General features: G+C 69.3%; 63 protein-coding genes and 2 pseudogenes (1 of these 65 running past the window's edge). 27 read left to right on the top strand and 38 right to left on the bottom strand.

All coding sequences use genetic code 11. From position 1 onward, the window contains the following. Positions 1–42 precede the first annotated feature (42 nt). From AC4D12_RS11655 to AC4D12_RS11635, 5 genes and pseudogenes are all read left to right on the top strand, one after another. Positions 43–747 (top strand): hypothetical protein, encoded by a 705-nt coding sequence (locus AC4D12_RS11655; protein WP_490950080.1) that lies wholly within the window; start codon positions 43–45, stop codon positions 745–747. Between the two features lie 30 nt (positions 748–777). Beyond that, positions 778–1,023, top strand: a complete 246-nt coding sequence (locus AC4D12_RS11650) for a PLD nuclease N-terminal domain-containing protein (RefSeq protein ID WP_490950079.1) — start codon at positions 778–780, stop codon at positions 1,021–1,023. A 274-nt stretch (positions 1,024–1,297) separates the two neighbouring features. Next, positions 1,298–1,603, top strand: a complete 306-nt coding sequence (locus AC4D12_RS11645) for a hypothetical protein (RefSeq protein WP_490950078.1) — start codon at positions 1,298–1,300, stop codon at positions 1,601–1,603. Between the two features lie 30 nt (positions 1,604–1,633). Continuing rightward, a pseudogene (locus AC4D12_RS11640) lies at positions 1,634–1,828 on the top strand (DUF6531 domain-containing protein); the annotation flags it as partial. Between the two features lie 733 nt (positions 1,829–2,561). After that, positions 2,562–3,668 (top strand): MFS transporter, encoded by a 1,107-nt coding sequence (locus tag AC4D12_RS11635; RefSeq protein ID WP_490950077.1) that lies wholly within the window; start codon positions 2,562–2,564, stop codon positions 3,666–3,668. 10 nt (positions 3,669–3,678) lie between these two features. Here AC4D12_RS11635 and AC4D12_RS11630 read toward each other — a convergent pair whose 3' ends face one another. Further along, the gene (locus tag AC4D12_RS11630) at positions 3,679–4,692 is read right to left on the bottom strand and encodes a DUF808 domain-containing protein (RefSeq protein ID WP_490950076.1); all 1,014 of its coding nucleotides are present in this window, start codon (positions 4,690–4,692) and stop codon (positions 3,679–3,681) included. 302 nt (positions 4,693–4,994) lie between these two features. Beyond that, on the bottom strand, positions 4,995–5,651 hold the full coding sequence (locus AC4D12_RS11625; RefSeq protein ID WP_490950137.1) for a TetR/AcrR family transcriptional regulator C-terminal domain-containing protein: 657 nt from the start codon (positions 5,649–5,651) through the stop codon (positions 4,995–4,997). 313 nt (positions 5,652–5,964) lie between these two features. Between AC4D12_RS11625 and AC4D12_RS11620 the strand changes: the two genes are divergently transcribed. Continuing rightward, entirely contained in the window at positions 5,965–8,142 is a 2,178-nt protein-coding gene (locus AC4D12_RS11620; protein WP_490950075.1) for a putative bifunctional diguanylate cyclase/phosphodiesterase, read from the top strand. A 292-nt stretch (positions 8,143–8,434) separates the two neighbouring features. On the opposite strand, the gene AC4D12_RS11615 is transcribed toward AC4D12_RS11620, so the two are convergent. Together AC4D12_RS11615 and AC4D12_RS11610 are read right to left on the bottom strand one after the other, a co-directional pair. After that, positions 8,435–8,839, bottom strand: coding sequence for an SRPBCC family protein (locus AC4D12_RS11615; protein WP_490950074.1), 405 nt, complete (start codon positions 8,837–8,839; stop codon positions 8,435–8,437). Positions 8,840–8,893: 54 nt separating this feature from the next. Then, positions 8,894–9,865 (bottom strand): EamA family transporter, encoded by a 972-nt coding sequence (locus AC4D12_RS11610; protein ID WP_490950073.1) that lies wholly within the window; start codon positions 9,863–9,865, stop codon positions 8,894–8,896. 96 nt (positions 9,866–9,961) lie between these two features. Between AC4D12_RS11610 and AC4D12_RS11605 the strand changes: the two genes are divergently transcribed. The 3 genes from AC4D12_RS11605 (at position 9,962) to AC4D12_RS11595 (ending at position 11,725) form a co-directional block, all read left to right on the top strand. Then, a complete protein-coding gene (locus AC4D12_RS11605; protein ID WP_490950072.1) occupies positions 9,962–10,510 on the top strand; it encodes a CGNR zinc finger domain-containing protein in 549 nt (182 codons plus the stop codon). A gap of 37 nt (positions 10,511–10,547) precedes the next feature. Further along, positions 10,548–11,294 carry an SDR family oxidoreductase gene (locus AC4D12_RS11600; RefSeq protein ID WP_490950071.1) on the top strand — a complete coding sequence of 249 codons (747 nt, stop codon included), beginning with the start codon at positions 10,548–10,550 and terminating at the stop codon, positions 11,292–11,294. A gap of 146 nt (positions 11,295–11,440) precedes the next feature. Beyond that, on the top strand, positions 11,441–11,725 hold the full coding sequence (locus AC4D12_RS11595; RefSeq protein ID WP_490950070.1) for a hypothetical protein: 285 nt from the start codon (positions 11,441–11,443) through the stop codon (positions 11,723–11,725). Positions 11,726–11,784: 59 nt separating this feature from the next. Here AC4D12_RS11595 and AC4D12_RS11590 read toward each other — a convergent pair whose 3' ends face one another. The 5 genes from AC4D12_RS11590 to AC4D12_RS11570 all read right to left on the bottom strand — a co-directional run bounded on the left by AC4D12_RS11590 (position 11,785) and on the right by AC4D12_RS11570 (position 14,993). Then, positions 11,785–11,910, bottom strand: a complete 126-nt coding sequence (locus tag AC4D12_RS11590; RefSeq protein WP_490950069.1) for a hypothetical protein — start codon at positions 11,908–11,910, stop codon at positions 11,785–11,787. Between the two features lie 51 nt (positions 11,911–11,961). After that, the gene (locus tag AC4D12_RS11585) at positions 11,962–13,437 is read right to left on the bottom strand and encodes an AAA family ATPase (RefSeq protein WP_490950068.1); all 1,476 of its coding nucleotides are present in this window, start codon (positions 13,435–13,437) and stop codon (positions 11,962–11,964) included. A 32-nt stretch (positions 13,438–13,469) separates the two neighbouring features. Beyond that, on the bottom strand, positions 13,470–13,859 hold the full coding sequence (locus tag AC4D12_RS11580; RefSeq protein WP_490950067.1) for a hypothetical protein: 390 nt from the start codon (positions 13,857–13,859) through the stop codon (positions 13,470–13,472). Between the two features lie 46 nt (positions 13,860–13,905). Beyond that, on the bottom strand, positions 13,906–14,511 hold the full coding sequence (locus AC4D12_RS11575) for a DUF308 domain-containing protein (protein ID WP_490950066.1): 606 nt from the start codon (positions 14,509–14,511) through the stop codon (positions 13,906–13,908). Positions 14,512–14,615: 104 nt separating this feature from the next. Next, positions 14,616–14,993, bottom strand: coding sequence for a MerR family transcriptional regulator (locus AC4D12_RS11570; protein WP_490950065.1), 378 nt, complete (start codon positions 14,991–14,993; stop codon positions 14,616–14,618). 55 nt (positions 14,994–15,048) lie between these two features. Here AC4D12_RS11570 and AC4D12_RS11565 point away from each other — a divergent pair, with 55 nt between their 5' ends. The 3 genes from AC4D12_RS11565 to AC4D12_RS11555 all read left to right on the top strand — a co-directional run bounded on the left by AC4D12_RS11565 (position 15,049) and on the right by AC4D12_RS11555 (position 18,802). Continuing rightward, entirely contained in the window at positions 15,049–16,575 is a 1,527-nt protein-coding gene (locus tag AC4D12_RS11565) for a SulP family inorganic anion transporter (protein WP_490950064.1), read from the top strand. 147 nt (positions 16,576–16,722) lie between these two features. Beyond that, complete coding sequence (locus AC4D12_RS11560; RefSeq protein ID WP_490950063.1) at positions 16,723–17,439, top strand: VIT1/CCC1 transporter family protein; 717 nt, start codon at positions 16,723–16,725, stop codon at positions 17,437–17,439. 121 nt (positions 17,440–17,560) lie between these two features. Beyond that, a complete protein-coding gene (locus AC4D12_RS11555) occupies positions 17,561–18,802 on the top strand; it encodes an MFS transporter (RefSeq protein WP_490950062.1) in 1,242 nt (413 codons plus the stop codon). Here AC4D12_RS11555 and AC4D12_RS11550 read toward each other — a convergent pair. The 6 genes from AC4D12_RS11550 to map all read right to left on the bottom strand — a co-directional run bounded on the left by AC4D12_RS11550 (position 18,769) and on the right by map (position 23,590). Continuing rightward, positions 18,769–19,311, bottom strand: a complete 543-nt coding sequence (locus AC4D12_RS11550) for a TIGR02453 family protein (RefSeq protein ID WP_490950061.1) — start codon at positions 19,309–19,311, stop codon at positions 18,769–18,771. The two genes, AC4D12_RS11555 and AC4D12_RS11550, sit on opposite strands and share 34 nt — an antisense overlap. A gap of 277 nt (positions 19,312–19,588) precedes the next feature. Further along, on the bottom strand, positions 19,589–20,098 hold the full coding sequence (locus AC4D12_RS11545; RefSeq protein ID WP_490950060.1) for a GNAT family N-acetyltransferase: 510 nt from the start codon (positions 20,096–20,098) through the stop codon (positions 19,589–19,591). A gap of 94 nt (positions 20,099–20,192) precedes the next feature. Next, positions 20,193–21,326 (bottom strand): SGNH/GDSL hydrolase family protein, encoded by a 1,134-nt coding sequence (locus AC4D12_RS11540; protein ID WP_490950059.1) that lies wholly within the window; start codon positions 21,324–21,326, stop codon positions 20,193–20,195. Positions 21,327–21,343: 17 nt separating this feature from the next. Next, complete coding sequence (locus AC4D12_RS11535; protein ID WP_490950058.1) at positions 21,344–21,979, bottom strand: isochorismatase family protein; 636 nt, start codon at positions 21,977–21,979, stop codon at positions 21,344–21,346. 85 nt (positions 21,980–22,064) lie between these two features. Then, a complete protein-coding gene (locus AC4D12_RS11530) occupies positions 22,065–22,724 on the bottom strand; it encodes a DNA alkylation repair protein (RefSeq protein WP_490950057.1) in 660 nt (219 codons plus the stop codon). Positions 22,725–22,813: 89 nt separating this feature from the next. After that, positions 22,814–23,590 (bottom strand): type I methionyl aminopeptidase, encoded by a 777-nt coding sequence (gene map, locus AC4D12_RS11525; protein WP_490950056.1) that lies wholly within the window; start codon positions 23,588–23,590, stop codon positions 22,814–22,816. A 60-nt stretch (positions 23,591–23,650) separates the two neighbouring features. Between map and AC4D12_RS11520 the strand changes: the two genes are divergently transcribed. Continuing rightward, positions 23,651–23,947 (top strand): helix-turn-helix domain-containing protein, encoded by a 297-nt coding sequence (locus AC4D12_RS11520; RefSeq protein WP_490950055.1) that lies wholly within the window; start codon positions 23,651–23,653, stop codon positions 23,945–23,947. A 128-nt stretch (positions 23,948–24,075) separates the two neighbouring features. Here the strand turns inward: AC4D12_RS11520 and AC4D12_RS11515 are convergent. Further along, a pseudogene (locus AC4D12_RS11515) lies at positions 24,076–24,210 on the bottom strand (hypothetical protein); the annotation flags it as partial. 190 nt (positions 24,211–24,400) lie between these two features. On the opposite strand from AC4D12_RS11515, the gene AC4D12_RS11510 reads away from it, so the two are divergent. After that, positions 24,401–25,090 carry a BLUF domain-containing protein gene (locus AC4D12_RS11510; RefSeq protein WP_490950054.1) on the top strand — a complete coding sequence of 230 codons (690 nt, stop codon included), beginning with the start codon at positions 24,401–24,403 and terminating at the stop codon, positions 25,088–25,090. A 147-nt stretch (positions 25,091–25,237) separates the two neighbouring features. Here AC4D12_RS11510 and AC4D12_RS11505 read toward each other — a convergent pair whose 3' ends face one another. Then, positions 25,238–25,786 (bottom strand): maleylpyruvate isomerase family mycothiol-dependent enzyme, encoded by a 549-nt coding sequence (locus AC4D12_RS11505; RefSeq protein ID WP_490950053.1) that lies wholly within the window; start codon positions 25,784–25,786, stop codon positions 25,238–25,240. Between the two features lie 37 nt (positions 25,787–25,823). Between AC4D12_RS11505 and AC4D12_RS11500 the strand changes: the two genes are divergently transcribed. The 3 genes from AC4D12_RS11500 (at position 25,824) to AC4D12_RS11490 (ending at position 28,015) form a co-directional block, all read left to right on the top strand. Beyond that, entirely contained in the window at positions 25,824–26,663 is an 840-nt protein-coding gene (locus AC4D12_RS11500) for a helix-turn-helix domain-containing protein (RefSeq protein ID WP_490950052.1), read from the top strand. Between the two features lie 75 nt (positions 26,664–26,738). Continuing rightward, entirely contained in the window at positions 26,739–27,290 is a 552-nt protein-coding gene (locus AC4D12_RS11495; RefSeq protein WP_490950051.1) for a M20/M25/M40 family metallo-hydrolase, read from the top strand. Positions 27,291–27,307: 17 nt separating this feature from the next. Beyond that, positions 27,308–28,015, top strand: a complete 708-nt coding sequence (locus tag AC4D12_RS11490) for a peptidase dimerization domain-containing protein (protein ID WP_490950050.1) — start codon at positions 27,308–27,310, stop codon at positions 28,013–28,015. Positions 28,016–28,055: 40 nt separating this feature from the next. Here AC4D12_RS11490 and AC4D12_RS11485 read toward each other — a convergent pair whose 3' ends face one another. Together AC4D12_RS11485 and AC4D12_RS11480 are read right to left on the bottom strand one after the other, a co-directional pair. Beyond that, the gene (locus AC4D12_RS11485; protein WP_490950049.1) at positions 28,056–28,274 is read right to left on the bottom strand and encodes a hypothetical protein; all 219 of its coding nucleotides are present in this window, start codon (positions 28,272–28,274) and stop codon (positions 28,056–28,058) included. A gap of 42 nt (positions 28,275–28,316) precedes the next feature. Further along, positions 28,317–29,660, bottom strand: a complete 1,344-nt coding sequence (locus AC4D12_RS11480) for an MATE family efflux transporter (protein WP_490950048.1) — start codon at positions 29,658–29,660, stop codon at positions 28,317–28,319. 234 nt (positions 29,661–29,894) lie between these two features. On the opposite strand from AC4D12_RS11480, the gene AC4D12_RS11475 reads away from it, so the two are divergent. Both AC4D12_RS11475 and AC4D12_RS11470 read left to right on the top strand, forming a co-directional pair. Next, entirely contained in the window at positions 29,895–30,248 is a 354-nt protein-coding gene (locus AC4D12_RS11475) for a hypothetical protein (protein ID WP_490950047.1), read from the top strand. A gap of 55 nt (positions 30,249–30,303) precedes the next feature. Then, positions 30,304–30,957 (top strand): DUF305 domain-containing protein, encoded by a 654-nt coding sequence (locus AC4D12_RS11470; protein ID WP_490950046.1) that lies wholly within the window; start codon positions 30,304–30,306, stop codon positions 30,955–30,957. Between the two features lie 28 nt (positions 30,958–30,985). Here the strand turns inward: AC4D12_RS11470 and AC4D12_RS11465 are convergent, their stop codons facing one another. Further along, positions 30,986–31,885, bottom strand: a complete 900-nt coding sequence (locus AC4D12_RS11465) for a DNA-3-methyladenine glycosylase family protein (RefSeq protein WP_490950045.1) — start codon at positions 31,883–31,885, stop codon at positions 30,986–30,988. Positions 31,886–32,166: 281 nt separating this feature from the next. Here AC4D12_RS11465 and AC4D12_RS11460 point away from each other — a divergent pair, with 281 nt between their 5' ends. After that, positions 32,167–32,796, top strand: a complete 630-nt coding sequence (locus AC4D12_RS11460; protein WP_490950044.1) for a M15 family metallopeptidase — start codon at positions 32,167–32,169, stop codon at positions 32,794–32,796. Positions 32,797–32,800: 4 nt separating this feature from the next. Here the strand turns inward: AC4D12_RS11460 and AC4D12_RS11455 are convergent, their stop codons facing one another. Next, positions 32,801–33,754, bottom strand: coding sequence for a helix-turn-helix transcriptional regulator (locus AC4D12_RS11455; RefSeq protein WP_490950043.1), 954 nt, complete (start codon positions 33,752–33,754; stop codon positions 32,801–32,803). Positions 33,755–33,858: 104 nt separating this feature from the next. On the opposite strand from AC4D12_RS11455, the gene AC4D12_RS11450 reads away from it, so the two are divergent. After that, complete coding sequence (locus AC4D12_RS11450; protein WP_490950042.1) at positions 33,859–34,326, top strand: VOC family protein; 468 nt, start codon at positions 33,859–33,861, stop codon at positions 34,324–34,326. Positions 34,327–34,369: 43 nt separating this feature from the next. Here AC4D12_RS11450 and AC4D12_RS11445 read toward each other — a convergent pair whose 3' ends face one another. The 5 genes from AC4D12_RS11445 to AC4D12_RS11425 all read right to left on the bottom strand — a co-directional run bounded on the left by AC4D12_RS11445 (position 34,370) and on the right by AC4D12_RS11425 (position 39,125). Beyond that, positions 34,370–35,464: a sensor histidine kinase gene (locus tag AC4D12_RS11445; protein ID WP_490950041.1), complete on the bottom strand. Its 1,095-nt coding sequence runs from the start codon at positions 35,462–35,464 to the stop codon at positions 34,370–34,372. Continuing rightward, the gene (locus AC4D12_RS11440; protein WP_490950040.1) at positions 35,461–36,156 is read right to left on the bottom strand and encodes a response regulator transcription factor; all 696 of its coding nucleotides are present in this window, start codon (positions 36,154–36,156) and stop codon (positions 35,461–35,463) included. The genes AC4D12_RS11445 and AC4D12_RS11440 overlap by 4 nt, the downstream gene beginning before the upstream one ends. Before the next feature lie 95 nt (positions 36,157–36,251). Continuing rightward, positions 36,252–37,619, bottom strand: coding sequence for a hemolysin family protein (locus tag AC4D12_RS11435; protein WP_490950039.1), 1,368 nt, complete (start codon positions 37,617–37,619; stop codon positions 36,252–36,254). A 148-nt stretch (positions 37,620–37,767) separates the two neighbouring features. Then, positions 37,768–38,577 carry a hypothetical protein gene (locus tag AC4D12_RS11430; protein WP_490950038.1) on the bottom strand — a complete coding sequence of 270 codons (810 nt, stop codon included), beginning with the start codon at positions 38,575–38,577 and terminating at the stop codon, positions 37,768–37,770. After that, positions 38,574–39,125, bottom strand: coding sequence for a sigma-70 family RNA polymerase sigma factor (locus AC4D12_RS11425; RefSeq protein WP_490950037.1), 552 nt, complete (start codon positions 39,123–39,125; stop codon positions 38,574–38,576). Before AC4D12_RS11425 ends, AC4D12_RS11430 begins: the two co-directional genes overlap by 4 nt. A gap of 163 nt (positions 39,126–39,288) precedes the next feature. Between AC4D12_RS11425 and AC4D12_RS11420 the strand changes: the two genes are divergently transcribed. Further along, positions 39,289–40,020, top strand: a complete 732-nt coding sequence (locus AC4D12_RS11420; protein WP_490950036.1) for a CHRD domain-containing protein — start codon at positions 39,289–39,291, stop codon at positions 40,018–40,020. A gap of 65 nt (positions 40,021–40,085) precedes the next feature. Here AC4D12_RS11420 and AC4D12_RS11415 read toward each other — a convergent pair whose 3' ends face one another. The 5 genes from AC4D12_RS11415 to AC4D12_RS11395 all read right to left on the bottom strand — a co-directional run bounded on the left by AC4D12_RS11415 (position 40,086) and on the right by AC4D12_RS11395 (position 45,803). Then, positions 40,086–40,745, bottom strand: coding sequence for an ANTAR domain-containing protein (locus AC4D12_RS11415; protein WP_490950035.1), 660 nt, complete (start codon positions 40,743–40,745; stop codon positions 40,086–40,088). Positions 40,746–41,051: 306 nt separating this feature from the next. Further along, on the bottom strand, positions 41,052–41,789 hold the full coding sequence (locus AC4D12_RS11410) for an ANTAR domain-containing protein (RefSeq protein WP_490950034.1): 738 nt from the start codon (positions 41,787–41,789) through the stop codon (positions 41,052–41,054). A 139-nt stretch (positions 41,790–41,928) separates the two neighbouring features. Then, positions 41,929–43,812 carry a sensor domain-containing protein gene (locus AC4D12_RS11405; protein WP_490950033.1) on the bottom strand — a complete coding sequence of 628 codons (1,884 nt, stop codon included), beginning with the start codon at positions 43,810–43,812 and terminating at the stop codon, positions 41,929–41,931. Further along, a complete protein-coding gene (locus AC4D12_RS11400; protein ID WP_490950032.1) occupies positions 43,809–44,645 on the bottom strand; it encodes an alpha/beta fold hydrolase in 837 nt (278 codons plus the stop codon). The genes AC4D12_RS11405 and AC4D12_RS11400 overlap by 4 nt, the downstream gene beginning before the upstream one ends. 312 nt (positions 44,646–44,957) lie before the next feature. Further along, positions 44,958–45,803: a metallophosphoesterase family protein gene (locus tag AC4D12_RS11395; protein WP_490950031.1), complete on the bottom strand. Its 846-nt coding sequence runs from the start codon at positions 45,801–45,803 to the stop codon at positions 44,958–44,960. Positions 45,804–45,866: 63 nt separating this feature from the next. On the opposite strand from AC4D12_RS11395, the gene AC4D12_RS11390 reads away from it, so the two are divergent. Further along, the gene (locus AC4D12_RS11390) at positions 45,867–46,466 is read left to right on the top strand and encodes a GNAT family N-acetyltransferase (protein WP_490950030.1); all 600 of its coding nucleotides are present in this window, start codon (positions 45,867–45,869) and stop codon (positions 46,464–46,466) included. A gap of 53 nt (positions 46,467–46,519) precedes the next feature. Further along, entirely contained in the window at positions 46,520–47,113 is a 594-nt protein-coding gene (locus tag AC4D12_RS11385) for an LURP-one-related family protein (protein ID WP_490950029.1), read from the top strand. 494 nt (positions 47,114–47,607) lie between these two features. Here the strand turns inward: AC4D12_RS11385 and AC4D12_RS11380 are convergent, their stop codons facing one another. Genes AC4D12_RS11380 through AC4D12_RS11370 form a run of 3 tightly spaced genes read right to left on the bottom strand, consistent with a single transcriptional unit; the run spans position 47,608 to position 50,602 of the window. Further along, the gene (locus tag AC4D12_RS11380; protein ID WP_490950028.1) at positions 47,608–48,537 is read right to left on the bottom strand and encodes a protein phosphatase 2C domain-containing protein; all 930 of its coding nucleotides are present in this window, start codon (positions 48,535–48,537) and stop codon (positions 47,608–47,610) included. After that, complete coding sequence (gene nagB / locus AC4D12_RS11375) at positions 48,534–49,310, bottom strand: glucosamine-6-phosphate deaminase (RefSeq protein ID WP_490950027.1); 777 nt, start codon at positions 49,308–49,310, stop codon at positions 48,534–48,536. The genes AC4D12_RS11380 and nagB overlap by 4 nt, the downstream gene beginning before the upstream one ends. 23 nt (positions 49,311–49,333) lie before the next feature. Then, positions 49,334–50,602 (bottom strand): PTS transporter subunit EIIC, encoded by a 1,269-nt coding sequence (locus AC4D12_RS11370; RefSeq protein ID WP_490950026.1) that lies wholly within the window; start codon positions 50,600–50,602, stop codon positions 49,334–49,336. A gap of 137 nt (positions 50,603–50,739) precedes the next feature. On the opposite strand from AC4D12_RS11370, the gene AC4D12_RS11365 reads away from it, so the two are divergent. The 3 genes from AC4D12_RS11365 to AC4D12_RS11355 are packed head-to-tail and all read left to right on the top strand — an operon-like array spanning position 50,740 to position 52,315. Beyond that, the gene (locus AC4D12_RS11365) at positions 50,740–51,096 is read left to right on the top strand and encodes a PTS sugar transporter subunit IIB (protein WP_490950136.1); all 357 of its coding nucleotides are present in this window, start codon (positions 50,740–50,742) and stop codon (positions 51,094–51,096) included. Further along, a complete protein-coding gene (locus AC4D12_RS11360; protein WP_490950025.1) occupies positions 51,093–51,587 on the top strand; it encodes a PTS sugar transporter subunit IIA in 495 nt (164 codons plus the stop codon). Before AC4D12_RS11365 ends, AC4D12_RS11360 begins: the two co-directional genes overlap by 4 nt. Positions 51,588–51,589: 2 nt before the next feature. Continuing rightward, positions 51,590–52,315: a GntR family transcriptional regulator gene (locus AC4D12_RS11355; RefSeq protein ID WP_490950024.1), complete on the top strand. Its 726-nt coding sequence runs from the start codon at positions 51,590–51,592 to the stop codon at positions 52,313–52,315. Between the two features lie 7 nt (positions 52,316–52,322). Here AC4D12_RS11355 and AC4D12_RS11350 read toward each other — a convergent pair whose 3' ends face one another. The 4 genes from AC4D12_RS11350 to AC4D12_RS11335 all read right to left on the bottom strand — a co-directional run. Continuing rightward, positions 52,323–52,991 (bottom strand): hypothetical protein, encoded by a 669-nt coding sequence (locus tag AC4D12_RS11350; protein WP_490950023.1) that lies wholly within the window; start codon positions 52,989–52,991, stop codon positions 52,323–52,325. A 75-nt stretch (positions 52,992–53,066) separates the two neighbouring features. Beyond that, the gene (locus AC4D12_RS11345) at positions 53,067–53,189 is read right to left on the bottom strand and encodes a hypothetical protein (protein ID WP_490950022.1); all 123 of its coding nucleotides are present in this window, start codon (positions 53,187–53,189) and stop codon (positions 53,067–53,069) included. Positions 53,190–53,373: 184 nt separating this feature from the next. After that, a complete protein-coding gene (locus AC4D12_RS11340) occupies positions 53,374–54,270 on the bottom strand; it encodes a DUF4031 domain-containing protein (RefSeq protein WP_490950021.1) in 897 nt (298 codons plus the stop codon). A 30-nt stretch (positions 54,271–54,300) separates the two neighbouring features. Continuing rightward, positions 54,301–54,392, bottom strand: partial view of a DUF4287 domain-containing protein gene (locus AC4D12_RS11335; RefSeq protein ID WP_490950020.1) — the 3' end only. 211 nt of this gene lie beyond the right edge of the window; the window shows 92 of its 303 coding nt (coding positions 212–303); the start codon falls outside the window, past its right edge; the stop codon is at positions 54,301–54,303.

Raw genomic sequence — 54,392 nt, 5'->3', positions numbered from 1 at the left:
GCAACGAAGTGCACATCAACGTATGGGGATGAAATGAACCGCTTGAGGAAAATCGTCACCACAACAATGGCCGCTGGAACTCTGCTTTTCGGCGGGTTGGGCATTGCTTCACCCGCAGTTGCGGAAACACCGCTCTCGCTCACAAGCACGGAAGAGCAGGATATGCGGGACTTTTTCTCGCAGTACGACGTACCAACATCGACTCAGGACGAACTCATCAATGAGCTCCTCGAGGGTCAGGTTTGGGACAACGCGACGCCAGGGGTCGAACCCATCGCTGTAGAGGATTACTCCACGATCGATGAGACCGTAACCGTCGAGCGCTTTGCTGATGGATCCATCACTGCTCAGACCATGGAACGCCCGAAGGAGGGTAGCAGCAAGGGAGAAGCCTCACCGGACGGCATCATTTCGAACTGCACCCGATCGGGCGGAAGCGGGTACTCGGTCGCAACCGGCTGTACGATCGCGAACAACTGGGGAAACGTCACCGTCGGATTCATTGCCAGTTATCAGATCGTGAACGGTGCCGCTGATTCCATCACCTTCCTTGGTGTCACGACCCAGCAATGCGCTGCTGGCACTTGCACACGCCCTGAGTACGTGATTCAGAAACTGCAGGAGGACTCCAACGGCCCCGCATACGCTCAGGCCCAGAGTACTTACACCGCCGGTGACCTCGCCAGCTCTGAGTACTGGGTACAGTTGCGGGTTGGCAACGACTTCGCAGAGGCGTTGAACTCGTAATATCGGCTTCATCTACGAAAGATTAGGGAAATGACAAGCGCCACAGAGATGTCGAATCCAACTATTCCTACGAATTATGGAATCGTCGGGCTCATCGGAATTTACGTCGCTTTTCTGATCTGGGTAGCCTCTTCCATCCTGCGTCATCCCGCTTACAGCGGCTTGGCAAAGGCGCTCTGGGTACTCGTGATTATTGCAGCTCCGGTCGTCGGGACGATTCTATGGATCGCCGTCGGCCGCAAACAGCGCGTGGCACAGGACCAGGATATTAGCTGAAGGCAAGAATCGCTGGCCCTCGGTGAGGTGCTGATCCTCACTGCTGTCTATATTCACGAACAACAAGGTCGCCTGAACTCCTACGGGGAGGTCAGGCGACCTTGTTTGTTGGTGGCCTCAACCGGCTCTCCTTACCTGGGGATCGGCGACGAACCGAGAGCCGTGTTTCGCAAGAACGCTGACTCCTCGCTCTCACGGTTTAAAGGCCGGAACCGTCCCTCCGCGCAGCCAGGCATCCCGGGGATCACGCCGGTGTGCGTCCTCGTCGCGTGGGGTGACCAATCTCCAGCGGACCTCACCGGCCGCTGGATCAGGCAACGTCACCCCGAAGATCTACTACCGCGCGACCGGCACCGCCAACGGTGCGTCCTTCTCGGCCACTAACGGATCCGCAGAAGGCTGGACCCTCGCAGAGACACTGTCCGCTACCAGCGCCGCCACACCCGTCGTCATCGACAAGAAGCTCGACGCCACCGCGGCCGCGACCGCGATCGGCAAGACCCGCATCCCGGCACTCCTCGACGTGCAGGTCTGCTTCACCTACACCTCGCCAGCTGTCACCCGATGCACCTGGACCTAGAACACCGAGACGAACACCTTCGTCCTACGCCTGCCGCACGCCTTCGGTAGCGGGTACCCCGTCGCCGAAGCAGGCCCTGGCCAAGCCGCCCTCTACACGGGCGAGCTCAACCTGTCCGAAACCGATGTGTCCGTCGACGCCGGCGGATCGGGACTGACCATCTCCCGTGTCTACTCCTCCCTGTCCGGCGCCGGCGCCGAGACCGGAGCCTTCGGCCCCGGCTGGCGCCCATCCTTCAGCGGACCCGATGCAGGGCTCGCCGGTTATCTTGTCGCCGACACGACCGGAACCGACGGCACGATCTCCCTCATCGCAGATGACGAGAGCGCCATGGTGTACCGCCAACCAGGCGGAACTAAGACCGCAGGGAAAATCGGCGTATACGAACCCGTCAATGATGAAGCCGTTGACGCAGGCTTGAAAGTCGAGGTCATCGGCACCGGAGCCACCGCCCGAATCAGTGTCACCGAGGACGACGGAACCATCACCGTCTACCTCCCCGGAAAAGTCGACGCCAGCGCCCAGATCTGGGACGCCGAAAAGGTCGTAGGCCCTGCCTCCAGCGGCACCGTTACCTTCAGCCGCGACAGCACAGGACGCGTTATCCGGATCCTCGCTCCCGTCGAGGAAGGCACCACCTGTCCGGCCACCGGCGCCCTGACCAAGGGATGTCGGGCACTGGACATCACCTACACCGCTACGACGACGGACGGGAAGATTGCAGGCCAGGTCGACAAGATTTCCTACACCGCGTGGGATCCCTCCACATCGACGATGGCCACCGCACCGGTCGCCGACTATCGGTACAACACCACCGGCAAGCTGACGACCGTCATCAACCCGCGCAACAGTTTCGCCACGGCCTACACGTACGGGACAGCGACGACCGCCGGCGTCCCGACCCTCACCTCGGTCACTGAATCCGGTCAGGCCCCGCACAAGTTCACCTACGGCGCCGGTGCTGCCAGCACCCGCAGCGACTGGATCGAAACCGTCCTGCGCGGCAACCCCTCCGGTACCGGTGCGGACGTTCAAACCGCCCGCTTCGTGTACGGGCTCAACGCCAGCGGAGACGGCACCAACCCTGTGCCGGGCCATCCTCCCGGCCGCCCTGGTGGCCGTGATCCTGCTGGATCCCGGCTCCCTGTGGGCGCTCTACGCCGTGGCGCTGCTGGTCGGCGTGGCCGAGACGCTGTACGACACCTCGGCGCAGTCGATCCTCCCGCAGCTCGTGCGCCGCGATCAGCTCTCCCGCGCCAACGGCAGGCTGTACGCCGTGGAGCTGACCACCAACCAGTTCGCGGGGCCTCCCCTCGGCGGCTTCCTGGTCGCCGCCGGAGTGGTGGCCGGGTTCGCCGTGCCGGCGGCACTCTGGCTCGCCGCCGTCGGGAGCCTGCTGCTGGTCCGCGGTAGCTTCCGGATCGAACGCGAGGTGAGGACCACCCTCCGCCACGACGTCGCCGAGGGCCTGCGCTTCCTCTGGCACCAGAAGTTCCTCCGCACGCTCGCCGTCATGACGGGGGTCTCCAACTTCGCCTCCAATGCGGCGTTCGCCGTCCTGGTGCTCTTCGCCGTGGGGCCCGGTTCCGCGATGGGACTGAGCGAGGTGGAGTTCGGCGTCCTGCTGACCACCGCCGCGCTGGGGTCCATCGTCGGGTCCTTCGTCGCCGAGCGGATCGAGGCCGCGCTCGGACGCTCGCGGGCGCTGGCCGCGTCCGTCGTCGGCTTCTCGGTGTTCATCGGAGCCCCCGCGCTGACCACCAGCCCGTACGCGCTGGGAGCGGCGCTCTTCGTGGGCGGCGTCGCCGTCGTGCTGTGGAACGTCATCACCGTGTCCGTCCGCCAGCGCATTGCGCCCGACCGCCTGCTCGGCAGGGTCAACAGCGCCTACCGCCTGCTGGCGTGGGGGTCCATGCCGCTCGGCGCCGCGACCGGCGGCGTGCTGGCGCAGTGGCTGGGGCTGCAGGTCATGTTCGGCATCATGGGCGTGCTCGCTCTCTCGCTGCTCACCCTCATGCCCTTCTTGACGGACGCGGCGATCGACGCCGCCGACGTCGAGTCCTGACGCGCGCTGGTCAGCGGGCGGTGCTCCCGGTCCGTTTGTGACCGGCCAGGGCGGCGCGGATATCGCCCTCCTCGTGACCACCCTTGTCCTTGCCGAAGGGCAGCACCTTCAGCAGCGGGTGGATGACGGCCATGACGACCGCGCCCCAGATGGCGCCGACGATCGCGGAGCACAGGGTGTTCACGATCCAGGCCAGAGCGCCGCCCACGGCCGCGATGCCGACGAATGGCTCCTCGAGGGAATGCACCAGGTCGTAGGGCGCGTGCCAGCCGAGATCGTAGGCGCCCTGCAGCATGATGTGCCCGCCCACCCACAGCATGGCCACGGTGCCGATGAGGGTGATGAACGCCAGGACCTTCGGCATGCCCTTCACGAGCGCTGCACCGAAACGCTTGGCGCCCGCCGAGTCCTTGGTGGTGAGGTGCAGGCCGATGTCGTCCATCTTGACGATCAGCGCGACGGCCCCGTACACCACGACCGTGATGAGGATCGCGACGACCACGAGGATGAGCGCGCGGGACCAGATGGACTCGCTCGCCACCTCGTTGAGCGAGATGACCATGATCTCGCAGGAGAGGATGAAATCGGTGGTGATGGCGCCCTTCGTGACCTTCGACTCCGCCTCGGGTCCCTGCTCCACCGCGGGCTTCTTCTCGTCGTGGTGGGTCGGGTGGAGTTTGTGCCAGACCTTCTCGGCGCCCTCGTAGCAGAGGTAGGTACCGCCTGCCATCAGGATGAACGGGATGATCCCCGGGATGAACGCGCTGATGAGCAGCAGCGCCGGCAGGATGAAGAGGAGCTTGTTCCGCAGCGAACCCCAGAAGATGCGCTTGATCATGGGGAGCTCCCGCGAGGGATCGGCTCCGGAGACGTACTGCGGGGTCACGGCGGCGTCGTCGATGACCACGCCGGCGGCCTTGACGCTGGCGCGGGCCGCTCCGGCGGCGACGTCGTCCACCGACGCCGCGGCGACGCGGGCGAGGGCCGCGACGTCGTCGAGCAGGGCGAACAGACCGCCGCTCACAGCGCCACGCGAAGCGTGATGAGCGTGCGATGACCTTGTCGTTCGAGCAAAATCGGCATGCTCGGAGTATAGAGCGGACGGCGCGACGGCGTCGGCGGCGGAAAGGTCGAGCGGATGTCGTCGACGTCGTCGCACAGGGGTGCGGTGGCCTCTACTCTCACACCACCCCGCGGACGGTCCGCTCCGCTCCGCGTCCACGGAGTCTCCGTACGAGATCCCGATCCGCGTGCCTGGCGAACTCGTCGTCGTCGAGCTCGGTCTGACGGACGGTGAGAACCACCGTGGTGGTTACTCGCGGCGTCCTAGCTCTTCGGAGGATCGAGCAATTGCGCCTGCAGCCCCTGGAGCAGGATCGTGATGCCCTGGTCGAGTTCCGCTTCGCCGTCGTAGCCGAGCAGCAAGGGGGCCAGCTCGCGCAGGTAAGGGAAGTCCTTCTTCGGTAGCCGGTGCAGCCCCAGTCTCAGACCGAGCTCGTCCTCGTCCGGGTTGACGACGAACTCCTCGAGCTCGTTCAGGATGTGACCGATGAGGAAGCCGTAATAGGCCCGGTACGCATGCAGGGCAGCTGCAGGGCTGAAACCGGCGCCGCTGAGGACGGCGAGGATCCGCTCGAGCGGACGCAGGACACCCAGCGGGCGCAACCCCATCGGCGTGGACAGGGGACGTGTCACGAGAAGTGGGACGACGTGGCGGTGCGCGAGCACGAGCGTGCGGAAGTCATGTGCGGCCTTCCGCAGCTGGTCCTCCCAGGAGAAGGAGTCCTCGGAACGCGCTACATCCCACTCCTCGAGCAACAGCTCGGTGATCCCGTCGAGCAATGCATCCCGGTTGGCCGCGTAGCGGTAGAGAGCCATCGGGTCCTTGTTGAGTTCAGTGCCCAGTCTGCGCATGGTCAGTGCCTCCAGACCGTGTGCGTCGACCAGGTCCAGGGCAGCCTGGAGGACGACCGCGCGGTTCAGCCTGCCCTCCCGCTGGTCTGATGTGGTCGCCGCGGCGCCGTTGCCGCTTCGGGGTGGGTCCTGGGTTCCGGGCAGGTCGGCGGATCGGGATGCGTCGATCGGTACCTCAGGTCTGCTCACGTGTTCCCTCACGTCGGGTGTCATCGATGGCTTGCCGCCTTCTCCCCCGCGCTGTAACCTCTACGCTGTAGCTACTACAGCATAGCTACTACATTGTAGAAGGGAACCTGGAGGCGCTCTGAGCATACTCCCGGCTGTTGCCAGGACAGCAGCCTGACGAGCCCGGGCCGACCACCGACCCACGAGGGAGACCATGAATTCGTATGCGCGTGCGGGCAATCCCGATCGGCCGGGTGCGCCCGGCGGTCCAGGTCGATCAGCTGCGGTTCCCGACCCCTCCGAACGAACCAGGCAGGACGTCGACCTCGCGCCCGTCATCGCAGCAGCCCGGCGGACCACGGCCGACATAGCCGTCATCACGGACGCGTCACGCAGCATCCTCCATGTCTCCGCCTCGTTCTGCGCGATGACGGGATACGAGGCGACGGACATGATCGGGCGCGACTGTCGGATCCTGCAGGGAGCGGGAACGGACAGGAAGGTCACAGGGCACCTGTCGGACGTGCTGTCCTCGGGCCAGGCGTTCCATGGCGAGTTGCTGAACTACCGGAAGGACGGAACCCCGTTCTGGACAGAGCTGAGCATCATGCCGCTGCGCGTCGGCGGCGGCCACCAGGTGAGCCACTTCGTGAGTGTGCAGAGCGACATCAGCAACAGGGTTGCCCAGCTCGGGAAGTTCCAGGTGCAGGGCTTCCACGACCACGCCACCGGGCTCCCCAACCGGACAGCAGCTGAGCAGGCGGTGGCCGAGGCCGTGGGGATGCCCGCGGGTCAGAACACGACCGTCGCCGTCGCCCTGATAGACCTCGACGGCTCCCGCCTGGTGCACAACACTCTCGGGCACGCTGCCGGGGATTCGCTGCTGAAACAGTGGGCCACCCGGTCGAAGGCCCTGCTCCCGCCCGGTGACATCCTCGCCCGCATGGGTGGGGACGAATTCTTGCTCCTGCTCCGCAACATCTCCCGGCACACCTCGACCCGGGACGTCCAGGAGATCCTCGACCGCTTCCACCGCGCCGTCGAAGAACCCTTCGTGCTGGGAGGCCGGGAAGTGCGCATCGGCATGAGCCTCGGAGTGGCGCTGGTCCCAGCCGACGGGGTCGACAGGCGCTCGATCCTGAGCAGTGCCGACCAGGCGCTGGACGCCGCCAGGAACCGCCCGCCTCGGGATCCGTCCTGGTGGAGATTCGCCGGCGGGCACCATTTCGAACGCCGGAACGCGCGCATCGGGCCGAGCGGACACGGCGTCGGGTCCGGGACGGACACAACGATCGCCGACCCGATCGCCGACGGCACGCTCCCCCGGCGTCCGGCCGTTGATCCCGGGACTGTGCGTGAGGCCGTGTCCAATGGCGGCATCGTTGTGCACTTCCAACCCGTGGTGGACCTCCGGGACGGGTCGGTGCACCTTCTCGAGGCGTTGGCACGGCTGAAACTGCCATCCAACCAGATTGCCCACCCGGACGAATTCCTCCCCCACCTCACCATTGAGGACCAGAACCGGTTGTTCGGGGGCGTCCTCGAACAAGCGCTGGACGTCATCGCATCCTGGGACCGCCTGGGGGTGCACCACGACGTCTCCGTCAACCTGCCCCCCGAGATCCTGCACGACGAGTGCCTGCCGCGGCGCATCGACGAGCTCCTGCGCAGCCGTGACATCCGACCCGACAGGCTGGGCCTCGAGCTGCTGGAGTCACAGGATATGCAGCTCGATGCCCAACGCGCCGCCCTGCAGGAACTCACCGCTCTCGGCGTGGGCCTCGCCATGGATGATCTCGGCTCGGGGTACAGCAGTCTCCAGCGACTGTCCTCCTTCCCCTTCGATGCCCTCAAGGTGGACCGCGGGCTGCTCCAGGGCGTCCACGAACGGCCCTTGGAAACGCTGAGCATGATGGCGACCCTCATCCAGCTCGGCCGCGACTTCGCCATGGACGTGGTCATCGAGGGGTTGGAGGACCTGGACCTCACCGAAGCGGCCGCGATCCTCGGAGCGCCGCTGGGTCAGGGCTACTTCTTCACACGGCCCATGACCGCCGAAGAGTCCTTCCGCTGGGTGTCGTCCTTCGACTACACGCTCGACGGGTCGACGCCGCAGACGGCACTCGGTGCGCTCGCCTACCACTGGCAGTTCGCCCGACGCGCCGCTCCGCACCCTCTCGAGCTGGAGAAATGCCCGCTCTCCGTGTTCCTGGAACGCAGGGAGGCGGGGCCCGGCATACTACGGGAGCACGCGCAGCAGCACCTGGCGCAGGGCGCGCGCGAGACCTCGAGCAGTTCCCTCATCCGATGGATCATCGGCCTCGTGGCGCAGCACGAGGAGCCGCGCGACGCCGGGACACGACGCGCGGTCGTCGCGAGCGATGAACCCTGAGCGAGGGGTGAGCGAGGGGCGACTACGGTCGACGGCCTCCTGGCCGCCCTGTGCGCACCTTTCGTCGCTGGTGGCTCGGACGGATGAGACGCCGAGGGAGACCACCCGCAGCGTGCTCGCGAGGGAGCTCGACCTCAGGTCCCGGCGGCGACGTCGTCCACCGACGACGCTGGCGGCGGCCGAGGGCACGGGGACACTGTGCCGATCGGCTTTCGTGTGGTGGTAACGGTGTCACCCGCCAGGGCGACGTCGTTCGCCGCGTCCGGAGCGACCATCCGGGACGGGCGCGCGCCTACCGGGCGCCCGCCCGCGCAGCCACGAGTGCCGCAAGGCGGTCGAGGTCTGCTCCGACCAGCTGGACGTCGCGGTCGAACTCGTCGTCACTGAGGTCGAGTTGCCGGACGGTGAAGACCACCTCGGCGCCGAGCGGGTGAGCCAGGACGCGGAAGGGGTTGGTCACCACCGTTCCCGACGGCAGCATAACGTCGTGGTCGAGCACCCCGAGGCCGTTCCGTTCGACGAAACGGACCACCACCCGGCCCATCGGGGACTCGACGTACAGCAGCTCGCCGTCCTGGACCACCTCGGAGGTCGCGAGACCGGCAGCCCAGGCCGCGAGGTTGCCGGGGTCCGAGGCCACGGCGTAGACGGCCTCCGGCGGCGCGGCGATGACACGGCTGACATGTTGACTTCGCATGGTGCCAGCCTCGCACCCACCTCCGGGGTCCGGGAAGGGCCGGGTCCCGGCCGCTCAGACCCGCGGGAGCGGCTCCACGGGGTTGGGCCTCTCCACGATCGCCGCGTCGGCGTCGTCGGAATCCGTGGAGCGCAGCTCGTCCACGCGCACGCACACCACGCCGGCCACGATCAGGAGCCCGCCGAGGAGCTGCACCGCACCCGGCAGTTCGCCGAGGATCAGCCAGGCCGCCAGCACCGCGAACATCACCTCGGTGAGAGCCACGAAGCTCGCAACCTTCGAGCCGAGCCGCTGCGCCGCGAGGATGCCCGTGACGTAGGCGGCGACCGTCGCGACGAGCACCAGCACGGCCACCGGAACGAGCCAGCTGACGGTGTGTCCCGCGAGCTGGACGTCCTCGAACACGAAGCGGAACGGCATGATGTTCGTGAGCCCGAGGACCAGGATGACGGCGGAGGCGACCACCATGCCGCCGCCCGCCATGACCAGCGGTGGCAGGGTGTCGTCGATCTTCGCGGACATCACGAAGTAGACCATCAGGCAGACGGCGGCACCGAGCCCGTAGAGCACGCCCACCGGGTCCAGCCGGGCGTCCCCCGCGAGGTCGAGCACCAGGAGGAGCCCGAGGATCGCGATCACGGAGCCGATCATCGTGAGTGCATTGGGGCGCTTCTTCGAGCGCAGCCAGAGGTAGCCGACGAGGAGCACGGGCGCGAGGTACTCGAGCAGCAGCGAGACGCCGACTGACATGCGCTGCACCGCGTTGAAGTAGAAGAGCTGGCAGAGGGCGATCGCCGTGGTGCCGTAGATGATCACCGTCAGCGCGTTGCCGCGCATCGCGGACCAGCGTCCGCGCAGGGCCATCAGCACCGGGACCAGGAGCACGACGGCGGCGCCCCCGATACGCAGCCCGACGGCGGCGCCGGGGCTCCAGCCGATCTCGAGGAGCGACTTGGCGAAGGGTCCGGAGACGCCGAACGTCGCAGCGGACAGGATGGCGATCCAGAGACCGGTGGCGGGACGCATGTCCGCTCCTTTCGGGTACGCTCGTGCTGCACAGGTGTCAGGAGCGTTCGGTAGTGATGGTCGTGACACTAGAGGAGCATCATGTCAGGAGTCAACATGCCTTTCACCTATGACACCGAGGTGGCGCTCTCCTCCGCGGCAGCGCTCATCAACACCGCCCGGGACGACGTGGACCCCCTGGACACTCTCGACGGGCTCGACCGCTTCCTCGACGAGCAGCGCTTCAGCGGCTCGCGCACCCACACACGCGCGGAGCTCGACGCCGTCCGGGAACTCCGCACCGAACTCGAGCTGATCTGGTTCGCGGAGGAGGACGACGCCGTCGCGCACGTCAACGCGATCCTCCGGCAGCACCACGCACTCCCCCAGCTCGTGCGCCACGACGAGTGGGACTGGCACCTCCACGCCACCGGGCCGGAGGCCCCGCTCGAGCAGCGCATGGCCACCGAGGCCGCCATGGCCCTCGCCGACGTCATCCGCGGCCATGAACTCGACCGCCTGCGCGCGTGCGCGGCGGAGGACTGCGACGGCGTGGTGCTGGACCTCAGCCGCAACCGCTCCAAGCGGTTCTGCGACACCGGCAACTGCGCCAACCGCACACACGTGAAGGCCTACCGGGCGAGGAAGGCGCAGACCGCGTCATGAGGCCCGGGCCGGCGCCGCGCGGTCCTACGCTGGGCGCATGACCTTCTCGCCCTCCACCCTGTTCATCACCGGCGGCAACTCCGGGATAGGCCGCGGCCTCGCCGAGGCGCTGCACCGGCGCGGCGTCAGGGTGATCATCGGCGGTCGCAACGCCGCCGGCCTCATGGAGGTGGTGGCGGCGAACCCCGGCATGGAGATGGAGCTCGTGGATGTCGGCAACGCGGAGTCGGTGTACGACGCCGCCGCGCGCATCGCGGAGCGTCACCCCGGGCTCGACGCCGTGATCAGCAACGCCGGCGTGCAGCGCCTCATCGACTTCACCGAAGCACCCGTGGACCCACGGCGGCTCGACGAGGAGATCGACACCAACCTCAAGGGCGTACTGCACGTGGCCAACGCCTTCGTGCCGCTGCTCCGCCTGCAGGCCTCCTCCACGCTCGTCAACGTGAGCTCGGGCCTCGGCTTCGTCCCGCTGACCGCGGCGCCGGTCTACTCCGCGACGAAGGCGGCGGTCCACTCGTTCACCATGTCGCTGCGGCACCAGCTGCAGGGCACGGGTGTGGACGTGGTCGAGGTGATCCCGCCGGCCGTCGCCACCAACCTGCACCGCGGCCAGACCTCCACGCCGCCGGGCGTCATGGCGCTGGACGATTTCATCGCCGAGACGCTGCGGGGGCTGGACCGCGGGCTGGAGGAGATCGCCGTCGGCGGGGCCAAGCGCCTGCGGGCCGGGTCGAGGATCGCGCCCGCGCGCTTCGTGCAGCTGATCAACCAGCGGCGCTAGGCACTACGGCGCAGGCCGCCTGATCCGCGGATCCAGGGGCGCCTGCTCCCCGATGGTCGGCCGTCGTAGGCTGACCGGATGTTCTCCTTCATCGGCAGGCCCCGCAACCCGCGAAGACGCTCTACGTCCTGATCTTCCTCGGCTTCGTGGTCCTGTTCGTCACCTTCGTGATGGATCTCGATGAACTGCAGCGGTACGCCTTCGTGGGGGTGGGCACCCTGTTCGTCCTGCTGGGTCTCTCCGCGAGCCTCAACATCAACGGCACCGCCGACGGCATGACCACCGCCATCAAGGAGTACCGGCCCATGGGCGCCGACTACTCGCGGTCCTTCCTCTCCACACCCCTGTACGCGCGACTGTTCGGGGTCATGGCGGTGGTGGTCGGATCGGCCTTCGCCGTGACGGCGCTCGTCCTTCCCGACCTCCTCTGACCCACCCGACTCGACGGGCGCTTCGGTCAGGTGCCGGTTCGGCCGGCGTCAGGCCCCGCTCACCGCGCACCGGTGGGAGGGTCGTCATCGGCGGGGGTGCCCGGAGGCTCGACGACGTCGACACCCTCCCCCGGGAAGCCGTCCTCGGAGTAGCCGCCGTCGGTCAAGGTGGGGCCGACGGACATCGTGTCCTCCCGCGTCTCGACGCTGCCGGGCGCGTCGAAGGCGATCGACAGCTATGACCGGTAGGCGGGCGAGTAACTCCCCTCGTAGCGGATCACGCGTCCCGGAACCGGCCCTCCGGCCTGCTCGTCGCTACCACTCCCAGTGCCACTCCCACTGCCACTCCCACTGCCGAGGAGGCTGCGCGTCAGCGCGGCGCCGTCCGACATCAGCTCGTCCACGGCGCCCAGCAGGTGCCGGTCGGCGGGAGTCTCCTCGAGCAACGCGGCAGCGAGGACCGCCCGGCGGACCAGCTCCCGCGTGAACGACGCCGTCGTGCCCTCCGTCCGCCCGGCGGCCACGCCGACCGCCTCGTCGGAGAACGGCAGGCCGCGCGAGTAGAGGCGGAGGAGCGCTGCGCGTTCGTGCTCGGCGGGAAGGGGCACCTCGATGGCGAGATCCACCCGGCCGGGTCGCTGCGCGAGCGCCCGCTCGAGCATGTCGACGCGATTGGTGGTGAGCACGAAGGTCACGTCGGCATCGGCGTCGAGCCCGTCCATGGCATCGAGGACCTCGAAGAGCAGCGGCTGGGGCCCGTGGCCCATGCTCCGGTCCTCGGCGATGAGGTCGCAGTCCTCGAGCACCACGATGGAGGGCTGCAGCGCGCGGGCCATGCGTGCAGCCTCACCCACGTGGGCGAGGGTCCCGCCGGAGAGGAGGATCGCCGTGGTCCCGGCGCTCTGGCTGAGCAGGAACCGCACGGTGTGCGTCTTCCCGGTTCCCGGCGGTCCGTACAGCAGGATGCCGCGCTTGAGATGCTGCCCTGCCGCCACGAGCGCATCGCGGTGCGCCGCGATACCGAGAGCATGCTCACGCACCCTGTCGAGCAACCCCTCGGGCAGCACCACGTCCTCGTCCGTCACCACGGGCCGGTGGTGGAGGGTGACGCCCGCGCTGCTCGGCCCGAAGTCCTCACGGACGAACGAGAGCACCTGCCCCTTGAGCACGCTCTCGACCTGCATACGACGTCGGAATTCGGCTAGGAGGGCGGCGGTCACGGCGGCATCCGCGCACAGGACCTCCACGGACCCGGCCTGGCGTCCGTACCGGGGCTCGGCCTTCCGCTGGAGCAGGGCCACAGGTGCGTCGTGGTACCGGAAGAGTCGGAGACCGAAGGCCAGGACCTGTCGCTGCGCCTCGGGACCGACCGCCAGGTTGGCGTAGTCGGGTTGCGAGAGGGGGAAGGTGGCGTAGGCCTCCGCCTGCTGGATCACGTCGGAGAGGGAGAGGTGGTGGCGTTGGTCGCCGCCGCCGATGCCCACCAGGCGCGCGTCCGGTCCCGCCAGCGATTCGAGGATGATGTCGGCGTCGACGAAGCGGCTGTTGGGCACGTCCTCGACGACGAGCGGGACGGTGCCGGGCGGGGCCTCGAGGTGCCCCTCGAGAGCCTCGATGAACTCGCGGCCCTTCGCCGACCCCATCTGGGCCTCCTGCGCGAGCCTGACCATCGTGCCGAAGGATTCGATGAACCGGTCCACGTCATTCGCCATGGACGGAGGCTAACAGCGGGTGGAGGGAGAGGCTAGAGGTCCTGGTCGGGCAGGCGCTGACCGTACCGGGGCTCGCCCTCGGCGTCCTTCGCCGGCGCGGGAGCGGCTGTCGCCCCCGGGGCCTGCGGCTTACGGTCGGGCTTCGACGAGGAACGGTTGACGCCCGAGCCCTTCCCGAGGTGCTCGGGGTTCGGGGTCTCCGCCATCATGAGCATGGCGCAGATCACGAGCGAGACGATGAAGGCGATACCGCCGGCGGTCAGCCCGAGATCGTACCGGAGCACCTTGTTGCCGCCGCCGGTCGCGAAGATCGAGGTCGCGACGCCGGCCACCAGGCCGAGGACAGCGGAGAAGAGCAGTGGAGCCTTGATGCCGTAGCGGAAACGGCCCTGCCTGGGCGCTCCCGGCTGACGCTTGGCCACGGGCACTCCTTTTCGATCGACCTGACTTCTACGCGGCGTAGAGACCTCAGTTTACGGTGTCCTGCTCCCCGTGCGTCCCGGGAACGGCGGATGCGCTGAGCGCGGAATCGTGCCGGTAGCTCAGGGCCGCGATCCCGAGCACGACGGCGGTCAGCAGCGCTCCGCCGCCGGTCACGCCGAGGAGGGCGTGCGGACCGAGCGGCTCGACGAAGGGGAGGATCAGCCCGGTGGCGATGCCCACCACGCCGATGGTGATCAGGTCCCTCCCGGCCGGATGCGTCCGGGTGCCGAGCCCTCGGACGAGTTCGGCGATACCACCGACCACGAGGGCGACGGCCCCCGCGAAGGCGAAGCTGCGATCGTCGACGAAGACGAGGCTCGCGATGCCCGCTCCGAGGAGCAGGCCCGCCCCGACGTCGGTGAGCAACCGCGAGGACCGGCCCCAGCGCTTGAGCCGGTGGGTCCAGAGGTAGGCCGCCCCGGTGAGCAGCAGGTACGCGCCTCCGAGCAACGACATGGTGAGCGTGGACGGCTCGCGGATGAAGATGGTGACGAGCCCGAAGACCGCACTGACCACGGACCGGGTCAGGAAGGGCTTCCACACCTGCAGGGCAGCGGGGTCGGCGCCCGGCGCGGGCGAGGCAACAGCCATCGGAAGGACCTTTCAGGTGTGGCGGACGGAGCAGCCCGGCAGGTCGAGTTTAGTTCTTCTGAAGGGGGTACTGGTCGGCCGTCCCGCAAGCATGGTCCAAGCGGCTACAGGTCCGAGAGGACGGCGATGAACTCGTCGGCCCGGGCGAGAGTCTGCATCATCGTCTCCCGCCGTTCCACCGCCGCAGCCCTGAAGGCCGCAAGCCGGGCGCGGAGGTCCGCCTCCGCGGAGCCGTCCGGGTGTTGCCGCAGCGCGTCGAGGATCGACAGGAGGTCCTTCATCTCCTCGAGCGTGAAACCCAGCGGCTTCATCCGCCGGATGACCATCAACCGCTCGACGTCGTGCTCGGTGTACACGCGGAAGCCGCCCTCGGTCCGTGCCGTGGCAGGAAGGATACCGACGTCGTCGTAATGCCGGATGGTCCGGAGCGACAGCTCCGTCCGCTCGGCGACCTCGCCGATGTGCATGACGCGCTGCTCCATGGGACCGTTCCCTTCCGATTGAACCCTCACCTTACGTGAGAGTAGGGTTGAACGAGTGTCAGCGATCCCAGCACCCCTCGGCCTCACTCCGCTCCAGCGCCAATCGGTGCGGCGGACACTCCGTACCCCGCGCCTCCTGAAGACCGAGGTGCTGGCCGGGCTCGTCGTCGCCCTCGCCCTGATCCCCGAGGCCATCGCGTTCTCCATCATCGCCGGGGTGGACCCGCGGCTCGGCCTGTTCGCGTCCTTCACCATGGCGGTCACCATCGCCTTCCTCGGTGGCCGCCCGGCGATGATCTCCGCCGCGACCGGCGCCGTCGCCCTCGTCATCGCGCCGCTGGTCGCGAGTCACGGCGTCGACTACTTCATCGCAGCCGTCATCCTCGGGGGCACGTTCCAGGTGATCCTCGGTGTCACGGGGGTCGCGCGCCTCATGCGCTTCATCCCGCGCTCCGTGATGGTCGGCTTCGTCAACGCCCTGGCCATCCTGATCTTCCTGTCCCAGGTCCCCGAACTCGTGGACGTGCCCTGGCTGGTCTACCCCATGGTCGCGGTGGGACTCGTCATCGTCTTCGGACTTCCCCGCCTCACCGCCGTCGTCCCCGCGCCGCTCGTCGCGATCGTGGTCCTGACGGTCTTCGCCGTCCTCGCGAACGTGCTCGTCCCCACGGTCGGGGACAAGGGCGAGCTGCCCGAGAGCCTGCCGTCCCTGGTCCTCCCGAATGTGCCGCTGACCCTCGACACGCTGCAGATCATCGCCCCGTTCGCGCTGGCACTGGCCGCCGTCGGGCTCCTGGAATCCCTGATGACCGCGAAGCTCGTGGACGACATCACCGATACCCGCTCGAACAAGACCCGGGAGTCCTGGGGCCAGGGCGCGGCGAACATCGTCACCGGATTCTTCGGGGGGATGGGCGGCTGCGCCATGATCGGCCAGACCATGATCAACGTGAAGGCCTCCGGCGCCCGCACGCGCATCTCCACCTTCCTGGCCGGCATCTTCCTGCTCGTCCTCGTCGTCGTGCTCGGCGACATCGTGGCCCTCATCCCGATGGCGGCCCTGGTCGCCGTCATGATCTTCGTGTCGATCGCCACCTTCGACTGGCACAGCATCCAGCCCTCCACTTTGAAGCGCATGCCGAAGAGCGAGACCGCCGTGATGCTCTCCACGGTGGTCGTCACCGTCTGGACCCACAACCTCGCCATCGGCGTCGGCGTGGGCGTCCTGGTCGCGATGGTCGCGTTCGCCCGCCGGGTGGCGCACTTCGTGACCGTGACCCGGACCGAGGACACTGGGGACACCGTCGACGGCGAGCGCCACGCGACGTACACGGTGGACGGTGAGCTGTTCTTCGCGTCCTCGAACGACCTCTACACGCAGTTCGAGTACGCCACCGACCCGCATCGGGTGACCATCGACCTGCACGGCTCGCACCTGTGGGACGCATCCACCGTCGCCGCGCTCGATGCGATCCAGGAGAAGTACCGCAGCCACGGCACCGAGGTGAGCATCGTGGGTCTCAACGAAGCCTCCACCACCATGCGCGAGCGCCTGGGCGGCACGCTCGGCGTCGGTCACTGATCGTTCGCCCGGCCGCATCGGGATACCCGTTCTGACCACGAGCTTCCTGCTGACCCTGCCTATCCGCCGCCGTTCCTGGACACCTTCAGCAGTTAGGTGAGCCGTTCCTGCGTGGATGGATCCAGCCCCCGGGTGTTGACTGCCTACATGACGGATACCACGATCCCTTCTGAGCCCCACGACAGCGGTGTGATGGCGCGATTGAACTGGTTGCGTGCTGCAGTGCTGGGCGCCAACGACGGGATCGTCTCCACAGCGGCCACGGTGATCGGCGTCGCCGGGGTGACGAACACCATCGCCCCGATCCTGATCGCCGGCACCGCCGCCGTCGTGGGCGGGTCCGTCTCGATGGCCCTGGGAGAGTACGTCTCGGTCAGCAGTCAGAAGGACAGCCAGGAAGCCCTGATCGAGAAGGAACGCCAGGAGTTGAGCGACGACCCCGATGGCGAACTCGATGAGCTCGCCGGGATGTACGAGGCCAGAGGTCTCACGCCCGCCACAGCCCGGCAGGTCGCCGTCGAACTGACGGAGCATGATGTTCTGGCTGCTCACCTCTCGGCGGAGCTGAACATCGACGAACTCGAGGTCGCGAATCCCTGGCAAGCAGCTTTCGCGTCCGCCGGTGCCTTCGCAGCGGGAGCGGTGCTGCCTCTGCTCGCGATTCTTCTCCTCCCGGCGGAGGTTCGCATACCGCTGACCTTCGTCGCGGTACTGGTGGCACTGACCATCACGGGTGCTGTCAGCGCTCACGTAGGCGGGAGCTCCCGACGCCGCGCCATGGTGCGCCTCCTCCTCGGCGGCGCCTTGGCGATGGCATTCACCTATCTTATCGGCGCACTCCTTGGCACAACCGGCATTTCATGATCCTCGCTATGAACTCATTCCGACCAGCCACGGTGGGCACGCCAGCGGGACGGAATGAGCCTTCACTCACAACTCACCCTCGTAGTTCGGGGGAGTCGTCCCTCGTCCGAATGAGCGTCCCGTGCTGACCGTCCTCCGCCACCCCGCCTACCGCACCCTCTTCACCGCCCAGGTGGTCGCCCTCCTCGGAACGGGCCTGCTGACGGTGGCCCTGGGTCTGTTGGCGTTCGAGCTGGCGGGCGCGCAGGCCGGAGCCGTGCTCGGCACCGCGCTGACGATCAAGATGGTCGCCTACGTGGGCGTGGCACCGCTCATGGCCGCGCTGGTGGAACGGCTCCCGCGGAAGGGCGTCCTGATCGGGGCTGACCTCGTCCGGACCGCGATCGCGCTCGGCCTGCCGTTCATCGACCAGGTGTGGCAGATCTACGTGCTCGTGTTCGTGCTGCAGTCGGCGTCCGCCACCTTCACCCCGGCGTTCCAGGCACTCATCCCGGTGGTGCTGCCCGCGGAGCGGGACTACACGAAGGCGCTGTCGCTCTCCCGGGTCGCGTACGACCTCGAATCGCTCGCGAGCCCGGTCCTCGCGGCCGCCCTGCTGACCGTCACGACGTTCGACGATCTGTTCGTCGGCACGGCGGTGGGGTTCCTGGTCTCGGCCGCACTGGTGCTGGTGACGCGACTACCGCAGGTTCCGTTCATCCGGCAGGGTTCCCTGCTGCACCGCACCACCCTCGGGACGAGGATCTTCCTGCGGGAGCCGTCGCTGCGCGGCCTGCTAGCCCTCGACCTCGTGGTGGCGAGCGCCACGGCCCTCGTGCTCGTCAACACGGTCGTGTACGCCCAGGACCTGTTCGGCGGATCAGCCACGGACGTCGCGGTGGCCCTTGCCTGCTTCGGAGCGGGCTCGATGCTCGTGGCATTCGCCGCTCCACCGCTGCTCGAGCGGGTGACCGACCGCACCCTCATGCTCGCCGGAGGAGTGCTCCTCACCCTGGGGCTGCCGGCCGCAGCGGCGCTCGCCGCCATCGGCCCAGGCGCGACGACGTCGGCCGGGTGGTTCACCTTCCTCGGGCTGTGGGCACTTCTCGGGGTCGGCACCTCGATGATCAGCACGCCGTCCTCCCGCCTGCTCCGCCGGGTGGCCTCGGACGCGACCCGGGGTTCCCTGTTCACCGCACAGTTCTCGCTCTCGCACGCCTGCTTCCTCCTGGCCTACCCGGTCGCCGGGTGGGTCGGGGCGACGGCGGGGCAGGGCGTCGCGGCGTTGGTCCTCGGCGCGCTCGCGCTGGGCGGGACGCTCCTGGCGCTCTGCCTGTGGCCCCGGCAGCGTCAGGACGCCGTCGCGCCGTTGTCCTCGAGATAGGTGAGCAGGGGTGCGATCCCCAGCGCGAAATCGGCCACCCGCTGCACGAGGTCGGGCGCGCAGCAGGCGGTCCTCGAGAGCTGCTCGGTGATGATCAGCTCCTTCAGGCGTAGATCGTCGGCGAGCGGATGCCCGGAGTGCTCGGCGAAGCCGCGCGGCATGGTCTTCAGCATCTCCGACCGGTCGAAGGCGTGCCCTGCCCGCTCGAGCTCACCCTTCATCCGCATGAAGGACTCCGGGTTGTCGATCATGGCCCGCCGGATCGGCGCGAGCGCTCCGGCATTCGGGCGGTACAGACCGCCGGCCAGCAGCCCGCCGTCCACCCCGACCTGGACGTAGACGAGCGCCGCGGTCTCGTTCTTGGTGCCCGAGCGCGTGAGCATCCCCGAGACGTGCGTGCTGTAGGGGGACTTGTCCGGGCTGAAACGCACGTCACGGTTGATGCGGAACATCGTGGCGCGCCCGCCCCTCAACGGGAGGTCACTGCCGTCGAGGCGCTCGGAGACCACCTCGAGCAGTTCCTCGAAGGGCTCGTCGAGCTCGTGCTTGAACTCGGCGCGGTGCTAGTCGAACCACTCGCGCGCGTTGTTGTCCGCGAGTCCGTCGAGGAACGTGAACGCCTTCCGGGTGAACAGGGCCTGCTGGGTCACGGCTGCGCATTCCTGCCGCCCCGTCCGGGCGCACTCCTCGAGTATCGCGGGAGGGCGCCGTCCCGGGAAGTGCCGCCTGGATCCTGGTGCGCAGCTCCCCTCGCGGACCGTGCCGTCGTCCTGCCACCGCTCGGGATCATCCCCCGTTCCTGGGCGTGGCGTGCGTCGTCCCGGGATGCAGGGGCCGGGTGGAGGTGCGGCGAAGCGCAACCGCTCGTGGCTCGGAGAAGCCGAGCGATCTGTAGAGCGAGGCGGCATCGGGGGTCGCGTTCAGGTCCACGAGCTCCGCTCCCTGGTCATCGAGCCAGTCGAGTGCTGCGACGACGACCGCGCGGGCCAGGCCGTGTCGTCGATGGGAGGGCTGGACGAACACCGACGACATGGACCCGAAAAGCCCCGTCGGGAAGCCGGGCCCTGGCAACCGAGGGGTGAGCGTGGCGATGGCGCATGCGGCCAGACGCTGCCCCTTCCCTCCGTCAACGGACGACGAGGGCCCGACGTCGATCACGAACGCAGCCAGGGTTCCTTCGGCCATCCGTCCCCGGATGACGTCCCGGGCCGCGGGGTACCACGACGTGTCGTCGACGCCGCCTGGTCGCGCTCCCGCTCCGGCCGCGCTCATGGCGCGGAACATTGCGTGTCTCATCAGGACGAGATCGTGGGCATCCTCCGGAGTCGCCCGCCTCGTTATCCGCTCGCTCATGCACCCAGTGTGCCGCCGTCACCACGCACTGCCGGCCTCATCGGTACCCGGGAAGATAGTCCGCGAAGCGGCGTCCGATCAGCTCGTGCGTGGCCGTGTCCGGGTGGAGCCCGTCGGGGAGCGGGTGCTGATCCGCGTCGTCGGGCCCGTACAGCGCGGTGCCGTCGAGGTGGTGCAGGTGCGCGTCCTGCCGCCCCTCCACCACGTCACGGAGCGCGTCACGGATCACCTCGAGCGTGAGCCGACCCTGCTGGGTGTCCCCTGCGGTGCCGGTCGCGATGAAGCGCACCTGGTCGGTGCCCAGGCTGTCAGGATCCACGGCGAGGGGCCCCGGCGTCCGCTCGTGCATCCCGCAGAAGATCGGCGAGATGAGGACGAGGGGCGTGGTCGGGTGTCCGTCACGGACGGTGTCGAGGAACCCGTGGATCGCGGGCACGAAGCTGCGGAGGCGCATCGCGTCGAGGTTGACGACGTTGATACCGACCTTCGCGCTGATGAGGTCAGCGGGGAGGTCACGGATCACCCGGGCCATGAACGGGTCCACCAGGGCGCTCCCGCCGAATCCGAGGTTCCGCAGGTCGACGTCGCCGGCCGTTCTGGCGGCCACGGCAGGCCAGATGGCGCTCGGCGACACGGCGTTCGACCCCTGGCTGATGGAACTCCCGTAGTGGACCCACCTCATGGGGCTCGCAGGAGCAGGCCCGACCGGGAAGTCGGAACTCAGCGAGATCAGTTCGAGCGCCTCGTTGTGCGGCAACCACACGTCGATGCGCTTCTCGTCGCCCGTCAGACCCTCGACGTGGAGGGTGTGCTCCTCGCCCGGGATCGCGGTCGATGTCCCCGTGCGTAGATCCACCTGCAGCTGATCGCCGCCGGTGAGCTCGTCCTGCAGGTGCCGGACGCCGTCCACGACGACGTCCATCCGACCGCGCGGGCGGTCCGCACCGACGTAGGTCACCCGGTGGGGGTGGACCACCAGATCGAAACGGGTCGACGACGTACGGAAGGCCAGACGCATACCCGAGGGCTGCGCTTCCACGGCCATCAGCTGCGGATCGGGGAACTGCTCCCGCACCCAGGACGGCAGGCGGTGTGGGAGGGTGCCGCGCGCTGTGGATTCGAGTTCGGCGGCACCGCGAACGAGGTCGAGGGTGAACGGCGTCAGGACCATGCGCGGCACCTTCGGCACTAGGAGGCCACGCGGGCGGTACCCGCCGCAGCCGAGCTGCCCAGATCACTTCCGGGAAGCGCCTGTCCGGCCGGGAGCGCCTCGATCCACGCGTCGGTCGTGCCGACGGACGCCCAGTTGGAGTTCAGCAGCGCAAGCAGGGTGGTGTGGACTGTGCGCGCGTCGGCGAAACCGGCGTCGTTCGCGATGTTGATCGCTCCCGTCGCATCGGAGAGCACCTCGGTGGCGAACCCGAGCGCCTCCGCCTCGACGGCCGACCCGAGGATGCAGTTGTTGGTCATGTAGCCCACGAGGGTGACCGTGTCGATGCCGTGCGAGCGGAGCCACTCCGCGAGGTCCGTGTCGGCGTAGACGGACCCGTACTGCTTCACGATGCTCTTCCAGGATCCCGTGCGGCGGCTCTCGACGTCGGGGTGCAGCTCGTACTCGGGTGATCCGGGTGCGAACACCGGAGCTCCTTCGCCGGCTGAGTGCTGCACGACGACGATCGGTATGCCTGCGGAGGTCGCCGCGTCGATCGCCGCCGTGATGCGCGGGAGGGACTGTCCGTGGGGCGGGTACTGGATCTCGAGGAGGCCACCGAAGTACTGCTGCTGGATGTCGACGAGGACGAGAGCGCGCTGCGAAGTGCCCATGGTGAGGTTCTCCTGAGTGACGGGGATCGGTGTCCCTTCGATTTTCGCAGACCGATGTACGGGCAACGGCCGCTGACCAGCGGGCCTACCCGGCCTTCCGCCGCACCATCTCGCCGATCCACAGCGGCGCGAACGGCGAGGTGCAGTTCGGTGCTGTGGGGTAGTCCCTGAGCACGCCGAGGCGCTCGCCGATGTCGACGGCCCGCGCACGGAGCTCCTCGCGCTCGATCCCGATCTGCGCGAGTGTGTGGTTCATGGCCCACTGGAGACGCGCGGGCGCGTCCGCCATCTTCGCTTCGATGAGGTCCAGCAGGCCGGGGAGGTCGAGTCCGTCGGGCTTCCGGACCACCCGCTCGGATGTGAGGGACCAGCCCGCACTCGCCACGACGTCGTCCGGATCCGCGAACCAGCGGACGCGCAACTGCTCGGCGTGAGGGCTCTTCTTCACGACGTAGGAGACGAGCCACTCGTGCACCTTGGGCACGCGTGCCTCACGCAGCATGGCGTCGAGCTGATCCGCCGGGAGGTCGCGTGGCCGGAGGACCAGCAGCGCGACGAGGCGAGCTGCTGTGTTGCCGGTCCGCCAGAGCCCGTGTGCCAGCTCCTGCTGTCCCTTCAACCGCTTCGCGAGCGCGCGCAGGGCGGTCAGGTTCACGCCGTGATCGTCGCCGTGCCTCTCGTTGACCGCCCGCATGCGCGGATCCTCGAGCGACGCCAGCTCGGCGAGTACCTCATCGACGGTCATGGCAGCCCTTCTCCTGCACGACGCCGGGGCGGGCGTCTGCACCCCATGGTGCCGCCGTCGTCGCCGTTTGGCCACCTACCCGGTAGCGATCAGCGGGTGCTGGGCAGCGTCATAATCTCCGCGCCGTCCTCCGTGATGGCGACGGTGTGCTCGGTATGCGCCGTGCGCGCGCCGGTGGAGCTCCGGAGGGTCCAACCGTCGTCATCCGTGACGAGCTGCGCCGTGTCGGTCATGACCCACGGCTCGAGTGCGAGCATCAGGCCCGGGCGCAGCGTGTACCCGCGGCCCGGCCGGCCGGTGTTGGTGATGTGCGGCTCCTGGTGCATGGTCGAGCCGATGCCGTGGCCGCCGAAATCGGTGTTGATGGGGAATCCCGCCTCGCTGAGCACGGCGCCGATCGCGGCGGAGAGATCGCCCGTGCGCGCGCCCGGCCGGGCTGCGGCGATGCCCGCTGCGAGTGCCCGCTCGGTCGCGCCGATCAACGCTGCGTCAGCGGCCGTCGGCTCCGCGCCCACCACGAAGCTGATGGCTGCATCCGCGGCGACGCCGTCCTTCAGCACCGCGAGGTCGAGCGTCAGCAGATCCCCCGCCGCCAGGGCGTAGTCGTGGGGCAGGCCGTGCAGCACGGCGTCGTTGACGGAGGTGCAGATGTAGTGGCCGAACGGCCCACGCCCGAAGGACGGCGCGTAGTCGACGTAGCAGGACTCAGCGCCCGCTCCGAGGATCATCTCCTTCGTCCACGTGTCGATCTCGAGGAGGTTGGTGCCGACGGCTGCGCGCGTCCGCACGGACTGGAGGATGTCCGCCACCAGCGCGCCGGTGACCCTCGCGCGTGCAACCTCGGCCGGAGTCAGGATCTCGATCATGGGCTTCCTCTCAGTACCAATAACTATCCCGGTAATACTATCCCGCATTAGGATGGATGCATGGTCAGACTGCCCCTCAGCGACGACGACGTGCAACGCGGACAACGCCTCGGTGCCCTGTTGCGCCGTGCGCGGGGAGAACGTTCCATGATCGAGACCGCGCTCGACGCCGGCGTCTCACCCGAGACCCTCCGGAAGATCGAGTCGGGCCGCGTGGCCACCCCGGCCTTCCCGACGATCGCCGCCATCGCCGGCGTCGTGGGCCTGTCCCTCGACGCCGTCTGGGCCGAGATCAAGGAGCCACGGCACGACGACGGCGGCGCTCGCCGTCGCGCGGGCGAGCGCATCGCGTCCTGACGACCGCCCGCGCGGAGTCGCGGACCGCGAGGGTCCCCCCGGGGGGGTGTTCCGCTGAGCAGTCCGGACGGCGACAGAGGCGAAGTGAGTCTGCGGACCTCGCTGCCCGTCGATGTCACGACCGCGGCGGCGACGTCGGCGAGTTTGATGTTCCAACCACTCGAGGCAGCCTTGAGTATGGTGATCGCCGCATCACGATTGCACCTGTTCCGACCCATGGAGACGCCGGCCGCGACGTCGAAGGGGTACTGGACCTCGTCCATACCCTGAGCGTGCTCGCTGCTGCTCGCGACCCGGTCGTCACATTCCACCTTCCATCCCGGTCACCGAGGGTCACCGACGGCCGGCTCGAACGATCACGTCGCTTTGGTCCAGGGGCTCAAGTCGTTACGGTGTACGGGTCAACGGGCGCGAACGAACGGGTGCGGGTGTAGTCGGTGGGATTGATGCGACATGGTTGAGCGTTTCGACGATGAGGACCGGCGCGACGGCAGTATGTCGCCCGAGAACCAACACGCCTTCACCTTCGATGCGATGGACCGGGTCGGGATCTCGGTCGGAGAGCTCTGGTTGCACTACCTCGGCACGGGTGGGGTCATCGATGAATACGAGGTCGACGCGTATCTCCACGGGCTGATGCCGCTTCCCGCGCTCGAGCGGGACATGATCTCCCAGTCCGTCAACGAGATGATCGACGGTATCGCCGAGAACCAGGTGCTCTCCGTGGTGTACTCCAGTTCAGCAACACAACCCTTCAACGACGCCGAGCTGGCCGAACTGTTGACGGCGAGCCGCCGGACAAACCACTCCTTGCACCTCACGGGCCTGCTTTTGTACCGCAAGGGCCGGTTCCTGCAGGTTCTCGAGGGACCCGAAGCCGTGGTCCGCGAACGGATGGCCGTCATCAGCGTCGATCCTCGTCACGACCAGCTACGGGTTCTTCTTGATGAATCGAGGGAACAGCGGCAGTTCCCGGTCTGGACGATGCGCTACGGGACCGTCGGGCCCGCCATGTCCAAATATGTCTCCGGGTTCGAGAGGCCGTTCTCCGATGCGAAAGACGACGCGGACCCCGACGGCACCATCCGTGCACTCCGCAACCTCATCCGGTGGTTCCAGGACCCGGCGATCCCCCTGCGATGAACAGCCTTCGTGCCATCCAGGGGTCTGGGGCCGGGCGTCCGGTCGCTGCTAGGCTCGACGTGCGTTGTGGGCGCCGCTTCACTGACTGAGGCGGCGACGGCTTCAGCGACAGCGTAGAGCTAGCGGTTCACTCTCGGCACCCTCCGGTCACGAGGCGCTACGCCCGAGCCGAGCCAGGACAAGGGCCTGCCGGTCGGCGTCTGCGGGGACCGGCACGGCCGGTCCGCAGATTCCCTCCATGTGCAGCATGGATCCGAAGCTCTCCGCGCCTGCCTCGATGACGTCCATCTCCTCGGGGGTGAGGCGGTCGTCCCCTCCCGTGGATCGGGCGATGTCCCAGCGGTGGACGAGTATGTCCCACACGTAGAACTGCTGGAGAGTCGCTCCGACGGTGGTGGGCCCGAAAAGTCCGTCATACGCGGAATCGGCCACGTCGTCGCTGCTGATTAGGCTCAGTACGCGATCGGTGTGCTCCCGGAAGCCGGTGGCGGCATCGGTCAGGTCAGGAGCGGGGCCGGGGTCGTATCCACGCTCCGTGAAGAGGCTCCGCTGCGTGTCGATCATGTGGACGACGACGTCGCGCGCCGTCCACTGCGCACAGGGTGACGCGTTGCCCCACGCTTCCGCCGGAACAGCTTCGATGACACGGGAGAGGGGACGGAGGGCGGACCGGTAGGCGATCGACACGGGATTCATGTACTCCAGGGTGCCGGGTGGGGCATTCTGGGTCTTGATGAAACCCGACACACCTCAGGGTGCGCTGAACGACATCGAGCGGGCACATCTCAAGGCTCCCGGCGACGCATCGCACGTGATGTACCGCTACCCGGCTCCGCCCGAACTGGCTGGACTCGTGCGGCGCTTCTGGATCCCGGTGTGGTCCGTTCCGGGCGGCGAGCAGTCCGTCCAGCGCGTGCTGCAGTACCCCGTGTCGCTCCTGGTCGTCGCTGCGGACTACGCGCGCTTCTATGGGGTGACAACCGGATTGTCCGAGACAGTGCTGACAGGGGACGGATGGGCCGCGGGCATCATGTGCACCCCGGCTGCCGGCGCACTCATCGCGAAGGGCTCCATGACCCGCTTCACGGACACGCACGTCGACGTGTCGGACGTCCTCGGCCCGGCGGGTACCGACCTGACCACGCGGGTCCGTGCGGCGATGCTCGAAGACCCGCACCGTCCAGGTGCACACCGGTCCGTGATGGACGCGTTCGACGACGCGCTCCGGCCACTGCTGCCCGTCGATCCGGAGGGTGACCTGATCGACCGCGTGGTGACCCTCGTCGAGGAGCGCTCGGATCTGCTCACCGTGGCACAGGTGTGCGCGGAGACAGGCCTGTCCGAGCGGGCCCTGCAACGCCTGGTGCACCGACGCCTCGGTCTGACCCCGAAGTGGCTCATCCAGCGGCGTCGCCTCCAGGAAGCGGCTGAGCGGCTTCGAACCACTAAGGCCACCCTGGCGGACACCGCCGCTCTGCTCGGCTACGCCGATCAGGCCCACTTCACCCGGGACTTCTCCCGCGTCACCGGCACGACGCCGAGCAGATTCGCTGCCGAGCAGAGGGGCAAGTGAACGGGGACCTGCCGGCACTGCACGGCTAGGCTGTGGCCACCAGCGTTCGTCCGACCTTCCGAGGAGTTCACGCACATGAGTCTTCCGACGTCAGTGGAAGCGAGTATCGACGGATACTTCTCCAGCGGCCGGCTCTTCGCTGACCTGGGCCGGCGAGTCGCCTATCCCACCGAGAGCGCGACAGCCGAGGGCCGAGTTGCCCTGCAGGCTTACCTTGCGGACGTCCTCATCCCTGATCTGGACGCCCTGGGGTGCAGGACCGAGCTCTTCCAGGACTGGGAGGGCGGGTCCAACTCGTTCCTGATCGGTACGCGCTTCGAGTCCGAGGACTTGCCGACCGTGCTCTGCTACGGACACGCCGACGTCGTGCCGGGCCAGGCCGGCGAGTGGACCGCAGGACGGAACCCATGGGTCCTGGAAGCGGAGGGGGACCGATGGTACGGACGCGGGACCGCTGACAACAAGGGCCAACACCTCATCAACCTCACAGCCCTCCGTATCCTGCTCGAGGACCAGGGCATGCTGGGCTTCAACCTGACCTTCCTGTTCGAGTGCGGCGAGGAGATCGGATCCCCGTCCCTGGCCGAATTCGCGGCCTCCCACCGCGAGCTGGGGGCGGCCTGCTGAGGAACCCCGCGACGACGTTGGCAGGTGCGATCGGCACGCTGGTGGACGGCCACGGCCGGCTCCTGCTGCCGCAGCTGCTGCCGCCGCCCATGCCCGACACGGTCCGCGATGCGCTCCGAGCCGTGGACATCCCGCACACGCCGCGAGACCCCCACATCGACTCGGACTGGGCGGACACAGCACTCAGTCCGGCCGAGAAGGTGTACGGCGGGAACACGCTCGAAGTGCTCGCCATCGGGGCAGGAGACATCCACTCCCCCATCAACGCCATTCCCGGGTCCGCGAAGGCCGCCCTCCAACTCCGCTTCGTCGCGGGAACCGACACCGAGGGCCTGGACACCACCATTCAGGATCACCTGGATGCCAACGGCTATGACATGGTGCGGGTCCGGACGACGACGTCGTTCCCTGCCAGCAGGCTCGATCCGATGAACCCCTGGGTCGCGTGGGCCAGCCGGTCGCTCAGCCGCACCGCCGGCATCGAACCGACCGTTCTGCCCAACATCGGCGGTTCGCTGCCCAACAACGTCTTCGAGGACATCCTCGGCCTGCCAACCCTGTGGGTACCCCACTCCTACCCCGGGTGCCGGCAGCATGCTCCGGATGAGCACTTCCTCGGCCCGATCGCCCACCAGGGTCTGAGAATCGCCTGTGGGCTCTTCCACGACCTGGGGCACAGCACCACCCCGTTCCACGAGGCGCGCACACCTGCCGTCGCCGAGTGATTCCCGCGAGAGGAGTGCCCGATCACGCCTGCGTGAGGGGCTAGGAACGGGCCGTCCGGGACCGCCGGGCCAGGAGGACGAGTGCGGCGAGACCTGCCACAGCGACGCCGACTGCGGCCACGAGCCACCCGACGGCCACACCTTCGGGGGTCTCGCTGGCGATGGCCCCTCCCACCGCGCACGCCCCGAGGAACGCGATGAACGCCCCGCAGACGATCAGCCAGCGGAGGACCGTCGGGGCAGCACCAGGAGTCTTCACGCTCACAGCGTACGGCTCCCCCGCGGATGTGTCCCGCGCTGATCAGGAGCGGGTGGCGCCCGTGACCATCCAGCGGTCGTTGCGCACACGCCAGCCGAGCGTGGCTGCGCGGGCCAGCATGTAGCCGACGCCGAACGCCAGCCACAGCCACACGATGCCCTCGCCGCCCGAGAGGTCCGCGGCCCCGACGAGTACCAGCAGCGGCACGTACACCACGAGGTTCACGACGCCGGCGATCGCGAGGTACCGGGCGTCGCCCGCGCCGATGAGGACGCCGTCGAGCACGAACACGAAACCGCACACCGGCTGGGATGCGGCGAGCACCCAGAGACCGGCCGCGAACGCGGCCTGCACCGCCGGATCGCTCGTGAAGATCCAGCCCACGAAGGGCGCGACGGCGGCCAGGAGCACGCCGGTGATCACTCCGAAGCCGATGCCCCAGACGGTCATGCGCCCCGTCAGCGCGCTCGCGAGCGGACGGTTGGCGGACCCCAGCTCCTTCCCGATGAGGGCCTGTGCGGCGATCGCGAGGGCGTCGAGCGCGAAGGCGAGGAACGTGAAGACGGTCATGACGAGCTGGTGTGAGGCGAGGCCGAGCGGTCCCTGCGCCGTGGCGACGAACACCGTGGCGAGGATGGCCACGCGCAGCGACAACGTGCGGAGCATCAGCCACGAGCCGACACTCGCGGTCCTCCGGACACCGCGCACGGACGGCACCAGGGGCACCCCTTCGCGCCGCGTGGCCCGCACGAGCATCACGATGTACACCGCGGCCATGCCCCACTGGGCAAGGCTCGTGCCGAGCGCGGAGCCCGCCACGGACAGACCAGCGCCGTAGACGAGCAGGTAGTTGAGCACGATGTTCACCCCGAACCCGACCCCGGCGACGACGAGCGGCGTCCTCGTGTCCTGCAGCCCCCGGAGCATGCCGGTGGCAGCGAGCACCACGAGCATCGCGGTGAGCCCCGGCATGGACCACCGCAGGTAGTCGACGGCGAAGGTGTGCACCGCGCCCTCCGCGCCCATCACGGCGGCGAGCTGCGGTGCGCTCGCCCAGCCCGCCACGGACAGGAGGATACCGAGGACGACGGCGAGTGCGACGCCGTCGCGCCCGGCCGCGAGCGCCTCGGGCAGGCGACCCGCACCGAGCAGCCGCGCGACGGCGGGGGTGGTGGAGTAGGCGAGGAAGACCATGAGCCCGACGGCGGTGCCGAGCACCGTGGCTGCGAGGCCCACGCCGGCGAGTTCGTCCACCCCGAGGTGCCCCACGATCGCCGAGTCCGCGAGCAGGAACAGCGGTTCGGCGATCAGTGCCCCCAGTGCCGGGACGGCCAACCGGAGGATGGACCGGCTGAGCTCGCGATTGCTGGGCAGGGTCTCGGTCACCACCCAAGCCTAGGCGCGCCCTCCGCCACCCACGCCAACCCATAACCCCTCATCCACCCCATGCCGACCCCACGCCGAGGTGAGGGTGGTGCCCCCTAAGCTGTAACCGACACCGCCGGTGTGGCGTCTGGAGGAAGGCGGCTTCAATATCTCGGAGGCCGTCCGCGGCCGAGGAGATTTCGTTGCCGCCGTTCCAGGCGCCACGCCGGCGCCCACGCAAGCACAAGGGACACCATGAAACTCGGCGTCAAGCACTACCTGACCGGCCTCGCCCTGCTATTCCTCAGCACGCTCTTCGTCCCGCAGGCCGTCTCCGACTTCGCGCGCGCCGATTCGACGGGCACGCCCATTCCTGCCGAGGCCCCGGTACTGCTGGTGATCGGGCTGCTGATCATCCTCACCGCCGCGGCCGTGGTGGGGCGGGGCTACTACCTGACGCACCGGACGGGTGCGGTGCGGAAGGTCAACAGCGAGGACGATCCCGACGAGCCGCTGCTCCGCCCGGGTTACGGCCCTGCGCCGGACGACCAGGACGCGTGGAAGGATCACCCGCTGCGCCGCAACCGCGACGCCGACCGGCGCGGCTGAAGCGGATGACGACGGCCTGGCGAAACCCCTGACTCTTTCTGACGGAGGAACCACCATGACGCGTACTCTGACCTCGGTTCTCGCCCACGCGGCGGCGCTCATGCTGTCCGCGTGCGGGGCGCCGTCCGGCGGCACCACCGACCCCTCGGACACGGCCGGCTCGGCTACCTCAACGGCTGACCGGCCGTCCGGCAGCGCCTCGGAGGACCACAACGATGCCGATGTGACCTTCGCGCAGCAGATGATCCCGCACCATCGGCAGGCCGTGGAGATGAGCGGGATACTGCTCGACGCCGACGACGTGAGCCCCGGTGTGGCGGACCTCGCGACGAGGATCCAGGCGGCACAGGATCCCGAGATCGGGACGATGACCGACTGGCTCGAGGCGTGGGGAGAGCCGGTCGAGGCCGAGGGTGGCATGAGCGGCCACGACATGGGCTCGCACTCGGGTGAGGATGCGGAGTCGATGGAGGGCATGGCCGGCATGATGACCGAGGATCAGCTGGCCGAGCTCGACGCCGCGGAAGGCGAGGAGGCGTCGCGCCTGTTCCTGGTGTCGATGACCGCCCACCACGAGGGCGCCGTCGCCATGGCGCAGGAGGAAATGGACTCCGGGCAGTATCAGGAGGCCCTCGACCTGGCCGGCTCGATCATCGAGACCCAGCAGGCGGAGATCGACGAGATGCAGGAGCTGCTCGACGCGCTCTGATGCATCGGTACCGGGCGGTCCGCCGGAGTCAGTGACTCCTGATGGAGCGAATCGGCGCGCGCGGGGCATGGCGTGGTGGCGTGACCCCGCTGGCGAACGCGAGCCGGATCACGCGGTACCGGTGCGGCTTGTAGGGCTCCAGCAACTCCAGCATGCGTTCGTCGGTCCCGCGGCGCTCCCGTGCAAGGAGCCACGTGATGAGCGACGGGATACCGGAATCACCCGTGATCACGGTGTCCGCCGAACCCCAGGTGAAGGTGCGGAGACAGCTCAGGGTCCACGGGCCCACCCCTGGCACGCCCCGCAGCGCCACGGCAGCACGATCGACGTCCGGCTCTTCCGTGGCGAGGAGACGGTGCACGCAGCGCGCCGCCGCGATGAGGTGCTCCGCGCGGCGCCGCTCGAGCCCGAACGGGTGCAGGCGGTCGTAGGTCAGGCGCCCGATCGTGGTGGGCGACGGCGGGATCACGAGATCGCCCGGACCGGGCGCGGGTGAACCGAGGGCCCGCACCATGCGCGACCACGACTCCGCGGCTTCCTGCCGCGTCACGCGCTGCTGCACGATGAACCAGGCGAGGTCGTGCCAGAGGGTGCCCGACGCCGTCACGCGGTCCCCGCGGTGCAGCCGCCAGAGGTTCCGCAGCGGGGCGGCCGTGGGCTCGAACCCTGTGACGTCGTCGTGCAGGCCGAGCATGGCGGGGGCCTGACGCCGCAACCAATCCCCACCGTCGCCGTCGGTGCGCACGCCCACCTCGCTGGTGTCCTTGCGCCAGGTGACCGTGATGCGGCCCGCACCTTCCGGCGTCATGGTCGCGCGGTCGAAGGTGCCGGGGCCGAGGCGCAGCGTGGGATCGCGCGGGAGCATGCCGAAGGGGGCAAGGCTGGAGGCGACGTCGATGCCACCGACGTCGAGCACTGTGTCCGTCACCGCTGCCACCCTCCGCCTCGCCGACCGCGCGTTACGCGCCCTCATCTGCGGTCCGTGATCCATGGACCGTGGTCCGTGGACTGCCGCCTGCCGCCTCTGGGACGCACGATACAGGCCGACCACGACGGCCCGATGCCGGACCGGCACAGGCGCAGCGGCCGCGGCCGCGGCGAGGGCAACCGGCAACGGGCCGTCAGCGGCTGCGGGACCACGCGCTTAACGCTGAGCGAATGCGCGCCCGTGTGTCCTGAGAAGGTATCCCACCTCACGAAGGACGTCCCATGAACCGCTCAGCCTCTGCCCCAAGCCCTTCCGGTTTCCGATCCCGCGCAGCTGTCGCCCTCGCACTGATCGGTGCCCTCCTCCTGCCGGGGTGCGCCATCGAACCCGCCGCCGGGGGCTCGGCCGCCGGCTCCGCGCACGAAGGTGCATCGGACGGACGCGCGTCGAGATCCGCATCCGGAACCCCAGGGCCGGCCGGGTACGGCGAACTCGACGCGCCGGTGTCACCGTTCGACGACGTCCCGGCCATCACCCTGCTGTCCGCGGACCTGCGCGATGCGTTGCGGCAGGCCGCCGACGAGGCCGCGGTGCGCGACACCCGCCTCGTGGTGACCTCCGGGTGGCGGAGCGTCGAGTACCAGCAGCGCCTGTTCGACGGTGCGGTCCGCGAGTACGGCAGCGAGGAGGAGGCTCTCGCCTGGGTCCTCCCTCCCAACCTCACCACTCACGTGACGGGCGAGGCGGTGGACGTCGGGTTCACGGACGGCGCCGACTGGCTGGGACGCTTCGGGAACCGCTGGGGCCTGTGCCAGCCCTTCGCCAACGAGATGTGGCACTTCGAGCTCCTCACCGAGCCGGGCGGTACGTGCCCGCCGCAGCTGAGCAGTTCGGCCGAGCGCGCAGCGTGATCGGTCACCCGAGCGGTGCGGGGCATGCGGCGGTCAGGCGGCCGGCCGCCACCGATCCCGCGTCCACGAGTTCGGGCGGTCCCTCGAGGCTGAACGGCGCATCGAAGCGAAGCACGGTGGCGAGGACGTCCGCCCAGGACCACGAGCCGATGGTCACGCGGCAGGATCCCGGCGTGAGTTCCTCCACGGAGCCGTCGTCAAGGAACGGGGCGATGCTCGCGAGCGGCAGCTCGAGGGTGACGACGCCGGTGCAGGGCCACACGTCCCGCTCGGCAGAACCTTTCAGCCGGGCGGCCAGGAAGCTGCCCGCATCCTCACCCGGCAGGGTCCGCCGCACGAAGGCATCCCCACCGGGCGTTCGCAGGGTCATGCGGTCGATCCGGTAGATCCGCCAGTCCTCCCGGTCCGGATCCCAGCCGAGCAGGTACCACCGGGCACCGCGGGCGACGACGGCGTGCGGCTCGCACCGGCGCGGTTCGTCACGGTAATGGAACCGGACGCCCCTGCACGTTCGGACAGCCGCGCTCAACGCCTCCAGCAGTGCGGGCTCCACGGGCTCTCCGGACCGGGTGGCCCCCGGCGCACGGTCGAAACGGATCCCGTCGAGCCGATGACGCAGGCGCGATGGCAGGACCTGCCGGAGTGTCGCGAGCGTCCGCTCTGCAGCCTCGTCGATGTCGACGCCGGACGCCGGCGCGTTCTGCAGGGCGACCGCGAGCGCCACGGCCTGGTCGTCGTCGAACAGCAGCGGCGGCAGAGCGGCGCCGGCAACCATGCGGTAGCCGCCGTCGGGCCCTTTGATCGCTGCGATCTCGTACCCGAGCCGGCGGAGGCGATCGACGTCCCGCCGCACCGTCCGCGGAGCGACCTGCAGCCGCTCGGCGAGGACGTGACCGGGCCAGTCGCGCTGTGTCTGCAGGATCGAGAGCAAGGCGAGCATGCGTGAAGAACCTGACATGGGTTCCAGTATCGATCGGGTAGAGGACAGAAACAGGCCTCTTCTATCGGCAGGGTGGTTCCCGGACGGCAGACCTGCCGATCCACGACGAGAGAAGGACCATCATGAGCATCTCCACGACGACGCACCTCAACTTCCGCGGCACCGCCCGCCAGGCCCTCGAGTTCTACGGCGGAGTGTTCGGCGGCGAGGTCACCGCCACCAGCTACGCCGAGGTGGGAATGCCCGCGGACCTACCCGATGCGGACGGGGTGGTCTTCGGCCAAATGACAGCCCTGGGCGGCCTCCGGCTGATGGCATACGACATCCCGGGTGCGGACGACGACGCCTTCGCGGCGACGGCCGGTTCGACGCGGCGGGAGAACGGCAGCACGATCACCGACCGCACCTTCTTCCAGTCGCTGCAGGCGGGCGACCTCCCGGAACTCACCCGGTACTGGGAGCGGCTGTCCGAGGGCGGCACGATCGTGGAGCCGCTGGCGGCTTCGGAGTGGTCACCCGGTTTCGGGATGGTGACCGATCGCTTCGGCGTCACGTGGGTGCTCGACGTCCGCCCACCCGCGGCCGGCTGACGGTTCCGCACCGGCGGACCACCACGGACCTCGTGCCGTCCGCTCAGAACGCCCCGTCCGCGGTGAAGGTGACGCGAACGTCGAGCCCACCGCCGGCCTGCGGAGTGATCAGCAGGCCGGCGCCGTGCAGCCGCGCCACCCGGGCCACGATCGTGAGTCCGAGGCCGCTTCCCGTGACGGTCACCACCGGGCTGTCCGGGGACGCGGCCCGCCCCACGCCGCGGACGAAGGGTTCCACCAACGTGGCTGCCACGGAAGCCTGCACCACCGGTCCGGTGTTGCGGACACGGAGCTCCGCGCCGCCGTCGGGCCCGGCCACCGTGCTGACGTACACCTCACCGCCCGCCGGGAGGTTGTGGCGTACCCCATTGAGGACGAGGTTCATGGCGAGCTGTCCCACGAGTGCCTCGTCGCCGTCGAAATCAGCCTCACCGAGCTCGGTGCTGATCACGACGCCTGCTTCTGCGGCGAGGGGCTGCATGTCATCGACCACGCGTCCCACCAGCACCGGAAGGTCCACGGGGCGCCGCTCGAGGTGCACGAGGTGGTCGAGGGTGGCGATGGTCAGCAGTGCCTCCACGGCGCCGGCGCCCCGGCGCGTGGTCGAGTCGAGGCGGGTCACCAGTTGCCGCACGTCCACGTGTTCGGGGTCCGCGAGCGCCACGTCGAGGAGCGCCCGGGAGATCGCGTACGGAGTGCGGAGTTCGTGCGAGACGTTGGCGGTGAAGCGCTGCTGTTCCCTGAGGGATGCCTCCAGGGTGTCCAGCATGCCGTCGAACGTCCGGCCCAGGTGGCCGAACTCGTCGGCGCGGGCGAGACCCACCCGCTGGTCGAGCGATCCCTCGGACACGCGCTGCGCCACGGTACTCAGCCGGTCGAGCGGCCGCAGCATGTAACCGGCGAGGAACCAGCCGCCCGCGGTGCCCACCGCCATGAGCACCGAGAACACCTGGAGGGCCCGGGGCCAGAAAGCTTCGAGGAGATCGCTCTGCCCCGGTGCGAAGTTCTGGCTCGCGGCCTCCTGCAGGTTGCCGTCGGGGATGAACCGGATGACGTAGAGGAGCAGGGCGAGCATGGCCGCCGTGGCGAGGAACAGGAACCCGACGTAGCTGAGCGTCAACCGGAGGCGAGCGCTCATCGGGTGATGGGGTGGGCAGCGCCGGCGTCGTCCGGGTCCACCATCCGGTACCCGACGCCCGGGACGGTCTGCACCAGCCAGGGGTCGCCGAGCCGCTTGCGCAGCGAGAAGATGGTGAACCGCACGGCGTTGGTGAAGGGGTCGGCGTTCTCGTCCCACGCACCCTCGAGGAGTCGCTCGGCGCTGACCACCCCGCCTCGGGCGGACATCAGCAGCTCCAGCACCGAGAACTGCTTGCGGGTCATGGGGACCGGCCGGCCGTCGCGGTGCACTTCCCGGCGGAACGGATCGAGCGTCAGCCCGGCGAATTCGAGGACGGGAGGCACCGCGGCGGACGGCCGCCGGTTCAGCGCCCGCAGCCGCATGACCAATTCCCTGAGGTCGAACGGCTTGGTCACGTAGTCGTCCGCCCCGAGCTCGAACCCTGCAACCTTCTCGTCCAGCCGGTCCGCGGCGGTGACCATGATGATCCGTACGGGAAGGTGCTGCTCGATGATGCGGCGGGCCACCTCGTCGCCGCTCATGACGGGCAAGTCACGGTCGAGGAGGACGACGTCGTAGTCGTTCACCGCGAGGCTCTCCAGCGCATGCGCGCCGTCGGGCGCGATGTCCGCCGCGATCGCCTCGAGGCGGAGGCCGTCACGCACCGAGGCCGCGAGCAGCGGTTCGTCCTCGACGATGAGCACTCTCATGGATCAGATCCTATGCGGCGTGCCTCGACGACCGTCCGGCTGAGCGTCACGCGGCAGCGCCCGGGAGGACGGCAGTGGAACCGGCCACCCGGCCGTCACCGGTCGCGTCGGCCAGGTCCGGGCTCGCCCGTTCCGTGGGCTCCCGATGCGGCATCCGACTCGGAGGAGCCGGAGGGGTCGGATGGCTCAACTGCGGGGATCACGAGGATCTCGGCGATCCTCCGGCGATCGATCGCCGTGACCTGCAGCGTCGCGCCGTCCACCTCCACCCTGTCCCCCTCGACCGCGAGCCGGCCGAGGCTGTCGAGCACGAAGCCGGCCACGGTGTCCCACGTGCCACGCGGCAACTCCACGCCGGTGGCCTCGGCGAAGTCCTGCAGGTTGAGGCGGCCGTCCACTACGCCGCCACCCTCCTCCAGCCGCGGGGTCGCGCCGTCAGTGTCGTACTCGTCGAAGATCTCGCCGACCACCTCCTCCACGAGGTCCTCGAGCGTCACGATCCCGTCGGTTCCGCCGTACTCGTCGATCACGACGGCGATGTGCGTGTTGCGCGCGCGGAGCTTCGTGAGCGTGGGCAGCACGCGTGCCGTGGCCGGCAGGTAGAGGATCGGACGCACGATGTCCTCCAGCGAGGCGTCCGGATGACGTGACGCGGCGTCGTAGAGGTCACGTACGTGCACGAATCCTGTGATGTCGTCGATCGACTGGTCAACCACCGGGTAGCGGGAGAAGGGCAGGTCCGCGATCTGGGCGATCGCTTCCGCCACCGTGCCGCTCGTGGAGACGGCGACGACCTCCGGACGGGGGCGCATCACCTCGCTGACCTGCCGGTTGCGCAGCGAGAGGACGTCGTCGAGGATGCGCCGCTCGTCCTCGGGCAGCCCCTCGTGGCTGGTCACGATGTCACGCAGTTCCTCCTCGGACAACGCCTCACCGGTGCTGTTCGGATCACCGCCGAGGAGCCTCACCACCGCATTCGTGGAGACCGACAGCAGCCAGATCACCGGCCGCATCAGCACGGCGAAACCGTTCAGCACCGGTGCCACCGCGTAGGCGAACTGCGCACTCCGCTGGATCGCGAGCCGTTTCGGCGCCAGTTCGCCGAGCACGAGCGAGAGGTACGCCACGACGAGCGTCAGCACGATCGTGGCGACCGTCAGCGCGGCCTGCTCCCCCAACCCGACGGTCACGAGCAGCGGAGCCACGGACGGGGCGATCGACGACGCCCCGTAGGCGGCGGAGGCGAAACCGGCCACCGTCACGCCGATCTGCACCGCCGAGAGGAAGGTGTTCGGGTTCCGGGCCAGGGCCGCCACCTTCGCGCCCCGCTTACCCCGCTGCGCGATCGCGTTCACCTGGCTGTCGCGCAGCGTCACGAGCGCCATCTCGGTCGCTGCGAAGACACCCCCGATCAGCACGAACACGAACACCAGAGCGATGTTGAGCAGCAGCTCCCCGTTCATCGAGCCGCTCGGGATCGAGCGTCACCCGGCCTCTGCCGGGTGCCGGGTCTGTCGCCGTCCGAGGTGCTGCGGGAGGTTCGAGTCATGTCCCCACTCTAGGAGAAGGGCCCGAGCACCGCCGGTGTGATTCAGCTCGAGCAGACGTCGATCAGACGTCGGGCAGTGCGGTCGTCGCGACGACAGCCCCCGCGGCGTCGCGGATCTCGACGGCCGAGACGTCCTGCCGCAGCACGGCGGCGTTCATGCTGCACGTCACGGTCTTCTCCGCGCCGAGGAAGGTCCCGGAAACGAGTTCCGCCCCGTCGTCGCGCGTCACCACCACCTCGAAGGTCTCGCCGACTCGCAGCCCGTCGATCTCGAGGACGGTCTCGGTGCCCCAGGTGTGCGCGACGACCGACCCGGTGAACCGCGCCCCCTCGGCGACGTCGGTGAAGGCGACGGGTTCGAGGGCTCCGAGCGTGCCCGGGGGCCCTTCCGACGGGGCGTCCGAGAGCTGTGCGATACCGGCACCTGCGAGCCCGCCCACGAGCAGGGCGGACGCAGCGGCCGCCCCGAGGGTGACCACGCCGAAGCGGCGCGACGCACGGCGTGCGCGGGCCTGCCCGAGGTCAGCCGGCGCGGGGTGCCCGGAAACCGTGAGCACGACGTCGGACGCAGCGGCCCCGGGCACGAGGGCGGGGGCTGCCGCCACCGATGCCATGGAGGCCTCGGACGCCACGGGGTCGGCGGCGGTGGCACGCAGGACGCGCTCCTCGAGGCCCGCCGGGAGATCGGGCTCGTGCCAGGCCAGGTCCGCCCGCGCGAGGCGTTCGAGCACCGACCGCGCCGCGTCGACCTCCGCGCGCAGGCCGGGGTCGGCTGCGTACTCGGCGTCGAAACGCCGCTGCTCCTCCTCGCTCAGGTCCCCGGCCACGGCTGCGATGATGCGTTCCTCGCGGGATGACGACTCGCTGGTCATCGGCGTTCCTCCTCTCCTAGTTCTGCACGCAGGGCCTTCAGTCCGTAGTACATGCGGGTTCTCAATGTCGCTGCGGGGACCCCACTGGCCTCCGCGAACTGCTGGTACGTCATGCCGTCGAGCTGCACGGCGACGATCACGGCGCGGTGCTCCTCGCTGAGTCTCGCCAACCCGCCCAGCAGGGTGAGGCGATCATCCACGACGTCGGTCTCGGTGACCGGCGCCAGCCTCCGCTCGATGCGTTCGTCCTCCACCGGTGTGGGCCGCTTCGCCCTGGCACGCACCTGGTCGATCACCACGTTCCGTGCTATCGCGAAGAGCCACGTCCGCTCGGAGGCCCGGCTCGCCTGGTACCTGTCCCGGGCCGTCCACGCGCGGACGAAGACCTCCTGCACGCAGTCCTCCGCGATCGCCGTGTCGAGCGTGCAGTTGTAGGCGTAGCCGTAGAGCGCACGCCCGTGCTCCTCGAAGGCGGCGTGGACGTCGAAGGCCGGCGCGGCAGATTCGAGCAGGCCGTCCTCCATCTCGTCATCCATTGTGCGAAGCATCGTCCCACTCCCCCGCGAAGGCCGTCCGAGGGTATACGGAGTTCAGGACATCGGCGTTCATCTCAGGACGGGATCACCTCCCGGATGAACGCCTGCCCGGCGCAGCGAGTATATCCGTGCACTGCGGCCCCGATCCACGGGACCGCGCATCGGAAGGGACATCATGCACGGAACGACGGCGTCACGCCTCACGTCAGTATCAGCGGCCACCGGACTGGCGGCGCTCCTGCTCGCCGCCGGAGCCGCCCCCGCCTCCGCCGAGACGGCGGTGGACCGGCCCGACTCCTTCACGAGCGCCTACACGGTCACCGCGACCCCCGACAACGTGATCGGTACCGACGGTAACCCGGCGCCGGGCGAGGCCGGTGCCACCGGCACCTTCAACTTCTCGATCAACTCCGACCTCGAGATCATCTGCTACGACATCACGCTGAACGGCGTCACCCCGCCGTACCAGAGCATGGCGAAGACGGCCACGCACATCCACCAGACGGCTGCCGGCACCAACGGCCCGCCGCGCATCGCCTTCCCGAACCCCGAGGGCACCGGAGAGGTCCTCACCAGCTCGGGCTGCCTGCAGGGTCCGTTCACCACGGGCCTGCCCGGTGCCGACGGCGTGGACACCGGCGAGGGCTTCTCCCTGAAGTCCATCGAGGCCAACCCCGCCGGCTTCAGTGCCGACACCCACACCTCGACCTTCGTCCCCGGGGCGGTGCGCGGTCAGCTCACCGCCCTCCCCATGGGCGGAGCGGACACCGGCGTCACGCAGGCGGCGCCCGCCGCTGCCGACGCAACGGACACCTCCGCGCCCCTGACCGCCGGCGCGATCGGCGCCGCGGTCCTCGGCGGGATCGCACTGCTCGTCCGTTCGCGCAGGGCCCGCTCGGCGGCTTGACGTCCGCGGAAGCACCACAGGCCGGAAAGCCCACCTGCGTGATCCCGCGGGTGGGCTTTTCCGGGTCAGAGGCTCTCGAGGAAGGCCTGTGCATCCTCCCGGGGCGTGTCACCACCGGCGCGAGCCCCTGCGCGAGCCCCGGCGTCCATGATGTCCTGGGCGATCGCCGAGACCTTGCGGTTCACGTGCTGGCTGCGGTGGTTCATGAGCTCGTACGCCTCGGCCGCCGTGACGCCCGTGAGGCAGACCAGCACGCCCTTCGCCTGCTCGATGATGCTGCGCTTCAGGGCGGACGCCGCCACGGCCTCGTTGGCGAGCCGGTGCGAGTCCGCGTGGATGGAACGCGTGAGGTCGACGACGAGACCCTGGATACCGATGGCGTGCACGCCGTCGTCGTCGAGCAGTAGGTCGGCGGTGGTGAGTACCTGGCGCACGGCGCCGGCGGAGTCACGGATGGTGAGGTACGCGGACACCGGACCGCCCACCGTGGTGAGCTGCGCCCAGAAACCCTCCGCGATCGCGCGTTGCTCCGGCACGATGTGGCTGGTGCCCATCGCCAGGGTGGGGACCACCTCGCCGCGCCCGTAGCCGTGGATCTCGTACATCTCGTCAGACCAGACGAGGACGTCGCTCCCGAACACGTGGCTGTACGTTCCGGTGAGGCAGCCCTCGAAGCCCGAGGGCTCTGCGCCTTCGGGGGTCATGTCGGCGCCGCGTGAGGGCATGGTTCATCAACCGATCGTCAGGGCTGAGGGGTGCTGGTTCCTCAACACCCTTCGCGACGTACCCTAGCAATCGCCGTCAAACTCGCGGCCCGAACGGACTCCGCGAACGGATGTCGCACCGTGCGCCACCCGGGATCACCCCCTCAGCCGCTCCTTGACCGAAGAGGTGATCCTGTCCACTCGACCACGTGCCTCCCACGGGTGGTCAACCGGCGCCGGCAGCAGTGCGCCGTCCTTGCCAAACGGCCGGACGGCGGGCGCGGCCCCGGCGGACGTCATGGCGACGGCACGACGCCGAACGGATGCTCAGTCGAAGTGGGTGCGCACCGGCCCCTGGTTGAGCGATTCGAGCACGGAGGCGGCGATGTCCCGCACCTTGATGTTGCGCGAGCTCGAGGCCGCCTTCAGGATCTCCATGGCGGCGTCCTGCGAGCACCTGTTCTGCGCCATGATCACACCCACCGCGAGATCGATGGTGGTACGGCTCTCCATGGCCGCGCGCATGTGCGCCGTCGAATCGGTCAGCTCCGCGATGCGGATGGCGAGACGGAGCGACGCCGACACCTCCTCGGCGAAACGCTGCGCCGCGGCAATGGCCTCCTCGCTGAAGGCGTCCGTGAGGGGCGAGTAGAAGTTCAGTGCCGCCGTGGCATTGCCCTCGAGCGGGATGGGGACGCCGAGCGCCGACTTGATGCCGTGCTGCGAGATGGCCTCCGCGTAGCCGGGGAAGCGCGTCTCGCTGTCGAAGTCGCTGACGTAGTCCACATCACCGCCACGGGCCGCGCGCAAGCACGGGCCGTCGTTGAACTCGTACTGGATCTCGTCCATCTTCTGCGCCTCGGGCCCGTTGCTCGCCACCGTCGCCTTCGAGCGCTCCCGCAGGAGCGTCACCCCGCAGAGCACTTCGTCGTCCTCCGCTGACAACGTACGCCCCGCCATGGTGACCAGTTTCGTCAGGAACGCCTCGACGTCGTCGCTGTCGAGGACGAGGTCCTGGAGGAGGCCCGGATTCGCCGAGACCTTGCCGTTGTCATGATCGAGCAACAGATAACCCTTTACGAACACCCTTACGACCACGCGCGATGCTGCCGGGAGGGAGGAGATGTGCCGCCTGCTGCTAAACGACCTAGAGAATGCTACCCAATCGGAACGCCTTCCCGTACCCGGGCAGGGAATCCTTGACTCACACCGCGACGGCCGGGCGCGGACGCGCTCGGCGGCGCACCGCAGCCGCCGGGACCGACGACGACAGCAGAGGCTGCAGCGCGGGACGACCCACGGGCAGGTGGTCGGCGAGGGCCTCCTGCAGGGCCGGCCGCCCGAGCAGATATCCCTGCACACGATCGCACCCGAGGGCGCGGAGCACCTGCAGCTGCGCGGGGGTCTCGATGCCCTCGGCGACGATCCGGAGCTTCATGCCCCGGCCGAGGCCGATGATGCCGGCGATCAGGCCCGTGGAGTCCTCGTCGGTGATGGCGGCGACGAACGAGCGGTCGATCTTGACCTCCGTGACCGGCAGGCGGTGGAGGTGGGCGAGGGAGGAGTAGCCGGTGCCGAAGTCGTCCACGGACACACCGACGCCGAGATCCCGCAGATGATGCAGCACGCCATCGTCGATCACGGACGTCGAGATGATGCGCGACTCCGTGATCTCGAGGGTCAGGGCCGTTCCCGGGAGCCCCGTGGCGAGCAGCGTCTCGGCCACGAGGCCGCCGAACGCCGGGTTGAGCAGCTGGCTGCCGGACACGTTCACGGAGATCTCGAGCGGGTACCCGAGCCCGTGCACGAGCGCACCGAACGTGCACGCGGCCACGAGCGCGTACTCGCCCACCTCCTCGATCAGGTCTGATTCCTCGGCGATGCCGATGAACGCGCCCGGCGGGAGCAGGCCGAGGTCGGGGTGCTGCCAGCGCACGAGTGCCTCCACGGCCACGAGGGCGAGCGTGGCGCCGTCGAACTGCGGCTGGTAGTTCATCACGAGCTCCCCGCGCGCAGCGGCGCCGCGGAGGTCGGTCTCCAGCCGCAGCCGGTCCGGGCTCTGCTCGCGCCGCAGTGGTTGTCCGCGCGTGCGCGCCTTCGATTCGTACATCGCGGCGTCCGCCACGTCGATCAGTTCGCGCGCGAGGACGTCCACGGTCTGCACGGACTCCGCGGTCGGGGCCACCGTGGACCAGCCGACGGCGACGTCCACCGACACGTTCCGCCCCCCGATGGCGATGGGCGCGAGCAGTTCCGCCCGGACCCTGTCCTCGATGGCCGCGAGATCCGACTCCGCGTTGATGCGCGGAACGAGGATGACGAACTCGTCGCCGCTGTAGCGGGCCACCATGTCCGCCTCGCGTACTGCGGCGCGCAGGCACAGCGCCACGTGCCGGAGCACTTCATCGCCCGCCGAGTGACCGAGGCTGTCATTGATGCGCTTGAACCTGTTGACGTCGAAGAAGAGGAGCCCCACGGTCGCGGCCATCGCGGCCGCCGCGATCAGGGCGTCCTGCGTGGCACGCTCCAGCAGCGTCCGGTTCGCCAGACCGGTCAGGGTGTCATGCATGGCCTGCTGCCGCGCCTCGTCGAGCAGTTCCTGCCGGGCACTCTCCGCCTCCTGCAGACTGTGCAGGGCTTCAGCGAGCTCCTGCTCGTAGAGGCGGCGCTCCGCCGCGCGGAACACGACGAAGCGGTCCTGCCGCGAACCGTCCGCCGCGGTGGTCCTCGTGGCGGAGATCAGCACGGGGATCCGCGCGCGGTCCTGGCCGAGGAAGTCCGCGGACAGCTCCGTCATCACGCCGGTGTCGTCGAGCTGCGGCAGGGCGTGCGTCACGAACATGATGCGGTCGCCGGCGGGGAAGAGGCGGAAGAAGCTCGTGCCCACGAGCTCGTCCCTGGTGCGGCCCGTCCACGCGCACAGCAGGTCGTTGACGACGGCGATGGTGCCGTCCGTCGACGCCACCACGTAGCCGGCCGGGGCCGCCCGGAACAGTTCCTCGTAGTCCGGGCCCGTGTGCGCCCCCTCCCGACCTGCCGCGAGCACGGCGGCGGAGCCCGGATCCGGGCCTGCGGCGGCGGTCGTCACCCCGCCACCCGTGGCACGGCGACCTCCGCCAGGAACGCGAGCACGGCGTCCGCCGTCTCGTCGGGCGCGCTCACCTGGGGGAAGTGGCCGCGCGCGGCCATGTTCACGAGGGTGGGGTACCTCAGGCGCGCGGCCATGTAGGCGCCGATGTGCACGGGCGCGACGACGTCGTCCTTGCACTGCAGGATCAGCGCCGGCACCGGCACCTCGGCGAGGAGGTGACGGACGTCGGACAGGAAGGCCACGCGGGCGAACTCACGGGCTGTCTGCGGGTTGGTGCGCTGGAACTTGTCCTGGAGTTCCGCGCCGAGCGCGGGCTGGTGGGGCGTACCCATGAAGACGGGGGCCATGCGTGCCGCCCAGACGAGATAGTTGGCATCGAGAGAGGCGAACAGTTCGTCGAGGTCCTCGCGGGAGAATCCGCCGTCGTACCCGTCCTCCACGCGGTCCACGTAACTGGGGGACGCCGCCATGAGGACCACCGAGGCGATCCGTGAACTGTCGAGCGCCGCCGCGGAGATCGCCATCATCGCACCCACGCTGTGACCCACCACGGTGACCTCACGCAGATCGAGCACGGTGAGGATCTCGAGCAGATCGTCACGGTACCTCTCGATGCCGGCGTACCGCGCGGCGTCGTACGCGGACGGGTCCGACTGCCCGGAGCCGACATGATCGAAGAGCACCACGCGGTAGTGGTCCGTGAACCGCGGCAGGATGCGGTGGTACATCCCCTGATCCGTGCCGAAGCCGTGGACGAAGAGGAGAACGGGGGCCCCCTCGGGCCCGAACTCGGTGATGTTGTTGCGCGCCCGCAGCTCGTGCTCGTCCATGATCCCTCTTCCGCCGGCCGTCAGACCCGCGCCCACCCGGCGCCGGCGGCTCCCACTGTAACCACCACAACCGGTACGAACACGCGCGGGCGGGTCAGGATCGCCACAGCATTGCCGCAGCCGAGCCCGCGGACGCCGTCGTCCGCGCCGGAACGCGCTGCGTCGACCTGATGTGATCTTGACGAGGCTCACGCAGTGGCTTGAGGAGCGCGGCACACACTGAGGGGATGCAGCAACTGGCTCCGGACGTGTCCGTGGACGGACGTTGACTACACGACTGTGCTTGCACGGATGTGGGGCAGTGCGACGGGGTCAAGCAGCCGGCCCCGTCGCGACTGCTTCGCCGTCGCCCGCGGCGCCGGTCCCACCGACGAGACCCAGCTCCGCATGCTTCCCGCGGTACACCGCCGTCCGCAGTTCGACGGCGTACGCCTCGAGGGCTGGCATGCCGAGCCCCGCGGCGACGCCGATCTCCGCCTCGACGTCGAACGGCACGCGCACGAACTGGATGCCGAACGTGCCGTACCCCCCGCTCCGAGCAACGCCGTGAGCACTGCCGTGAGCGCTGCCGGCCGGCTCGGCCTCGAGCACCACGTAGGAGGCCCGGGGCTCGTCGAGCGGGTTCCCCACGCTGCCCACGTTGATGAGGGTCCGCCCGAGGATCGTCTCCACGAAGGCGTCGTGGATATCGCCGTAACAGACGACGTCGGGCGTGGGCCCGTGCCCCGTGAGATCGGTGGCGAGGAACATCTCCTCGAAGTCCTCGTCGGTGTGGTGGGCGTGCACACGGTGGTAGACGCTCCTCGAGGACGCGTGGAAGAGGCGGATGCGCCGGCCGCCGAGCACGATGTCGTGGCTCAGCGGGAGCGACTGCAGCCACTCACGGTCCTCGCGGGTCAGTTCGTTGTGCCACCACCAGCCGGCGTCGTCGCGCCGTTCGGGTGTCTCGGTGGGCAGGAAGTCGTCCCAGTTGCCGCGAACGGTGACGGCGCAGTGGAGCCGGCTGAGGCGCACGCATTCGGAACCCCGCGGGCCCTTCCCCGCCACGTCGCCCAGGTTGTAGACGGTGTCGATGCCGCGGCGCCGGATGTCCTCGAGCACCGCCTCGAAGGCTGTCGCGTTGCCGTGCAGGTCCGAGATGACGGCGACGCGTTCCATGACCTCAGGCTATCGGCTCCCCACCGTTGCCGGCCCCGGTCACGTAGGGCATAGTCGGGCCTCGTGCAGCCGCCCCCGCCGAACCCCTCTTCATCAGAGGCCATTCCGCCCGGTCCCGTCCCGGCCGGTCCGTTCCGCGAGCAACGGACGCTCCATACCCGGAGGCTGGTCCTCGAGCCGCTGGGACCGGACCACCTCGAGGGGCTCTGGCGCGGCCTCCAGGACCCCGAGTCCCGCCGCCTCACCGGCACGCACGCCTCCTTCACCCGGGAACAGATCATCGCGTGGTTGGCGTCCCGTGCGGACGCCCACGACCGCGCGGACTGGGCCATCCTGCACGCTGGCGCGTTCATCGGGGAGATCGTGCTCAACGACCTCGACACCGACAACCGCTCGGTCGGCCTGCGGATGAGCCTCATCGGCCCGGAGGTGTTCGGCCGCGGCTACGGCACGGAGGCGCTGCGCGCCGTCGTCGCGCACGCGTTCGACGACGTGGGGCTCCACCGGATCTCGCTCGAGGTCTTCGCCTTCAACCCGCGCGCGCGGCGGGTGTACGAGAAGTGCGGCTTCACCGAGGAGGGGCGGAGCCGTGAGGCCCTGTTCTGGGACGGCGAATGGCACGACGTCCTTCTGATGGGCATGCTCGCGCACGATCCTCGGTAGGCTCGGCGGAGGGAGCCCGGCAGGGCGTTCGTCGAGCGGGGAGGACCGTCGGTATGGAACTGGCACACGGCGTGGAGCGCTTCACGGTGGCACAGAAGATCACCATGATGGTGAACCGCTATGAGGTGAGGTCGGCCGATGCCGCCGGCCGGCCCGGCGAGCTGCTCGCGTTCGCGCAGCAGAAGCGCGCGGCGTTCAAGGAGCAGGTGACCTTCTACCGCGACGAGTCACGCGCGGAGGTGCTCTTCGCCTTCAAGGCCCGCCAACGCCTCGACCTCGGCGCCGGCTACGACGTCACCGACGCCTCCGGCCAGCAGATCGGGTACTTCCGGAAGGACTTCGGCGCCTCACTGCTGCGGTCCACGTGGCACCTCGAGGCCGCGGGCGTCCAGGCGAGGGGTAGCGAGCGGAGCGCCGGTGTGGCGATCGGCCGGCGCGTGTGGGAGATGCTGCCCGTCCTCGAGGCCATCCCGTCCCCGTTCCTCTTCCACTTCGACTTCATGGACCAGGCCGGGCAGACGATCATGTCCTCGGAGCGCGGGCGCTCGCTCAGGGACCGCTACCTGGTCACGCTTCCGGGCGCCAGGCTCGACGCACGGGTTGCGGCCGCCATGGCCGTAGCACTGGACGCTCTGCAATCCCGCTGACCCGTCCGGCCGGTCGTGTGCCGTCATGATGACCGGAGCAGGGCTCGCCACCGATGCCGCCCGCATGGGCAGCGCCGACCGCGTTGTACGGCGCCCGGCAGCAGCAGGGGGTCCCTGCCCTCTCGCGGTCATCGAGCAGTTCGTTGACGGCCTGCGCCACGCAGTCGCGATCACCGAGGGGAAGTGGCATCAGACCGTGGAGGTAGGCGTCGAGTTCGAGTTCCCCGACGGCTCCGCCCATGTTGAGCACGTGGGTCCATACCGTGGCGAAGGCCAACCCGGCGTGCATCATCGCGTCGTGGGTGCGCAGGCCCTGCATCAGCGAATACCCTTCGGCCGGGAAGCCTCGATCGAGGACCGCGCGGCGGTCGGCGACACATCAGCTCTGACAGCCGGCTTCATGACTGGCGGAACGTCCGGCTCAACGCCGGCAGGCTCGCTGTTCCCATACTGGCACTGTGCGTACGCCGTCGGGGGATTATTTTCGACGGCGGCTATTCCGCGACCGGGTCCTGGCCCTGCGGGAGGAATGGCCCGGGATCATCCGATCGGTCGGGGAATCCACCGACGTCGGCCGTGATGACGGACGCGTCATCCATCAGCTTGAGTCGCGGGTACGCCCTGCACTCGGGATCGCCGCCGAGCACGCGGCGGAGGTCGTCGGCCAGGGGCTGCGGCCCCTCGCGCCGGAGCCTCGCGAGGAGTTCCTGCGGCGTGGCCACCAGGCCGACGACGTCGAGCACCGCTGCGTAGCCATCCGTCATGACCGCGACGTCCCGGACGTCCGGGAGCGGGAATCGTCGCGTCAGCGCGTGGGAGGTCCCCTCCGCGCCCAGGTCGGCGATCCAGTACCCGCCGGGCCTGTTGCGCCGGAGCCGGTTGCGCACGAGCAGATCCTTGACGAGCGGCTTCGCTCCCGCCAGCGGCAGCTCGCCACGCACGGCCACGAGCCGGGCGATGACCGCCGCGTCCAGCTGGGCGACGGCACCGTCGCGGATCACCTCCACGGCGCCGTCCCTCGACCCCACGAGCGCCAGGCAGTCGCCGAGCGAGTACACCTCCAGCACCGGCCCGTCGACCCGCATGATGAGGACGGACGCCGATGGACCGAGGCCGGCATCATCCTCCCCGGCATCCTCCGCTCCCGATGCGACGTACTCACGCCGCAGTACCTCGAGGCAGATCCGGAGGACCTCGACGACCGGGACGTCGGCGTCCAGGCGCTGGGCGAGCAGCGCCGCGAGCGAGTGCGCGAACCACTGCGCATCGCTCGACCACGCCGCCATGCGGCCGGCCCTGAGGCCCGTCGCGCCGTCGATCATCACGAGCGACCGCGGCGTCACCACGACGGCGTCCTCGTTGACCTCGGCGCCCGGGATCGAGAGCACCTGTGTCCTGCCCCACGCCCGGCCGTCACCGATCACGGCAGGGCGTCGTTCAAGGTCTGGGCGTCGCGGTAGTAGTCGAGCAGGGTCAGCTCGGTGGCCGCCTCCTGATCGAGGATCACGGTGGCCCGCGGGTGCAGCTGCAGCACCGAGGCGGGGCAGAAGGCACTGACCGGACCCTCGACCATCGACCTCACCGCGGCCGCCTTCGCGCTGCCCAGCGCTACGAGGACGGCGTGGCGCGACTCCCCGATCGTGCCGAGGCCCTGCGTCAGGCAGAGCTTCGGCACGTCCTCGCCGTCCTGGTCGAAGAACCTCGCGTTCGCGGTGCGGGTGGCGCCGCTCAGCGTCTTGACGCGCGTCCGGGAGCTGAGCGACGACGTCGGCTCGTTGAACCCGATGTGCCCGTTCGTCCCGATGCCGAGGATCTGGACGGTGATCCCCCCGGCTTCGCTGATCATCGCGTCGTACCGTGCTGCCTCGGTCACGAGATCGGCGGCATCGCCCCGCGGTGTCGACAGCCCCTGTGACGGGAGGTCGACGTGATCGACGAACTCGCGGCGGATGGTCGAGTGGTAGGACTGCGGATGGCTCGCGGGGAGACCTGCGTATTCGTCGAGCGTGAAGGCGCGCGCACCGGCGAAACTCAGGCCGTCCTCCCGATGCCGCCGGATCAGTTCGGCGTAGGTGGATGCCGGCGAGCCGCCGGTGGCGAGGCCGAGGACGGCCGGCCCCCTCCGCAAGTACCCCTCGATGATGTCCGCCGCGCGGACTCCCACCTGCTCCGCGGAGTCGCAGAGGATGATCTGCACAGCTTCCCCTTCCGGTGCGGCGGCTAACTGGCGTCCGGTGTCGCGAGGGAGGGAGCGCCCTCGTCCTCACGCCCGAGCGTCTTCAGGTTCCAGCGCCGGATGACGAAGCGGAACAGCACGTAGTAGACGGCGGCATAGCCGAGCCCGATCGGGATGAGCCACAGCGGTTTCTCCGCGATGCCGAAGTTGAGCAGGTAGTCGATGGCGCCGGCTGAGAACCCGAACCCGTGGTGGATGTCGAGGGCGTTGACGAGCGCCATCGACGTACCGGTGAGGATCGCGTGGATGATGTACAGCGGCCAGGCGACGAACATGAAGGAGAACTCGAGGGGCTCCGTGATGCCCGTGAGGAACGCGGTGAGGCCGGTGGAGAGCATGATGCCGCCCACGAGCTTCTTCTGGGCCGGCCGGGCTTCCTGCCAGATGGCGAGGGCAGCAGCGGGCAGGGCGAACATCATGATGGGGAAGAAGCCGGTCATGAAGACGCCGGCGGTGGGGTCGCCCTCGAAGAATCGGTTGAGGTCGCCCGTCTTGCCGTTGTACTCGCCGAGGGTGAACCAGACGAAGACATTCAGGATGTGGTGCAGGCCGAGTGGGATGAGCATGCGGTTGAGGAAGCCGTAGACGCCGCTGCCCGCGACCGTGTTCTCGGAGACGGCTTCGCCGACGGCCGTGAGGCCGTTGTTGAAGATCGGGTAGACCAGCGCGAGGGCGACCCCGATGAAGATGGCGGCGAAGGACGTGATGATGGGCACGAAGCGGCGCCCACCGAAGAATCCGAGCCAGTCCGGCAGCTTGATGCGGTGGTAGCGCTGCCAGAGCAGCGCCGTGGTGAGACCCATGATGATGCCGGCGAGCACGCCGTAGTTGATGACGGGCGGGTCCTCTCCCTCGGGCGCCGCACCGAGGACCACCGGAGCCATGGCCTCGAAGACCCCGTTCATCACGAGGTAGCCGACCACGGCGGCGAGCGCCGTGGAGCCGTCTCCCTTCCGTGCGAAGCCGAAGGCGATGCCGACGGCGAAGAGCAGCGGGAGGTTGGCGAACAGGGCGTTGCCCGCGGCGCCGATGACAGCGGCCACGGTGGTCAGCGACTCGAAGCTGCCGAGGAGATCGTCCTGGCCGAGGCGGAGGAGGAGTGCCGCTGCGGGCAGGGCGGCGATGGGCAGCATGAGGCTGCGCCCGAACCGCTGGAGGTTCTGGAGGGCCTTGCCCTCACCCTTCTTCGATGCGGTGGCGGGCGCGGAGGATGCGCCGGAGCCTCCGGGCTTCGGTGTCTGGTCCGTGGTCATCGTGGTCCTCGATTCGGTGCGGGGTCTGGTGGGCCGGCCGGGACGATGTGCGAGTGGTGTGGTGCCGGCGACGGCGTGGAGATGCTTCGGGTGGTGCCTACCGCCTGCTTGTGATGCCGCGGTCGGATCAGTAGAGTCTGCTCCAGCTGGTTATAACCAGTGAGTGTGATCACTCTGAAGGCTCGGGCGCGGATCTGTCAACAAGTGGACGGGGAGAGTGCCCCGCCGATGAGCCACGACCGGCCGGACCCCAAGGAGCAGACATGTCGAAAGCAGAGATCATCCTCGCCGCGCTCGGAGGAGCGGCGAACGTCGAGGAGATCGAGGGATGCATCACGCGCCTCCGGACCGAGGTGGTGGATGCCTCCATCGTGGACCAGGCCGCGCTCAAGGCCGCCGGGGCGCACGGCGTCATGGTCGCCGGCACCGTGGTGCAGGTGGTCGTCGGCCCGGAGGCCGAGAATCTCGCCGAGGACATCCAGGACCTGATGTGAGCGGAGGGGTTGCCGGGGATCTCGCGGTCCTCTCCCCCCTCGCGGGGAGCGTGATCGCGCTCGCCGACGTCCCGGACCCCGTGTTCTCCGCCGGGATGGTGGGTGACGGCGTCGCCGTCGTGGCGCACGCCGGTGCGGGAGTCCTGACCGCCGTCGCACCGCTGGACGGCCGCGTGGTGAAGGTCATGCCGCACGCGTTCATCGTGCAGCACCCCACCGGCCCTGCCGTCCTGGTGCACATCGGCATCGACACCGTGCACCTCAAGGGAGAGGGCTTCACGGTGCACGCCGCCAAAGGCGACACCGTCGAGGCCGGCGACCCGATGGTGAGCGTCGATGTCCCCTTCATCAGGTCGAAGGACCTCGATCCCTGCTGTCCCGTCGTCGTCCTCGACACGAAGCCGGGCACGGTGCTGACGAGCGCCGCGGGAACCTCGGTGACGGCCTCCGCCACGCTGTTCACCCTCCAGGCCGCCGTCGTGAGCGGCTGACCGTGGAGACGGAGGCGACCGGCGAGCTCAAGCACGTCTGGGTGCGCCGCCAGATCCAGGAACTGGTGGCAACCGGGCTGCGGCCCGGCGATGCCCTGCTCGGCGAGCGGCAACTGGAGGACAAATTCGGTGTCTCCCGCATCACCGTGCGACGGGCCATCGCCGACCTGGTGCAGGACGGCGCCCTCGTGCGGATCAAGGGCAAGGGCACCTTCGTCTCCCACGGCAAGGTCAGCTCGGTGCTGCACCTGGCGTCCTTCAACGAGGACATGCGGGCGGCGGGGTTCGAGCCGAGCACCCGCGTCATCACCGCGGCGACGGCCGAACCCCCACCGGAAGCAGCCCAGCACCTGCAACTCCCCGAGGGTTCGCCTGCGTTGCTCGTCGACCGCCTGCGGCTCGCGAACGGGATGCCGGTCAGCGTCGACCAGTCCTGGCTGCCGCCCGCACCGCTCCCCGACCTGCTCTCGGAGGATCTGACCGGCTCGCTGTACAAGGTGCTCGCGGCCAGTGGCTACCCGGTGCACCGCGTGATCCAGACCGTCGAGGCGGCTGCTGCTCCCACCCGGATCGCCACGCTCCTCGGGATCGAGCCCGGGGCGCCGGTACTGCTCTTCCACCGGAGGTCCTTCAGCGGTGTGGACCAGCCCGGCACGGCCATCGAGTACTGCATCTCCGCCTACCGCTCCGACAGGTACCAGGTGACCATGCACCTCGGGGCGGGGTGATCGCGCGTCAGGCGGCAGGCCGCAGCGCCGATCGGACCACCACGACGTCGGGCCCGTAGGTCGCGTCCATGCGCGCCTGGATGCTGCCGTCGTCGTAGAACACCAGGAGGCTCACGAAACCGCGGTCCACACCGCCGGTGAGTGGCAGGTCGGCGTTCTCCGCCTCGAAGATCTCCCGCTGGATCCGATCCAGCTCGGAGGGGTCCGTTCTCCCCTGGCGACCCTCCAGAGGATCCTCGAACGGCAGGGCGTCGTAGAGGGAGAGCGGTACGGGCTCCGCCGTGCTCGTGAACACCGTGCCGTCCCAGGTACCCGTGACGGCATACGCCCCCCACGTCACGCCCGAGGCCCGCTCCCACTGCTGCACCAGGTCCCAGTCCCAGCCCACGATCTCGGGGCCCCCGCACTGCGGCGGGTAGGATTCCGCGACGCCGCCGAGGCAGAGCTGCGGTGGCGCATCCCCGACCTGCAGCACCGTTCCCTGGCCGGTGACGTCGCCGGCCGCGGCGGGCGAGCCCGTGGCGGCACCACCGGGCGACGCGGTTCCGCCGCTATCGGCGGGCACGACGTCGTTCCCCGCGGGTGACGGCGCAGGGCCGCCGGCAGTGCCGGGGGCCGCGCAGGCGGTGAGGAAAAGGGCGAGTGCCGCGATGGGCCACCGTGCGAGCCGCGTCATGCTCCATGATCGGGCACGGCGCGCCATCCCGCGACGACCCACGGCGAATCAACGCCGAACCGTGATGTGCACCGGTCAGAAATTACAGGTGTAGGTGACGCCATTGACCTCGTGCACCCCGTTGCCGAGCTCCTGACACGTCTGGAACAGCGTGGAGAAACCGAGGACGAGCAGCAGGATGGCACCGATCACGACCACGGCGCCGGCGGTGTGACGGCCGAGCCGGCGGTTCCGGGGTCTATGCCGCCGGCGAGGGCGTGTCGACGGGCGAAACGCCGCCCCGCCGACGCGCCGTCGTGGCGAAGACCCCGAGTTCGACCGCCACCTCCGACCCGGCGGCGGCAGCGCCGGCAGCGCAGGCACGGACAAGGCACGACGGCGGTCACCCGCCGGAAGGCCGTCGCTCCCGCAGGCCGGCGAGCTCCGCCTCGAGGTTGCGCCGGGCCGCGACGGTCCACCGCTCGGCCGCCTCGGGCGTCCGGTACAGGGGATCCAGCGCGAGGAGGTGCTCGAGGACCGCGCCGCGGCCGACCACGAAGTCCTCCTCGGGGACGTGCGCGTACTCGTCCCGAATGGCGGCGACGTACCCGGCGTAGTCCTCGGGGGTCCCGGCCAGGACGGCGAGATCGGCGTCGCACAGGAGCTGCCCCGGGCGGTCGTCCGGGGCAGGGTCGTGACCGATGGTGAGAAGGACCAACCGCTCCACCTCGGCCGCGACGGCGGAGGGGACCACTCCGGCCAGCCGCTCGACGGCGAGTGCCGCCGAGGCGCGCTCGTCCTCGCCCGCTACCCCGTCGTACACCGCGTCATGGAACCAGGCGGCGAGGAGGACGGCGGTCCGCACGTCGGCCGGCGTGAACAGTTCGTCCAGCGCCTCGAGGACCGCCAGCAGGTGCGCCGGCGCGTGATAGCGCCGGTGCGGCTCGGACCACCGATCGAGCAACTCCTCACCGAGGCGCTGCTGCTCGGGCAGGAGCGCGCGCCAGCGCGAGGTGAGAGCGGCGCGGAGGCGTGGCCCCCGCCGTCGTGCAGGGACCCTCAGCCCGCTGGCGATCAGCGCCCTCACCAGCTCCGCCCCGCCGACCGCGCGGGCGCCCTGCTCCACGAGCTCGCGGTAGCGGCTCTCGGGTACGTCGTAGTGGTCCTCGTCGAACGCGCGGCGCGATATCCCGGCCGCCTCGGCGAAGGCGTGCAGTTCAGCGAGGGACGTCGTCGAGACGAGGTGGGAGAACACGGTGCCGTGCGCGGGCCAGGACGGCGGATCGATCAGGACGGCCATGACCTGCAGCCTAGGCGCCACGGTGCGGCATCACGACCCGGCGGGGTCCGGCCGGGTGGCCGCCCCGTCGAGCCACAACTCCGTGGACGCGTCACCGTGCGTGCCGGCGCTGCCCACGTGCT

The organism is Arthrobacter sp. TJ-266 (genome assembly GCF_058269115.1).
The sequence above is the reverse complement of the archived record's forward strand: the minus strand, read 5'-3'. Positions and strand labels throughout refer to the sequence as shown.

Bases quoted from the DNA above. Each gene is read 5' to 3' on its own strand.
- AC4D12_RS11650 (WP_490950079.1), top strand. From the start codon at position 778: ATGACAAGCGCCACAGAGATGTCGAATCCAACTATTCCTACGAATTAT.
- AC4D12_RS11620 (WP_490950075.1), top strand. From the start codon at position 5,965: ATGAATTCGTATGCGCGTGCGGGCAATCCCGATCGGCCGGGTGCGCCC.
- AC4D12_RS11615 (WP_490950074.1), bottom strand. From the start codon at position 8,839: ATGCGAAGTCAACATGTCAGCCGTGTCATCGCCGCGCCGCCGGAGGCC.
- AC4D12_RS11610 (WP_490950073.1), bottom strand. From the start codon at position 9,865: ATGCGTCCCGCCACCGGTCTCTGGATCGCCATCCTGTCCGCTGCGACG.
- AC4D12_RS11605 (WP_490950072.1), top strand. From the start codon at position 9,962: ATGCCTTTCACCTATGACACCGAGGTGGCGCTCTCCTCCGCGGCAGCG.
- AC4D12_RS11600 (WP_490950071.1), top strand. From the start codon at position 10,548: ATGACCTTCTCGCCCTCCACCCTGTTCATCACCGGCGGCAACTCCGGG.
- AC4D12_RS11590 (WP_490950069.1), bottom strand. From the start codon at position 11,910: ATGTCCGTCGGCCCCACCTTGACCGACGGCGGCTACTCCGAGGACGGC.
- AC4D12_RS11585 (WP_490950068.1), bottom strand. From the start codon at position 13,437: ATGGCGAATGACGTGGACCGGTTCATCGAATCCTTCGGCACGATGGTC.
- AC4D12_RS11575 (WP_490950066.1), bottom strand. From the start codon at position 14,511: ATGGCTGTTGCCTCGCCCGCGCCGGGCGCCGACCCCGCTGCCCTGCAG.
- AC4D12_RS11570 (WP_490950065.1), bottom strand. From the start codon at position 14,993: ATGGAGCAGCGCGTCATGCACATCGGCGAGGTCGCCGAGCGGACGGAG.
- AC4D12_RS11560 (WP_490950063.1), top strand. From the start codon at position 16,723: ATGACGGATACCACGATCCCTTCTGAGCCCCACGACAGCGGTGTGATG.
- AC4D12_RS11545 (WP_490950060.1), bottom strand. From the start codon at position 20,098: ATGAGACACGCAATGTTCCGCGCCATGAGCGCGGCCGGAGCGGGAGCG.
- AC4D12_RS11540 (WP_490950059.1), bottom strand. From the start codon at position 21,326: ATGGTCCTGACGCCGTTCACCCTCGACCTCGTTCGCGGTGCCGCCGAA.
- AC4D12_RS11535 (WP_490950058.1), bottom strand. From the start codon at position 21,979: ATGGGCACTTCGCAGCGCGCTCTCGTCCTCGTCGACATCCAGCAGCAG.
- AC4D12_RS11530 (WP_490950057.1), bottom strand. From the start codon at position 22,724: ATGACCGTCGATGAGGTACTCGCCGAGCTGGCGTCGCTCGAGGATCCG.
- map (WP_490950056.1), bottom strand. From the start codon at position 23,590: ATGATCGAGATCCTGACTCCGGCCGAGGTTGCACGCGCGAGGGTCACC.
- AC4D12_RS11520 (WP_490950055.1), top strand. From the start codon at position 23,651: ATGGTCAGACTGCCCCTCAGCGACGACGACGTGCAACGCGGACAACGC.
- AC4D12_RS11510 (WP_490950054.1), top strand. From the start codon at position 24,401: ATGGTTGAGCGTTTCGACGATGAGGACCGGCGCGACGGCAGTATGTCG.
- AC4D12_RS11505 (WP_490950053.1), bottom strand. From the start codon at position 25,786: ATGAATCCCGTGTCGATCGCCTACCGGTCCGCCCTCCGTCCCCTCTCC.
- AC4D12_RS11500 (WP_490950052.1), top strand. From the start codon at position 25,824: ATGAAACCCGACACACCTCAGGGTGCGCTGAACGACATCGAGCGGGCA.
- AC4D12_RS11495 (WP_490950051.1), top strand. From the start codon at position 26,739: ATGAGTCTTCCGACGTCAGTGGAAGCGAGTATCGACGGATACTTCTCC.
- AC4D12_RS11475 (WP_490950047.1), top strand. From the start codon at position 29,895: ATGAAACTCGGCGTCAAGCACTACCTGACCGGCCTCGCCCTGCTATTC.
- AC4D12_RS11470 (WP_490950046.1), top strand. From the start codon at position 30,304: ATGACGCGTACTCTGACCTCGGTTCTCGCCCACGCGGCGGCGCTCATG.
- AC4D12_RS11460 (WP_490950044.1), top strand. From the start codon at position 32,167: ATGAACCGCTCAGCCTCTGCCCCAAGCCCTTCCGGTTTCCGATCCCGC.
- AC4D12_RS11455 (WP_490950043.1), bottom strand. From the start codon at position 33,754: ATGTCAGGTTCTTCACGCATGCTCGCCTTGCTCTCGATCCTGCAGACA.
- AC4D12_RS11450 (WP_490950042.1), top strand. From the start codon at position 33,859: ATGAGCATCTCCACGACGACGCACCTCAACTTCCGCGGCACCGCCCGC.
- AC4D12_RS11445 (WP_490950041.1), bottom strand. From the start codon at position 35,464: ATGAGCGCTCGCCTCCGGTTGACGCTCAGCTACGTCGGGTTCCTGTTC.
- AC4D12_RS11440 (WP_490950040.1), bottom strand. From the start codon at position 36,156: ATGAGAGTGCTCATCGTCGAGGACGAACCGCTGCTCGCGGCCTCGGTG.
- AC4D12_RS11435 (WP_490950039.1), bottom strand. From the start codon at position 37,619: ATGAACGGGGAGCTGCTGCTCAACATCGCTCTGGTGTTCGTGTTCGTG.
- AC4D12_RS11430 (WP_490950038.1), bottom strand. From the start codon at position 38,577: ATGACCAGCGAGTCGTCATCCCGCGAGGAACGCATCATCGCAGCCGTG.
- AC4D12_RS11425 (WP_490950037.1), bottom strand. From the start codon at position 39,125: ATGCTTCGCACAATGGATGACGAGATGGAGGACGGCCTGCTCGAATCT.
- AC4D12_RS11420 (WP_490950036.1), top strand. From the start codon at position 39,289: ATGCACGGAACGACGGCGTCACGCCTCACGTCAGTATCAGCGGCCACC.
- AC4D12_RS11415 (WP_490950035.1), bottom strand. From the start codon at position 40,745: ATGCCCTCACGCGGCGCCGACATGACCCCCGAAGGCGCAGAGCCCTCG.
- AC4D12_RS11400 (WP_490950032.1), bottom strand. From the start codon at position 44,645: ATGGACGAGCACGAGCTGCGGGCGCGCAACAACATCACCGAGTTCGGG.
- AC4D12_RS11395 (WP_490950031.1), bottom strand. From the start codon at position 45,803: ATGGAACGCGTCGCCGTCATCTCGGACCTGCACGGCAACGCGACAGCC.
- AC4D12_RS11385 (WP_490950029.1), top strand. From the start codon at position 46,520: ATGGAACTGGCACACGGCGTGGAGCGCTTCACGGTGGCACAGAAGATC.
- AC4D12_RS11370 (WP_490950026.1), bottom strand. From the start codon at position 50,602: ATGACCACGGACCAGACACCGAAGCCCGGAGGCTCCGGCGCATCCTCC.
- AC4D12_RS11350 (WP_490950023.1), bottom strand. From the start codon at position 52,991: ATGACGCGGCTCGCACGGTGGCCCATCGCGGCACTCGCCCTTTTCCTC.
- AC4D12_RS11340 (WP_490950021.1), bottom strand. From the start codon at position 54,270: ATGGCCGTCCTGATCGATCCGCCGTCCTGGCCCGCGCACGGCACCGTG.